The sequence below is a fragment of the Agarivorans sp. Alg241-V36 genome, from assembly GCF_900537085.1.
Classification (GTDB): Bacteria; Pseudomonadota; Gammaproteobacteria; order Enterobacterales; family Celerinatantimonadaceae; genus Agarivorans.
Genome location: NZ_UNRE01000001.1, coordinates 57,672 through 115,342 on the forward strand (window position 1 = coordinate 57,672; position 57,671 = coordinate 115,342).

General features: G+C 44.2%; 60 protein-coding genes (2 of these 60 cut by a window edge). 31 read left to right on the plus strand and 29 right to left on the minus strand.

The window, feature by feature from the left end; translation table 11 throughout:
• Positions 1-181 carry the final stretch of a DUF2914 domain-containing protein gene (locus tag G6R11_RS00285; protein ID WP_163130188.1) on the plus strand. It extends 842 nt beyond the left edge of the window, so the window shows 181 of its 1,023 coding nt (coding positions 843-1,023); its start codon lies beyond the left edge, outside the window; the stop codon is at positions 179-181.
• A gap of 89 nt (positions 182-270) precedes the next feature.
• A complete protein-coding gene (locus G6R11_RS00290; protein WP_163130190.1) occupies positions 271-516 on the plus strand; it encodes a DUF6868 family protein in 246 nt (81 codons plus the stop codon).
• Here G6R11_RS00290 and G6R11_RS00295 read toward each other — a convergent pair.
• From G6R11_RS00295 to G6R11_RS00335, 9 genes are all read right to left on the minus strand, one after another.
• Positions 513-992 carry a DUF3299 domain-containing protein gene (locus G6R11_RS00295; RefSeq protein WP_205472505.1) on the minus strand — a complete coding sequence of 160 codons (480 nt, stop codon included), beginning with the start codon at positions 990-992 and terminating at the stop codon, positions 513-515. The genes G6R11_RS00290 and G6R11_RS00295 overlap by 4 nt on opposite strands.
• 11 nt (positions 993-1,003) lie before the next feature.
• Positions 1,004-2,230, minus strand: coding sequence for an ABC transporter permease (locus G6R11_RS00300; RefSeq protein ID WP_163130192.1), 1,227 nt, complete (start codon positions 2,228-2,230; stop codon positions 1,004-1,006).
• Positions 2,217-2,933, minus strand: coding sequence for an ABC transporter ATP-binding protein (locus tag G6R11_RS00305; protein WP_163130194.1), 717 nt, complete (start codon positions 2,931-2,933; stop codon positions 2,217-2,219). The genes G6R11_RS00300 and G6R11_RS00305 overlap by 14 nt, the downstream gene beginning before the upstream one ends.
• 1 nt (position 2,934) lies before the next feature.
• On the minus strand, positions 2,935-3,705 hold the full coding sequence (locus tag G6R11_RS00310; RefSeq protein ID WP_163130196.1) for a DUF2796 domain-containing protein: 771 nt from the start codon (positions 3,703-3,705) through the stop codon (positions 2,935-2,937).
• Positions 3,706-3,864: 159 nt separating this feature from the next.
• Positions 3,865-4,155: a DUF2607 family protein gene (locus G6R11_RS00315; RefSeq protein WP_163130198.1), complete on the minus strand. Its 291-nt coding sequence runs from the start codon at positions 4,153-4,155 to the stop codon at positions 3,865-3,867.
• Between the two features lie 29 nt (positions 4,156-4,184).
• Entirely contained in the window at positions 4,185-5,003 is an 819-nt protein-coding gene (locus G6R11_RS00320; RefSeq protein WP_163130200.1) for a DUF2797 domain-containing protein, read from the minus strand.
• Positions 5,004-5,087: 84 nt separating this feature from the next.
• Positions 5,088-5,810 carry an ABC transporter substrate-binding protein gene (locus G6R11_RS00325; protein WP_163130202.1) on the minus strand — a complete coding sequence of 241 codons (723 nt, stop codon included), beginning with the start codon at positions 5,808-5,810 and terminating at the stop codon, positions 5,088-5,090.
• Between the two features lie 78 nt (positions 5,811-5,888).
• Positions 5,889-6,833, minus strand: coding sequence for a chemotaxis protein (locus G6R11_RS00330; RefSeq protein ID WP_163130204.1), 945 nt, complete (start codon positions 6,831-6,833; stop codon positions 5,889-5,891).
• A 34-nt stretch (positions 6,834-6,867) separates the two neighbouring features.
• Positions 6,868-7,743, minus strand: a complete 876-nt coding sequence (locus tag G6R11_RS00335) for a LysR substrate-binding domain-containing protein (RefSeq protein WP_163130206.1) — start codon at positions 7,741-7,743, stop codon at positions 6,868-6,870.
• A gap of 105 nt (positions 7,744-7,848) precedes the next feature.
• On the opposite strand from G6R11_RS00335, the gene G6R11_RS00340 reads away from it, so the two are divergent.
• Positions 7,849-8,466, plus strand: a complete 618-nt coding sequence (locus G6R11_RS00340) for a glutathione S-transferase family protein (protein WP_163130208.1) — start codon at positions 7,849-7,851, stop codon at positions 8,464-8,466.
• Positions 8,467-8,515: 49 nt separating this feature from the next.
• Here the strand turns inward: G6R11_RS00340 and G6R11_RS00345 are convergent, their stop codons facing one another.
• Positions 8,516-9,511, minus strand: a complete 996-nt coding sequence (locus G6R11_RS00345) for an NADP-dependent oxidoreductase (protein ID WP_163130210.1) — start codon at positions 9,509-9,511, stop codon at positions 8,516-8,518.
• Between the two features lie 123 nt (positions 9,512-9,634).
• Here G6R11_RS00345 and G6R11_RS00350 point away from each other — a divergent pair, with 123 nt between their 5' ends.
• The 10 genes from G6R11_RS00350 to G6R11_RS00395 all read left to right on the plus strand — a co-directional run bounded on the left by G6R11_RS00350 (position 9,635) and on the right by G6R11_RS00395 (position 21,115).
• Positions 9,635-10,558, plus strand: coding sequence for a LysR family transcriptional regulator (locus G6R11_RS00350; RefSeq protein ID WP_163130212.1), 924 nt, complete (start codon positions 9,635-9,637; stop codon positions 10,556-10,558).
• A gap of 182 nt (positions 10,559-10,740) precedes the next feature.
• Positions 10,741-11,850 carry an ABC transporter ATP-binding protein gene (locus G6R11_RS00355; protein ID WP_163130213.1) on the plus strand — a complete coding sequence of 370 codons (1,110 nt, stop codon included), beginning with the start codon at positions 10,741-10,743 and terminating at the stop codon, positions 11,848-11,850.
• A gap of 18 nt (positions 11,851-11,868) precedes the next feature.
• Positions 11,869-12,915 carry an ABC transporter substrate-binding protein gene (locus G6R11_RS00360; protein ID WP_163130215.1) on the plus strand — a complete coding sequence of 349 codons (1,047 nt, stop codon included), beginning with the start codon at positions 11,869-11,871 and terminating at the stop codon, positions 12,913-12,915.
• 23 nt (positions 12,916-12,938) lie between these two features.
• Positions 12,939-14,180, plus strand: coding sequence for an ABC transporter permease (locus tag G6R11_RS00365; RefSeq protein ID WP_163130217.1), 1,242 nt, complete (start codon positions 12,939-12,941; stop codon positions 14,178-14,180).
• 2 nt (positions 14,181-14,182) lie between these two features.
• Positions 14,183-15,040: an ABC transporter permease gene (locus tag G6R11_RS00370; RefSeq protein WP_152785353.1), complete on the plus strand. Its 858-nt coding sequence runs from the start codon at positions 14,183-14,185 to the stop codon at positions 15,038-15,040.
• A 277-nt stretch (positions 15,041-15,317) separates the two neighbouring features.
• Entirely contained in the window at positions 15,318-16,046 is a 729-nt protein-coding gene (locus G6R11_RS00375) for a glutathione peroxidase (protein WP_163130219.1), read from the plus strand.
• 71 nt (positions 16,047-16,117) lie between these two features.
• Positions 16,118-17,590, plus strand: a complete 1,473-nt coding sequence (locus G6R11_RS00380) for a dihydrolipoyl dehydrogenase (protein WP_163130221.1) — start codon at positions 16,118-16,120, stop codon at positions 17,588-17,590.
• Between the two features lie 261 nt (positions 17,591-17,851).
• Positions 17,852-19,417 (plus strand): GGDEF domain-containing protein, encoded by a 1,566-nt coding sequence (locus G6R11_RS00385; protein WP_163130223.1) that lies wholly within the window; start codon positions 17,852-17,854, stop codon positions 19,415-19,417.
• 97 nt (positions 19,418-19,514) lie between these two features.
• Entirely contained in the window at positions 19,515-20,708 is a 1,194-nt protein-coding gene (gene fabV, locus G6R11_RS00390; protein ID WP_163130225.1) for an enoyl-ACP reductase FabV, read from the plus strand.
• Positions 20,705-21,115 (plus strand): GNAT family N-acetyltransferase, encoded by a 411-nt coding sequence (locus G6R11_RS00395; RefSeq protein WP_163130227.1) that lies wholly within the window; start codon positions 20,705-20,707, stop codon positions 21,113-21,115. Before fabV ends, G6R11_RS00395 begins: the two co-directional genes overlap by 4 nt.
• A 425-nt stretch (positions 21,116-21,540) precedes the next feature.
• Here the strand turns inward: G6R11_RS00395 and G6R11_RS00400 are convergent, their stop codons facing one another.
• Positions 21,541-22,218 (minus strand): class I SAM-dependent methyltransferase, encoded by a 678-nt coding sequence (locus G6R11_RS00400; RefSeq protein ID WP_163131850.1) that lies wholly within the window; start codon positions 22,216-22,218, stop codon positions 21,541-21,543.
• A 124-nt stretch (positions 22,219-22,342) separates the two neighbouring features.
• Positions 22,343-25,510 carry an ABC transporter substrate binding protein gene (locus tag G6R11_RS00405; protein WP_163130230.1) on the minus strand — a complete coding sequence of 1,056 codons (3,168 nt, stop codon included), beginning with the start codon at positions 25,508-25,510 and terminating at the stop codon, positions 22,343-22,345.
• A gap of 143 nt (positions 25,511-25,653) precedes the next feature.
• Here G6R11_RS00405 and G6R11_RS00410 point away from each other — a divergent pair, with 143 nt between their 5' ends.
• The 5 genes from G6R11_RS00410 to G6R11_RS00435 all read left to right on the plus strand — a co-directional run bounded on the left by G6R11_RS00410 (position 25,654) and on the right by G6R11_RS00435 (position 31,885).
• Positions 25,654-27,423: a polysaccharide deacetylase family protein gene (locus G6R11_RS00410; protein ID WP_240352366.1), complete on the plus strand. Its 1,770-nt coding sequence runs from the start codon at positions 25,654-25,656 to the stop codon at positions 27,421-27,423.
• A complete protein-coding gene (locus G6R11_RS00415) occupies positions 27,423-28,289 on the plus strand; it encodes a glycosyltransferase (RefSeq protein WP_163130236.1) in 867 nt (288 codons plus the stop codon). The genes G6R11_RS00410 and G6R11_RS00415 overlap by 1 nt, the downstream gene beginning before the upstream one ends.
• Before the next feature lie 4 nt (positions 28,290-28,293).
• Positions 28,294-29,175: a hypothetical protein gene (locus G6R11_RS00420; protein ID WP_163130239.1), complete on the plus strand. Its 882-nt coding sequence runs from the start codon at positions 28,294-28,296 to the stop codon at positions 29,173-29,175.
• Between the two features lie 557 nt (positions 29,176-29,732).
• Positions 29,733-31,181, plus strand: coding sequence for an aminoglycoside phosphotransferase family protein (locus G6R11_RS00430; RefSeq protein WP_240352367.1), 1,449 nt, complete (start codon positions 29,733-29,735; stop codon positions 31,179-31,181).
• A complete protein-coding gene (locus G6R11_RS00435) occupies positions 31,154-31,885 on the plus strand; it encodes a glycosyltransferase family 2 protein (RefSeq protein ID WP_163130242.1) in 732 nt (243 codons plus the stop codon). The genes G6R11_RS00430 and G6R11_RS00435 overlap by 28 nt, the downstream gene beginning before the upstream one ends.
• 34 nt (positions 31,886-31,919) lie before the next feature.
• Here the strand turns inward: G6R11_RS00435 and G6R11_RS00440 are convergent, their stop codons facing one another.
• Entirely contained in the window at positions 31,920-32,585 is a 666-nt protein-coding gene (locus G6R11_RS00440) for a hypothetical protein (protein WP_163130245.1), read from the minus strand.
• A 221-nt stretch (positions 32,586-32,806) separates the two neighbouring features.
• Between G6R11_RS00440 and G6R11_RS00445 the strand changes: the two genes are divergently transcribed.
• From G6R11_RS00445 to G6R11_RS00455, 3 genes are all read left to right on the plus strand, one after another.
• Entirely contained in the window at positions 32,807-33,829 is a 1,023-nt protein-coding gene (locus G6R11_RS00445) for a glycosyltransferase family 9 protein (protein WP_163130248.1), read from the plus strand.
• 18 nt (positions 33,830-33,847) lie between these two features.
• Positions 33,848-34,381, plus strand: coding sequence for an acyltransferase (locus G6R11_RS00450; protein ID WP_163130251.1), 534 nt, complete (start codon positions 33,848-33,850; stop codon positions 34,379-34,381).
• Positions 34,382-34,474: 93 nt separating this feature from the next.
• Positions 34,475-35,248: a hypothetical protein gene (locus G6R11_RS00455; RefSeq protein ID WP_163130254.1), complete on the plus strand. Its 774-nt coding sequence runs from the start codon at positions 34,475-34,477 to the stop codon at positions 35,246-35,248.
• 6 nt (positions 35,249-35,254) lie between these two features.
• Here G6R11_RS00455 and G6R11_RS00460 read toward each other — a convergent pair whose 3' ends face one another.
• The 8 genes from G6R11_RS00460 to G6R11_RS00495 form a co-directional block, all read right to left on the minus strand.
• A complete protein-coding gene (locus G6R11_RS00460; protein WP_163130257.1) occupies positions 35,255-36,295 on the minus strand; it encodes a glycosyltransferase in 1,041 nt (346 codons plus the stop codon).
• Between the two features lie 10 nt (positions 36,296-36,305).
• Complete coding sequence (locus G6R11_RS00465; RefSeq protein ID WP_163130260.1) at positions 36,306-36,854, minus strand: outer membrane beta-barrel protein; 549 nt, start codon at positions 36,852-36,854, stop codon at positions 36,306-36,308.
• Positions 36,835-38,085, minus strand: a complete 1,251-nt coding sequence (locus G6R11_RS00470; RefSeq protein ID WP_163130263.1) for a capsule assembly Wzi family protein — start codon at positions 38,083-38,085, stop codon at positions 36,835-36,837. The genes G6R11_RS00465 and G6R11_RS00470 overlap by 20 nt, the downstream gene beginning before the upstream one ends.
• 203 nt (positions 38,086-38,288) lie before the next feature.
• Positions 38,289-39,386 (minus strand): UDP-galactopyranose mutase, encoded by a 1,098-nt coding sequence (gene glf, locus G6R11_RS00475; RefSeq protein WP_163130266.1) that lies wholly within the window; start codon positions 39,384-39,386, stop codon positions 38,289-38,291.
• Positions 39,386-40,114, minus strand: coding sequence for a DUF4422 domain-containing protein (locus tag G6R11_RS00480; protein ID WP_163130268.1), 729 nt, complete (start codon positions 40,112-40,114; stop codon positions 39,386-39,388). The genes glf and G6R11_RS00480 overlap by 1 nt, the downstream gene beginning before the upstream one ends.
• A 24-nt stretch (positions 40,115-40,138) precedes the next feature.
• Complete coding sequence (gene tdh / locus G6R11_RS00485) at positions 40,139-41,167, minus strand: L-threonine 3-dehydrogenase (protein WP_205472582.1); 1,029 nt, start codon at positions 41,165-41,167, stop codon at positions 40,139-40,141.
• Between the two features lie 2 nt (positions 41,168-41,169).
• Positions 41,170-42,363, minus strand: coding sequence for a glycine C-acetyltransferase (locus G6R11_RS00490; RefSeq protein WP_163130272.1), 1,194 nt, complete (start codon positions 42,361-42,363; stop codon positions 41,170-41,172).
• A gap of 82 nt (positions 42,364-42,445) precedes the next feature.
• The gene (locus tag G6R11_RS00495; protein WP_163130274.1) at positions 42,446-43,090 is read right to left on the minus strand and encodes a TetR/AcrR family transcriptional regulator; all 645 of its coding nucleotides are present in this window, start codon (positions 43,088-43,090) and stop codon (positions 42,446-42,448) included.
• 156 nt (positions 43,091-43,246) lie between these two features.
• Here G6R11_RS00495 and rfaD point away from each other — a divergent pair, with 156 nt between their 5' ends.
• From rfaD to waaA, 6 genes are read left to right on the plus strand one after another with little or no spacing between them, the layout of a single operon-like run.
• Positions 43,247-44,203: an ADP-glyceromanno-heptose 6-epimerase gene (gene rfaD, locus G6R11_RS00500; protein ID WP_163130276.1), complete on the plus strand. Its 957-nt coding sequence runs from the start codon at positions 43,247-43,249 to the stop codon at positions 44,201-44,203.
• Between the two features lie 50 nt (positions 44,204-44,253).
• Positions 44,254-45,285, plus strand: a complete 1,032-nt coding sequence (waaF, locus tag G6R11_RS00505; RefSeq protein ID WP_163130277.1) for a lipopolysaccharide heptosyltransferase II — start codon at positions 44,254-44,256, stop codon at positions 45,283-45,285.
• A gap of 35 nt (positions 45,286-45,320) precedes the next feature.
• Positions 45,321-46,253 (plus strand): glycosyltransferase family 2 protein, encoded by a 933-nt coding sequence (locus tag G6R11_RS00510; RefSeq protein WP_163130279.1) that lies wholly within the window; start codon positions 45,321-45,323, stop codon positions 46,251-46,253.
• Positions 46,254-46,255: 2 nt separating this feature from the next.
• Entirely contained in the window at positions 46,256-46,657 is a 402-nt protein-coding gene (locus G6R11_RS00515; RefSeq protein WP_163130281.1) for a GtrA family protein, read from the plus strand.
• Between the two features lie 20 nt (positions 46,658-46,677).
• A complete protein-coding gene (locus G6R11_RS00520) occupies positions 46,678-48,012 on the plus strand; it encodes a 3-deoxy-D-manno-octulosonic acid transferase (protein WP_163130285.1) in 1,335 nt (444 codons plus the stop codon).
• Positions 48,013-48,018: 6 nt separating this feature from the next.
• The gene (gene waaA, locus G6R11_RS00525; protein ID WP_205472507.1) at positions 48,019-49,269 is read left to right on the plus strand and encodes a lipid IV(A) 3-deoxy-D-manno-octulosonic acid transferase; all 1,251 of its coding nucleotides are present in this window, start codon (positions 48,019-48,021) and stop codon (positions 49,267-49,269) included.
• Here waaA and G6R11_RS00530 read toward each other — a convergent pair.
• Positions 49,266-49,985, minus strand: coding sequence for a 3-deoxy-D-manno-octulosonic acid kinase (locus G6R11_RS00530; protein WP_163130291.1), 720 nt, complete (start codon positions 49,983-49,985; stop codon positions 49,266-49,268). The genes waaA and G6R11_RS00530 overlap by 4 nt on opposite strands.
• Positions 49,986-50,074: 89 nt before the next feature.
• Here G6R11_RS00530 and G6R11_RS00535 point away from each other — a divergent pair, with 89 nt between their 5' ends.
• Positions 50,075-51,124: a glycosyltransferase family 9 protein gene (locus G6R11_RS00535; protein WP_163130292.1), complete on the plus strand. Its 1,050-nt coding sequence runs from the start codon at positions 50,075-50,077 to the stop codon at positions 51,122-51,124.
• The gene (locus G6R11_RS00540) at positions 51,121-51,900 is read left to right on the plus strand and encodes a glycosyltransferase family 2 protein (RefSeq protein WP_163130295.1); all 780 of its coding nucleotides are present in this window, start codon (positions 51,121-51,123) and stop codon (positions 51,898-51,900) included. Before G6R11_RS00535 ends, G6R11_RS00540 begins: the two co-directional genes overlap by 4 nt.
• A gap of 2 nt (positions 51,901-51,902) precedes the next feature.
• On the opposite strand, the gene G6R11_RS00545 is transcribed toward G6R11_RS00540, so the two are convergent.
• A complete protein-coding gene (locus tag G6R11_RS00545) occupies positions 51,903-52,976 on the minus strand; it encodes a glycosyltransferase family 9 protein (protein ID WP_163130298.1) in 1,074 nt (357 codons plus the stop codon).
• Positions 52,977-52,980: 4 nt separating this feature from the next.
• A complete protein-coding gene (locus tag G6R11_RS00550; RefSeq protein ID WP_205472515.1) occupies positions 52,981-54,024 on the minus strand; it encodes a glycosyltransferase family 9 protein in 1,044 nt (347 codons plus the stop codon).
• Between the two features lie 204 nt (positions 54,025-54,228).
• On the opposite strand from G6R11_RS00550, the gene coaD reads away from it, so the two are divergent.
• The gene (coaD, locus tag G6R11_RS00555) at positions 54,229-54,711 is read left to right on the plus strand and encodes a pantetheine-phosphate adenylyltransferase (RefSeq protein ID WP_163130304.1); all 483 of its coding nucleotides are present in this window, start codon (positions 54,229-54,231) and stop codon (positions 54,709-54,711) included.
• 5 nt (positions 54,712-54,716) lie between these two features.
• On the opposite strand, the gene mutM is transcribed toward coaD, so the two are convergent.
• From mutM to radC, 5 genes are all read right to left on the minus strand, one after another.
• Positions 54,717-55,529 (minus strand): bifunctional DNA-formamidopyrimidine glycosylase/DNA-(apurinic or apyrimidinic site) lyase, encoded by an 813-nt coding sequence (gene mutM / locus G6R11_RS00560; RefSeq protein WP_163130307.1) that lies wholly within the window; start codon positions 55,527-55,529, stop codon positions 54,717-54,719.
• The gene (locus G6R11_RS00565) at positions 55,522-55,989 is read right to left on the minus strand and encodes a hypothetical protein (protein WP_163130310.1); all 468 of its coding nucleotides are present in this window, start codon (positions 55,987-55,989) and stop codon (positions 55,522-55,524) included. The genes mutM and G6R11_RS00565 overlap by 8 nt, the downstream gene beginning before the upstream one ends.
• A gap of 137 nt (positions 55,990-56,126) precedes the next feature.
• Complete coding sequence (gene rpmG / locus G6R11_RS00570; protein ID WP_343212515.1) at positions 56,127-56,282, minus strand: 50S ribosomal protein L33; 156 nt, start codon at positions 56,280-56,282, stop codon at positions 56,127-56,129.
• A gap of 23 nt (positions 56,283-56,305) precedes the next feature.
• Positions 56,306-56,542 carry a 50S ribosomal protein L28 gene (rpmB, locus tag G6R11_RS00575; protein WP_016400150.1) on the minus strand — a complete coding sequence of 79 codons (237 nt, stop codon included), beginning with the start codon at positions 56,540-56,542 and terminating at the stop codon, positions 56,306-56,308.
• A gap of 133 nt (positions 56,543-56,675) precedes the next feature.
• A complete protein-coding gene (radC, locus tag G6R11_RS00580) occupies positions 56,676-57,350 on the minus strand; it encodes a DNA repair protein RadC (protein ID WP_163130312.1) in 675 nt (224 codons plus the stop codon).
• 127 nt (positions 57,351-57,477) lie between these two features.
• Between radC and coaBC the strand changes: the two genes are divergently transcribed.
• Positions 57,478-57,671: the beginning of a bifunctional phosphopantothenoylcysteine decarboxylase/phosphopantothenate--cysteine ligase CoaBC gene (coaBC, locus tag G6R11_RS00585; protein WP_205472521.1), read on the plus strand. It continues 1,012 nt past the right edge of the window; only the first 194 of its 1,206 coding nucleotides appear in the window; it begins with the start codon at positions 57,478-57,480; its stop codon lies beyond the right edge, outside the window.

Consider the following 57,671-nt stretch of genomic DNA (forward strand, 5'->3'; position numbering starts at 1 on the left):
TCAAGTAAATTGGTATCAGCAAAGCCAACTGCAAGCCTCAGTAGACTTAAACATTGGCGGCCCGCGCTGGCGTACCAATGCCAGCAAGCGCTTTACTGCTCAAAGCCGCGGAGAATGGCAAGTAGTCATAGTTAATCAGCAGCAAGTACGCATTTTTGAACAAAACTTTACTGTGAAATAAGCCAATAAGCTTGCAGTGATACTAAGCAGTGGTAAATTGATTAAGCGACTTAGTGGCGTTTAATTGATTAGAAATATGCAGGTGAAGTTATGGAACTTGAGTTAATTCGCAGTGCCCTAGGCTGGGGAGCCATCATCAATATCGCGGTATTGTTATATTGGTTTGCCTTTTTAACCTTAGCCCACGACTGGACCTATAAGCTGCATTCGAAATGGTTCAACCTAAGCGTTGAAAAGTTTGACCGTTTTCATTACCTAGGCTTGGCACTCTATAAAACCGCTATCATTGCATTTTACGTAGTGCCATATATCGCCTTAGGCATTGTTTTAAATTAGTCGGTATACAGTACAATCGACTCAGGTTCGGCGATGGTGTATCCCGCGGTGGCAACCCCTTCTACCGTTTGAACCTGAGTATGAATAGTCCCTTCCACCCATACCGGCTCCCATAAGTCCTCTAGCTGCAAACCCTTAGAGTAAGTTACATATACAATCTGGTTTGGCGGTGGTGGCGGATAATGCAAGCAGGCACCAAAATACGGCACCAACAAAAACTCTTTCACCAACTCACCCTCAACATCCAACGGCACCACAAAGCCTGGAATCCGCAGGGGTTTGCCATCCAACTCGGTGTTCACACTTACATTTAAGTTTTGCTGCGCCACCTGATCCAGCGGCGTGTTGTGGTCTACCTCAGGCATAAAGGTATTTCGTTCACTTTCTGGCAGCAACTCATTCCAAACGTCAACACCGTTGGCTTGTAGGTTCATGCTCACTAGCAATAAACCCACTACGTAATACGCTAGTTTCATGTTTACCCTTTCTAAATCTTTATGCTCATGCCATCGCTAAGTGAATAACGATAGGCACGCCACGCTGGCAACACGCCGGCGATAAAACCAACCACAACTACAGCAACTAACAAATACCATTGCTCCAGAGTGGGCCAGCTTAATACTAAATAAAAACCAAATTGATTGAGCAGAATAGGTTTTGCCGCGCCCAAAATCAAATACATGCTGACTAAGCCTAGTAAAGCGCCCAGCACACTCAGCAATAGTGCTTCTATCAACAACAAACCAAAAATATGCCTTGGCTTAGCCCCTACAGAGCGCAAAATAGCCATTTCTCGGCGGCGTTCTTTTAAGCTTACCATTAAGGTGCTTAGCATGCTCATTAAGCCGGTAATCACCACACAAATAGATACGGCCAACAAAGCGCTTTCAGCAATGCTGAGTATGCCCCATAACTCTTGCAAGGCGACCCCTGGCAAAATAGCCAGAAGGGCTTCGTTTTTGTAATCGTTAATCTGTCGCTGTAAGTTGAATATTTGCAGCCTTGACTGAGTGCCCAACATCATCGCGGTAATTGTTGAAGGCGTAAGCTGCGCCTCACTAAACGGCAGAACTTGTGGCGGTAGATGAATCGCCTCAATGCCCGCTAACGAGGTAATGACCGTTCGATCTACTGGTGTTCCCGTTGCTTTTAAAATGCCGCTCACTTCAAAAGGAAACTGATCATGATTAACAAAGCTAACCGCAGCAATACCATGAGCCACCACAATTTTATCACCCAAGCTGTAACCAAGCTTGCGCGCAACTTCTGCACCTAATACAACTTCAAAGGTATCGTTTAGCTCTCGCCCTACGGCAAATTCTAAGGCTTGTTTATTGGCATATTGGTAGTGTTCGAAAAAGCTGTTAGTGGTGCCCATTACCCGATAACCACGATGCGAATCACCCAAAGAAATCGGAATCGACCACTTTACCGCTGAGTGCCCTGCAATCTCTTGATAGCTGTCCCAAGTAATATTGTTAGTGGCATTGCCAATTCGAAATACCGAATAAAGCAATAGTTGGGTAGGGCCGCTACGCGCACCTACAATTAAATCGGTGCCAGAAATGGTTGAGGCAAAGCTCGATTTGGCTTGAGTACGAAGATTCTCCACACCCAATAACAAGGCCACACTAAGGGCAATGGTCAGCAAACTGAGTAAGGCAGTGCCACGCCTAGCCCACAAACTTTGCCAAGCTAACTTAAGCAAGCTCATGCTGACCTCCTAAATTAAGCGCTGGCAAATCAATCACCTGTTGGAAGCGACTGGCTAGCTCTTGGTCGTGACTCACTAGTAGCAAGCTGCTTTCGCAATGCTCTAGCTCAGACATCAACAAATTCATAAAGTGGTCACGGTTGGTTTTATCTAAGGCCGACGTTGGCTCATCGGCAATAATTAGCTCTGGCGAACCAATCATGGCGCGCGCAGCCGCCACTCGCTGCTGCTGACCAATACTAAGTTGGCCAACCGGCTGGTTAAGTTGCTTGTCGGGCAATTGTAAATGAGACAATAATCGGCGCGCTTCATCCAGCACTGACGGCGAACGGCTTAAGGCTCGCTGACGACGCTGCTTGGAAAACTGACAAGCCAAAGCAACGTTCTCTAATACAGACAAATAGGGCAACAAGTTAAATTGCTGAAATACATAACCAATGTGGTCGGCGCGCAATTGGTCGCGCTGTGCCGCTTTTAAGCTGGCGCAGTCTTGTCCCATAAAGCTTAACTTGCCTTGCTGAGGAGTAATCACCCCGGCAATCAAACTAAGCAGAGTAGATTTACCGCAACCGCTCGGCCCATGAATAAAGGTATGGCTGGCTGCAGCAATGCTTAAATGAGGAATATGAATGGCCGGGTGAGTTTCACCCGGCCACGCAAATACCACTTCTTCTAAAGCTAATAGAGAAGCAGACTGGCGCATATTATAAGTTCACCTTGTTTTGCGCTGGCGTAATATCAAAGGCTACTTGGCCACGCTCACTAGCGCCTTGTACTTGGATTTTTTCCATACGCGGGAAAAGCTTAAATAACTCAACATCAAAGCTAGCCAGCTCATCTAAGTGATGACAGTGGAAGTGGTAAGTCAAACGCACATCTTCATGGCTGGCGTGAGCTTCATGGTCGTGGTCATGGTCGTCGTGCCCCTTGTGCTCATCGTGAGCCGCGTGGTCATGATCGTCATGGTCTTTATGCTCTTCGTGCGCAGCATGGTCATGATCGTCGTGGGCAGCATGGTCATGATCGTCATGGTCTTTGTGCTCATCGTGGGCAGCATGGTCATGATCGTCATGGTCTTTGTACTCGTCGTGCGCAGCATGGTCATGGTCTTTGTGCTCATCGTGAGCAGCGTGGTCATGATCGTCGTGGTCTTTGTGCTCGGAATCAGCTTGATCTAGCGTTCCCCAGTGCTGGCCAACTTCTTCCAGCTCACATTCGCCACCAGCAAAACTAAACAAACTCATCGCCTGAGCGGCTTGCTTTTTGGCATCGTCTAAAATTTTATGTTGCTGCTCGTTTACCGGCGCATGCTCAAAGCCAAGGAAGTTATCGGCCGGTGAATGGATCTCAATTTCTAGTTCTTCTCCACTGGCGGCAAAAAAGAGTTCAGCAACACCATGCTGATGAGCAGATTGAGCGCTAGCTGCGCAAGAAAACAGGCCAAAAAGGGCCACATATATAGGCTGTAACTTCATTGTAAGTATCCATGATTTTAAAATTAGTAAATGTTTGAAATTATTAATACTAATCTAGCTAAACGAGCCCACAACAGAGCACGAGGTAAGTTTAAGCGCATTCACTTAGAGCTAACCATACTCAGCTGTAATAGCAGATTCAAATGTTGTTTAACTAAATTAGCAGCTGATGAGTGGTGGAGAACGAGCGCTAGCAGCGGGTGCATGCTGGCTGGTGTAAAGGTAAACAGTTCTAACAAAAACTTGGCTGCGCTTAAGCAATACAATCAGCGCTACACTGCTTACTATTGCGGTGGCCAATTTTTCTAAGTTAAAACACAGCTGGCAATGCAGCTCGGAGTGCTCAGGATCAAGCCGCTCAACCTGATGTTCAGCCCAAGCCAAGACAAACAAAGACACTGATAAAATCAGTAGCCATGTAAGTCTTTTTTGCCAAGTCTGTAAGATCATGTTGTTTCCGATACTGCTAATAAATTGTCTTATTCAGACAATAGTTTTATTTCGTAAGAGCCAAACTTGCGAATATTTATCACACCATTGTTAAAGATTAAATACTGGCCCTTAATTCCTTGCAGCTGCCCTTCTACCAAGGGATTTTTATCTAAGTTAAAACTGCTTATTTTGCTTGGATATTGAGCAACAGGAAAATGTAAATCAACGACGTGCTCATCGGGCAATTCACTAATGGCCTCTAAACCAAAGCGCTCAGCCAGTTCAGCTAAGGCTTCACCAATTTGTGGTAGCAAGCGTTCACGCTCAGCCACTAAGTCTAGCTCAATAGCATCGCCTTTAAGCATCGCTCGCCAATTGGTTTTATCTGCCACCAGTTTAGCTAACTCTATTTCCACCAAACCAGATAGCTGGCGCGTGGCAACCTTGAATATCGGCAAGGCTTGAGTAGCCCCTTGATCAATCCACCGCGTTGGTATTTGGGTATGGCGGGTAATGCCCACTTTTAAGCCTGAGGTATTAGCTAAATAGACGTAATGAGGAATCATGCAATTTGCATCTCCCCATTCTGGCTCACGACAAGTGCCTTGGGCGTAATGACAGGTTTCAGGCTTCATAATACACATGTCGCAGCTGGCCAGCTTACGCATACATACAAAACAATGCCCTTGAGAGTAGCTTTTCTTGGTGGCTTTGCCACAGCTTCGGCAGTTTATTTTGCCGGTAAATTCAAAAGCTAAAGATTCACCAATTAGTGGATTTAGGTGTAACTCTTGCTCACCAATTGGCAAATAATACTGAACTTGTTCGCCCAGTTCTGCTCGCATTTTTGATAGATGTCCCTGCACGGTCCGCCACTCTCTGAAGTCTTATTATGGCTGAGCAGTGTAAAGCAAAGCGGGTAACTGTCCAAGCCCACAGGAGCCTTGGCATTAATAGGGATAGTTGTCGTCACTGCCCAGCGTTTGCAGCATTAACTGCCGTAACTCGCCGTTGCCCACCAGTTTAGGTAAAGTTTTATCAAAACGTGTTTGTAGGTAACGCCCGCGCGGATTGGCGGCAAAACAAAAGGTAGAGCTGTATTTCAAGACATTCTCCACCAGCACATAGTCTCCAGCCAACTCTGGCTTTTGCTCAAGCAAATGATAAATGTCTTCTCGATAGTCTAATATTGCGTCAACCCGCTTGTGGCGCAGCAGCTTTATCATTTGCTCTAAGCTTGCGTACTCACGGTAACTCACTCCTTCTGGCAAATGGTCTTGCCAATCGTAACCAAGCTGCGAGACTACTTGCTTGCCAATGAGATCTTTTGGTGAGTGATAGTGCTCCGCCAGCTCGGGGCTAACTAACATGTCGCTGCGATCAATTTCTATCGGTAAAGCAGCACAGTTGGAATGAGCAAAATCGTCAGCAGCCCCACCAAATACAATATCAACCTGCTGCTGATCTAACATGGCAATGCTGCGTAAATAGGGCATGAATTGAACATGATAGAAGTGATTGGGATAAACCCGCTGCAGCAAGCTAAAGTAATAGCCGCTTTGGTCTTTATTAGAGTAATTTAGCCACTCATCGGTGGCGATGTTAATACTGTTATTCTCTGCCAACGCCGAGCAATGAAGGCAGAGTAACAAAAAGCAACGAGAGCCGTTCACTAGCTTAAACCTTACTGTTGGTTCACCCAGTAAGCATAGTAAAGCCGCACCGAAGGGTGCAAAAGATTTTAGCCTTTACTAAAACATCCCCTCAAGGATTCCGGTCTTTTTTGCCAGTGAAACCCTAGTTTCGTCGTCAGAAACCCGCTCGGCGCCACGTAACATTGCGTCGATAAGCTCTCCAGCGTCAAACTTCGTTAAGGCTTCATCGGCACCCACTTGGCTAGCTCTATCAACACTAATTTCGCTAGATAGGGAGGTATGTAAAATAATGTAGGCGTCGGCTACGCCTGGGTCGCTTCGCACTTCAAAGGTGAGCTCGTAGCCATCAAGGCCCGGCATTTCAATATCGCTCACCAGCACATCAACTGGCTTACCTTGAGCAGCCGCTTGCTGCATCATTTTGAATGCGGTAGCGCCATCACTGGCCATTTGATAATCAATTTCTATGCTATCTAAGGCACTGGCTAATTGTTTACGCGCGGTGGCAGAATCGTCCACCAGCAGGATTTTAAGCTGAGCAAGAATTGCTTGATCAGGCAAGCTTACCGAAACGCGAACGCGGTCTTCATCATCGGGGAATACCGAAGCAATCAGTTTTTCAATATCCAGCAATTGCACTAGTTTGTCATCAACCCGAGTAACTCCGGTGACAAAAGCATCTTTGCCTAGAGAGCTTGGTGGTGGATCGATATCACGCCAGCGACACTCGGTGATTTTCTCAATACCGCGCACTAAAAAGCCCACTGTTTGACGACTAACATCGGTAATGATGATCGAACAAGATTCAAGCTCTTCTTCGGCAATTGGACGGTAACCCACGGCAGCAGCCATGTCGATCACCGAAATGGTTTGGCCACGCAGCGAAGCAGAACCCAGTACATATTGGTGAGAATGCGGTAACGCGGTAAGTCGGGTATAAGGCACAATTTCACGCACCTTTAAGGTGCCAATTGCAAATAGCTGATTTAATGACAGCCGAAAGTGCAATAAACCTTGGGTTTGACTGGTGGCGCTACTCATGAAGCATCCTTACTTTTATAGACAACGATCAATCTTACACGGCTTCGGCTGGCGCTTCTAAAGAATACGCATCTTGCTGGCGAAACCGCTGACATATTTGTTTTACTGTTGCACCGCTACAAGCCGCATGGGGCTGGGTGGCAGCAACAACTACAATATCAATTGCTGGCAAGGGAGGCATTGTTTTAGCGCACAATTCTTGCAATTCCCCCTTGCTAGAACGCGCAAGTGCAGCTACGGCTAATCCTTGCGAGACAAATCCATACAAACCACTGTGGTTAGCACTGGTTGCTAGCAGCCGATACGGCACTTCAGCCTTGTCTAAACCGTCAATCGCGCTGGCGTGAAACTTACAATCGCTTTCATACAACGCCAAGGGCATAGGCCGAAGCAGGCTTAAATCACGCTCTTTATGGCAAACCCATACACCTTGATCGTGGCGTAACAAATAGCCTTCATCACTGTCGGGGCTGCGGGTGAGAATAGCCAAGTCAAGCTCACCTTGGTCTAGGCTCTCTCTTAACTTCACACTGGGTGCGGCGCACAAGCGCAAACATAAATTAGGAATGGCTTGCTGCAATAACTCACATAACAGCGGTAAAACTGACACGCTGTAATCGTCGGGACAACCTATGCGTAGCTCCACTCTATCGTGGCTATGCTTCATCTCTGTGACGGCTTGGTCATGCAAACTAATAATACGCCGCGCATAACTGGCCAAGGCTTGCCCTGCTGAGGTTAGCACCAAACTGCGACCGTCCTTTTCAAATAGCGGACTCGCGCTTTCTTGCTGCAACTTTTTCATTTGCGCACTAATCGCCGACTGGGTGCGAAAAGTTTGGCTTGCCGCACGCGTAAAGCTGCCGCTATCAACAAAAGCCACTAAGCTACGTAAAGCGTCAATATCCATTTCAACCCATCACCATGATTAATAGTTGCCATCAAAAATAATCGTTATTCAAACTACAAGCAACTTGTCACACTTGGTTCATCAACAACTTAGCAAGGAACCGCTATGATTTTGCACGATTACCTACCTTCCGGAAATGGCTATAAAATTCGCCTACTGCTCAGCCTGCTAGGGAAAAGCTACCAGCTTAAACACTACGACATTGTGAAAGGTGAAAGTCGCAGTGCTGAGTTTTTATCGATCAACCCTAACGGCAAAATTCCGGTTCTCGAGCTAGATGACGGACGCTACTTAGCAGAATCAAACGCAGCCTTGTTTTATCTCGCCCAAAACTCAGCATTTTGGCCCGATGACAGCTGGCAACAAGCACAGGTGATTAGTTGGTTGAGTTTTGAGCAATACAGCCATGAGCCCAATATTGCTAGCCCACGCTTTTGGCTTAGCCATGCAGGCATGACGCCCGCGCGCCAAGCTCAATTAGTCGATAAACAGCAGCAAGGTTACACCGCATTGGCGGTGATGGAGCAACACCTTAAACAGCAAGACTATTTTGTAGCTAACCGGCTTACCATTGCTGATATAGCGCTATATGCCTATACCCATGTTGCCGAAGAAGGAGGGTTTAATTTGCAGCAGTTTCCTGCGGTGCTCTCTTGGTTGGGGCGCATAGCTCAGCAAAACAACTACGTGAGCATTGACGATGATTCTGCGCTGATAAACTAACAGAGTAAAAAAGACCAAGCCGAGAGTCGGCTTGGCCAAACGCTTACGCTTACAATTTCACTAATAGCTTGCCTTGGTTTTCACCGCTAAATAACAGATTAATGCCCTCAATGGCTGAGTCTAAGCCCTCTAGAACATGTACTCGGTAACTCAATTTTCCAGCTTGCAGATAGCTGCTCACTAGTTGCATTAACTGAGGAGCTTTGTCGAAATGGTCTGGCATAGTAAAGCCTTGAATCGACAAACGCTTTTTAACAATTGGGATCCAGTTAGGGCCAGCCGAAGGCTGAGCAGTGTTGTAATCAGAAATCATTCCACACACCACTACTCGGCCAAAAGCGTTCATGTTATCAATGGCCACTTGCTGAATCTCACCACCGGTGTTCTCAAAATAAATGTCTACGCCATTCGGCGTTAGCTCTGCCACTTTCTCGGCAATATTGTCGGTTTTGTAATTTACTGCGCCATCAAAACCTAGCTCTTCCACCAGCCAACGACACTTTTCATCGCTGCCAGCTACACCCACAACGCGCAAACCTTCGGCCTTAGCAATTTGTCCAACCAAAGAGCCTACCGAACCCGCAGCGCCACTGACTAATAAGGTTTCACCAGCTTTGGGTTTAGCAATTTCCAGCAAGCCTTGTGCGGCAGTCATGCCCGGTAAAGCCAATACCGCTAATACCGCTTCGGCTGGCAAACCTGGTGGAACAATATTCACCCCAGCACCGTTGCTTACCGCTTGCTCTGTCCAGCCAAACATTCCCATTACTGTTGCACCAAGCGGAAACTGCGGATTACGCGACTCAACAACTTCACCAATACCACTAGCGCGCATTACCTCATCTAAGGCTACCGGCGGAATATAACTATCGGTGTCAGCGCTCATCCAACCGCGCATGGCAGGGTCTAGTGACATATGGGTTTGCTTAACCCTAAATTCTCCGTCTTGCAGCTCTTCCGCCATATGAATGCGGCTTTCAAAACAGCTGGCTTCAATTTGGGTAACAGGGCGCTTTACTAAATGAATCGACTGATAGCTAGACATGCGGGCTTCCTTAATTAGGTGATTCGAGTAATTATTAACGCTTTAATTATAAATAGACTAACAAATAGGAATAAATAGCCCTTTAAGCTAAACTTTATTGCCTTTTAGACAAAAGTTAAGCGAATGGATAAATTACGCGCCTTACAGTATTTTGCTCACCTTGCAGAATCTGGCAGCTTCACCAATACCGCCAATGCCTTTAATGTGCCGCCCTCTTCGGTATCTCGGCGAATTGCAGATTTAGAAGCGATGTTGAAGCAGCAATTACTACATCGCAGTACTCGCCAAGTAAAATTGACCGAGCTAGGTGATTTATACTACCAGCAAATATTACCTGCTTTGCACAGCTTGAACGATGCAGAAGACTTACTAAAACAGCAGCAACAACACCCCAGCGGATTGTTATCTATCAGCGCCATGCCCAGTTATGGCGAACTATGTTTAACCCCAATATTGAGTGAATTTTCGCTGCGTTATCCCGACATTGTGTTGGATTTACACTTTAGCGATCAACTTACCAACTTGCGGCGCGACCAAATTGATATTGCGATCCGCGGTGGCAATGCACCCGATGAGCGCATTGTTGCCAAAAAGCTCTCGAATAATCATTTTGTACTGTGTGCCTCACCAGAGTATTTAGCCCGAAACGGCCAACCGCAGCACCCTTTAGAGCTCAATCAACATCCCAGCTTGCGTTACCGCAGCCCGGAAAAAGTATTACCTTGGCTCTTTAAAGAACAACAAAAATGGCAAGAATTACATCCACCTATTCGCTTAATTAGCAATCATGGTACAAGCTTAGTCAACGCCGCAAAAAGTGGTGAGGGCATTGCTTTGTTGCCAGAGTGGGGAATTAGCCAACAACTTGCCGAAGGCAGTTTAGTGGTATTTTCGGTCGGCCAAGATATTCGTGTATCGCCGGCGGAAGCCACTGGTATTTTTCTTCTATACCAAGGACTTAAGTATCAAATACCCAAGGTTAAAGTGGCCGTAGACTTTATCGTCTCGCAATTAAGCCAGCCGCCTAGTGAATATTCAGGCAAGTAGCTAAAGCAGCCAATAGTTCGACCTTGTATGTTTGCTGACTCAGCAGATTATGCTGATATGTACCCTAAGCTGTTTAAACTTTGCACTTTTCTCTGCAAACTTGTTTGTTAAGATAATGTTACGTTTGATTCTTGATTACTTGGTCTACTTTTAGCAACAAGCCTTAACAAAAGGAACTGTTTATGGGCGAGCCGGTCAGTGACCAACAATATGTGCGCTTTGCTGACGTTAAAAAGAGCTACGATCAACGCAGCTTAGTGGTAAAAAACTTCAATCTAGATATTCGCAAAGGCGAGTTTGTAACCCTGCTTGGTCCATCTGGCTCTGGCAAAACCACCTGCTTGATGATGCTAGCCGGCTTTGAAGATGTCACCAGCGGTCAAATTTTGGTAAATGGCCAAGCCATAACTAACGTTGCTCCCTATAACCGCAACATTGGCATGGTGTTTCAACACTATGCACTCTTCCCCCACATGACCGTAGCCGAGAATCTCGCTTACCCTTTGGTAGTTCGTAAACTGCCTAAAGAAGAAATCAGCCGCAGAGTGGCCGAGTCTTTAGCCTTGGTGGAACTAGACAATTTTGGCAAACGCTATCCAGGGCATTTATCCGGCGGCCAAAAGCAACGGGTTGCCTTGGCTCGCTCACTGATTTTTGAGCCTTCTATTGTATTAATGGATGAACCACTAGGCGCCTTAGACAAAAACCTGCGCGAGCAAATGCAGCTAGAAATTAAGCGTTTGCATGAGGCCATAGGGTTTACCGCTATTTATGTTACTCACGATCAAACCGAAGCCCTCACCATGTCTGATCGCATCGCCGTATTTAACGATGGAGTTGTGCAGCAATGCGCAGCTCCAGATGTACTTTATGAGCGCCCAGAGAATGCTTTTGTTGCTGACTTTATTGGTGAAAATAACCACCTAAAAGGCAAAGTGCTTAATCGTGCTCAAGGCCTCGCTAAAGTAGAGTTAAGTGATGGCAGCGTGGTAAGTGGCCAAGCCATGGATTGCCCCGAGTCTGGCAATGCCTGCGTATTGGCAGTACGCCCGGAAAACTTATTTATTGAAAGCGACAAACATCGCTTTGATAACCGAATTGAAGCAGAGTTTATTACGCGCCTTTATGTAGGTGACTTTATTCGCTACTTCTTTAAACTTCGTGACAAGACTGAGCTGATGGTAAAAGTGCTCAACGATCACGACGCTCCACAAATTGCCGCTGGCACAATTACTAAACTAACGTGGTCCGTTAATGACGGGTTAGCTTTTAATCCACCCCCAAGCTCTTAATGGTAAAGGATGGTACCTATGAAACGTTTACTTCCAGTTATTGCTCTCGCCTCGGTCTGTAGCATTGCCAATGCCGACCAACTCACCGCCGTGTCTTTTGGTGGTGCTTATGGTGCAGCCCAGCAAAAACATATGCTAGACCCCTTCATGAAAGAAACCGGCCACAAGATTCTATTTGAAAACTACTCCGGTGGTATTGCCGAAATAAAAGCCCAAGTAGAGAGTGGTAACATTCTTTGGGACGTGATTGACGTAGAAGTGATTGACCTTGAGCGCGCCTGTTCAGAAGGTTTGCTAGAAGTGATAGACCACGACAGCCTACCTCCTGGTGACGACGGCGTACCTGCAGCAGAAGACTTTAGCGAAGCTGCACTAGCCAACGAATGTGGTGTGGGCAACATTGTATGGACAGTACTTTATGCCTACAGCAATGACACCATTAAAGGTGGTCAACCTAGCTCTATTGCCGACTTCTTCGATACTAACACCTACCCAGGTAAACGCGCTTTACGTAAGCGCCCTCAAGTAAACTTGGAATGGGCACTGATCGCCGATGGCGTGCCAAAAGAGCAAGTTTATGAAGTATTAGAAACCGACGAAGGCCAAGCTCGCGCCTTTGCCAAGCTCGCCACTATTGCCGACGATATTGTTTGGTTTGACAGCTGGTCACAAGCACCACAACTGTTAAATGACGGTGGCGCAGTGATGGTTCAATCAGCTAACGGGCGGATCTTTGATGCCATTCAAAGTGAAGGCAAACCCTTTGAAATGGTTTGGGATGCTCACCTTTACGACTTAGACGTTTGGGCCATTGTAAAAGGCACCAAGAAAAAAGACCTCGCGATGGAGTTTATCCGCTTTGCTACTAGCTCAAAACCGTTGAGCGGCATGCCAGAAGTGGCTTACGGCCCTACTCGTAACTCTTCTTATGCTTATGTAGATAAAGCGGTTATTCCTAAACTGCCTTCTTCTCACCTCGATAAAGGGGTGAAAGCCTCTGGTGAGTTTTGGGCTGATTATGGTGAATCTTTAGGCGAGAAATTTAACGAGTGGCTGCTTAAGTAGCAGCAACTTAGTTAGAGGTGAAGATGGATAACAACAGTCTCAGCGTAGAAGAAATACTCGAGAGCAAACGCTTGCTTAAACGCAAGAAGCGGATGTTGCTGGCATTTACCCTGCCGCTGTTGATATTTGTCTTCATCACCTTTATTTCGCCCATTGCCACCATGTTGTACCGCAGTGTTTACCACCCCACCGTGAGCCAATTAATCCCTTTAAGCTTGGCAGAGCTAAGCATTTGGGATGAAGCCGGCGACCAGTTACCCAACAGCCAAGCGCTCAAACAGTTTGCCATTGAGCTACAAGGCTTATCTAAAGAGCGCTTATCAGGAAAACTTGCCGAAGAAGTTAATCGACTCAAACCCGGCAGCTCTAGCTTAATTAAATCTAGCGCCAGAAAACTCAAGAAAAAGTCGCTAGAAGAATTACAGCAAAATGGTGATACCTTGCTGCTTGGCTACTCCAAAAAGTGGCAAGACATCAACCTATGGCGAGCGGTTAAGCGCGCCGGACAAGCTTTTACCGACAGCTACTACCTCACTACCTTTGATTTAAAGCGCAACGCCGCTGGAGAAATTGAACAGCGAGATACCCAAATTTACTTAAAGCTCTATTGGAAGAGCTTAAAAATTGCCTTGATTATAACCTTACTCACCGCCTTACTGGCCTATCCCTTAGCCTACTACTTGGCCAACGCGCCAAGTAAAATCGCTAACCGCTTAATGGTATTAGTATTGCTGCCTTTTTGGACCTCATTACTGGTTCGCACCACTTCTTGGATAGCCATATTGCAAACCAATGGTGTAGTTAACTCGACGCTGCAAGCATTAGGGCTAATTGATGAGCCCTTTGAGATGCTCTATACCCAGTTTGCCACGATCATAGCCATGACCCACATTTTGCTGCCCTTTATGATTTTGCCCTTATACAGCGTGATGAAAAATATCGACCCCAGCTATTTTCGAGCGGCGCTGTCTTTAGGGGCAAGGCCAGTGCCGGCTTTTATTAAAATTTACCTACCAATGACCATTCCCGGAGTAAGTGCCGGCGCCTTGCTGGTATTTATTATTTCCATTGGCTACTACATTACTCCCGCCATTGTTGGCGGCACCGAAGGGCAAATGATCTCCAATATTATTGCCTTCCATATGCAGTCTTCGAATAACTGGGAACTAGCAGCGGCTTTAGGCTCCTTGCTGCTAGCCTTAATTCTCGCCTTGTATTGGGTTTACGACCGCTTTGTGGGCGTAAATAACATTAAGTTGGGCTAAGCATGAAGAGCTATCCGAAGTATTTCACCTTTTGGCACATCTTAGCGCACTACGGTTTACGCTTTTGCTCATTACTGGTACTGGCTTTTTTAATGCTGCCGATTATGGTGATTATTCCACTGTCCTTTAATGTAGAGCCCTTTTTTAGCTTTACCGAAGGCATGTTAGCGCTAGAACCGGAGGCTTACTCACTAAAATGGTACGCCGAGATTTGGCATGATGATAAGTGGCTACTGGCAATTAAAAATAGCTTCTTCATCGGTATCTGTGCCACCTTAATTGCTACGGTATTAGGCACCCTAGCGGCCATTGGCCTAAGCAACCCAGCCATGCCTTGGCAAAAGTTGTGGATGGCTATTTTGTTATCGCCGATGATTGTGCCGCTAATTATCACCGCAGCTGGAATGTACTTCTTTTATAGCCAGCTTAACTTGGCCGGTTCTTACCTCGGGGTTATTTTAGCCCACGCCGCTTTAGGTACTCCCTTTGTACTAATCACCGTAAATGCAGCACTATCTGGCTTTGATTACTCCTTAGTGAACGCCTCGCTAGGCTTAGGCGCGCGCCCCCTCACAACCTTTTTTAAAGTGATTATGCCGCTAATCCGCCCGGGAGTGATATCTGGCGCCCTGTTTGCCTTTATCACCTCGTTTGATGAAGTAGTGGTGGTATTGTTTTTAGCCGGTCCCGAGCAACGCACCATTCCTCGGCAAATGTTCTCTGGTTTGCGCGAGCAAATTAACCCTACCATTTTGGCCGTTGCCACATTACTCATCGTAATTTCAGCCATGCTGCTATTTACCATTGAGTATTTACGTGCTCGCAGCGAGCGCATTCAAAGCGGTGAGCTAGACAGCTAAGGCTAACCATTACAAGACCTTAGCTATATGCTTTTAGCCATGCGCTAGTGGCACTAATAAATTGATCATAAACAAGCAATTCACGACTATCCTCTAATCTAACTCCCTCTATATGGGCTTGTACGCCTATTATTGCTATGCAAATTTTTTGAAACACGATTTGATAGCAATTGCCTATCATAAAGATAGATTCAATTGCTTTTACAAATCACTGCGAAAAATTGATACTAGACCCATCAAACGAACACACACCTTATTAAAGTTTACGGAGAAAGATATGTTAGAGAATCGCGAAGGCCAAAATGTACCAAGTGTTACTTTTCATACTCGTCAAAACGACGCTTGGGTAGACATTACTACAGAGCAGCTATTCAAAGATAAAACCGTGGTTGTTTTTGCCCTACCAGGTGCATTTACACCAACTTGTTCATCAACACATTTACCACGCTACAACGAGCTAGCTGGTGTTCTAAAAGACAACGGCGTTGACGAAATTGTATGTTTAAGTGTTAACGACACCTTTGTTATGAATGCATGGTTAGCCGACCAAGAAGCTGAAAACATTACTGTTATTCCAGATGGTAACGGTGAGTTTAGTGAAGGCATGGGCATGCTAGTTGGCAAAAACGACTTAGGTTTTGGCAAACGCAGCTGGCGTTACTCTATGTTGGTGAAAAACGGCGTTATCGAAAAAATGTTCATTGAGCCAGATGTAGCAGGCGACCCGTTTGAAGTATCAGATGCCGACACCATGCTTAACTACATTAATGCCGACGCTAAAAAGCCTTCTGCGATTAGTGTATTTAGCAAGCCAGGTTGTCCTTTCTGTGCCAAAGCTAAGCAATTATTGCATGACAAAGGTATGGCATTTGAAGAAATCATCTTGGGCACCGACGCCACCAGCGTGAGTCTTAAAGCCATTAGCGGTCGCAGCACTGTTCCACAAGTATTTGTAGACGGTAAACACATTGGCGGTAGTGAAGAACTAGAAGCTTACTTAGCTTAAGTAATAAAAACTCAGGCGAGACGGTCTACTCGCCTGAACAACCCAATTCGCAGGTTTCAAAGGTAGTTATCATGTCAAATTCAGAAGTTACACAGTCTGTAGATGTAGCCATTATTGGTGGCGGAACCGCAGGTTTAGCCGCATACCGCGCCGCAAAAGAGCATACCGATTCGGTATTAATGATCGAAGCAGGTCCTTACGGCACCACGTGTGCACGTGTGGGCTGTATGCCAAGCAAATTGCTTATTGCAGCAGCCGAGAATGCCCATCAATATGAAAAGTCGGCCCAGTTTGGGGTTAACTTAGGTAAACCGCAGATTGACGGTCACGCCGTGATGCAGCGAGTAAAATCTGAACGCGACCGCTTTGTTGGCTTTGTATTAGAGTCTGTTGAAGGCATTGATGTACAACATAAACTTGATGGCTACGCTGAATTTGTAAACCAAAACCAACTAAGCGTTAAACATAGCGCCGGTTCAACAAGCCTTGTTGAAGCTAAACGCATAGTTATCGCCAGTGGCTCGCGCCCAGCTTTTCCAGCTCCTTGGGCAGAACTAGGTGACCGCTTATTGGTAAACGACGACATTTTTGAATGGGATAGCTTACCCGAGTCAATTGCGGTATTTGGCCCAGGTGTTATTGGTTTAGAGCTTGGCCAAGCACTGCACCGCTTAGGTGTTAAGGTATTGATGTTTGGTGTAGGTGGCGCAGTAGGCCCATTAACTGATCCAGCCTTAACCGACTACGCAAACACCACCTATGCCGAAGAATTTTATTTAGATTCTGACGCTAAAGTGGAACTAATTGAGCGCAGCGAAAATGGCGTAAAACTTCGCTACATCGACAAACAGGGCAGTACGGTTGAAACTGAGGTTGATTACTTAGTTGCCGCCACAGGGCGCAGACCAAATACCGATAAACTGGGCCTAGATAAGCTTGATATACAAGTGGATGAGCGTGGCGTGCCAGTAGCTGATCACTACACCTTGCAAACCTCTATCAGCCATATTTTTATTGCCGGTGATGCCAGCAATCAAATTCCATTGCTGCATGAGGCCGCCGACCAGGGCAAAATTGCCGGCGACAATGCAGGCCGCTGTAAAGAAGTGCGCGCAGGTTTACGCCGAACTCCAATAGCGGCAGTATTTAGCGACCCACAAATTGCTATGGTGGGTGAGAGCTACCGTGATATTGAGGAGCGCTTAGGCTCTTGTGGCTGTTTTGAAATTGGCGAAGTAAGTTTTGAAAACCAAGGCCGCAGCCGAGTCATGCTAGTCAACAAGGGCATCGCCCACTTGTACGGCGAGCAAGGTACCGGACGCTTTTTGGGCGCAGAAATTATTGGTCCAAATGCTGAGCACTTAGCCCACTTACTGGCTTGGGCACATCAAGCCAAAATGACAGTTTCGCAAATGTTAGATATGCCATTTTACCACCCAGTGATAGAAGAAGGCGTACGCACCGCTTTACGTGACTTAAATGCTAAATTGCACCTGGGTCCAGAAATGATCGATGCCTGTATGGAATGTGGTGTAGGTAGCTAACGCTTTATAAAGGCACAACAAAAGCCCCAAGGTTAACTACCTAGGGGCTTTTTTATTTAAGTGACTAAAAAATCAATAAATATGTTAGCATTCAACAATTGCTAACAACGCTTATCATTGGATGTGGTTTGCTCTATGCTATTTGCAGCTTTGTTGAAACAAGGATGAACGATACAAACGCTTATGTCTGCTTTTAGATTTTTTATTAGCCTAGTTCTAAGTTACTTTTTGGTTTGTTATAACCTGGCTTTTGCTGCCGATGTGAACAGCAGTTCCCAGCAAATATACCTAGCCGAAGACCAACAAGTACTGCCACACCGCTATAGCGATATTCCCAGCTGGCTAAACAAATTAAGCCAAGTTGATCGGGTGAAACTTAGCGGTGGAAGCTATTGGTTAGTCAAAAAAATAAATATCTCTCAACCTAATCAATGGATTGCCAGCGTCGACGGTCCGGTTATCGAAAATATTGACTACTACCTTTACTCTGAAGGTAACCAAATGCGCCACCTTAGCAGTGGTTACTTACATCCTTACGAATACTTATTTAGCTACGCCCGCCACATCGACACCCCAAGCCTCGGCGGCTATTGGCTAATCACCCGCATTTCTAGCCAATACTATACCGAACAACCGCAACTCAGCTTTGGCCATAAGTCAGAGATGAGCCAGCTCTATCATTGGCGAGCTAGTGTGATTACTTTGTGCCTAGGCGGCTTACTAATTCTAGCCATATACAATGGCGCGGTAGGGCTAGTGCAGCAAGATAGAGTATTTGCCTACTTCAGCGGCTACTTATTTGCCATCACTCTGGCTTTGGCCCTAGTTTTTCATGTTGCAGCCCATTTACTACAGCTACGTATTACCCAACTACACCTATTACCGGTGCTGCTAATCCCGATATTTAGCGTGTTGTTTTATTGCCGCTTTCTCAACCTTCAGCAATATGCGCCGCGCTTATGGCTAGCTAGCCGCTACTTAATTGCCCTGTGTCTTTTCAGTATTCCGGTGGCAGTTATTTGGGTAAATTGGGCAGTTGTTCTGGTGTATTGCGTGATCTTACTATGGGTAGTGTTAGCCCTCGCAAGCGCCTTTCAATGCTGGCGTCAAGGCTCTAAACAGGCTCAGCTTTTTATACTATCAACCCTGCTATTGCTTATCCCGGCCTTACTATTAGCGATGGCCGTAGTACCTAAAAATACCACCACATTGCTAGCAGCCGACTTATCCATTTTGTTGAGCTGTATATTTAGCACCTTGTTTATGTCACTGGCTTTACACTACAAGTTTAAACGCCTCACCTTAGAGTCACTGCTAGTTGCTCAACAGTTAAGTGAAGAGCGAGATGCAGCGCGTCTAGACGCCCTAACAGGCTTAAAAAATCGCTATGCCTTTAACGAGTATGTTAGCAGCATTGAATTTGGTGAAGACCATCACACCAGCCTCGCCTTGGTGGATATTGATTACCTAAAAAGCATTAATGACCACGCTGGCCACCAAGAAGGCGACAGGTTGATTAAGTTAGTGGCCGAAGCCCTCAACATGGTGCTCAGCGACCAAGTAAAGCTTTACCGCATTGGCGGCGATGAGTTTGCCGCTTTTTCCGACACCCTGTCATGCAGTGAAATTGATGAAAAGCTGGCAATTGCCGACAAGATCATCCAACTCAATGGCACTGCACAAAGTGGTATCAGTTTTGGCAGCGCCAGCACCGACGATTGCCAAGATGCCGAGCAACTGTTTTACCGAGCAGACATGACCATGTACCAACAAAAAGCACAGCGTAAACGCAAAACTAAGCTAGTGGCGCTTAATCAACAGCCCTAAGCCTACAATTGAATTCGAGCGTTAGCTTGATATGGTGTAACTTACTGGTTTAGATCATCCACTACACTAGTTGCATCACTTTTTCATGGAGTCGACCATGCTTATTTCTCCACAATTAAGCGGCAATATCGCTCGCAATTGTCATCCGCCAGGTTGTAAAGCCTATTTGCAACAACAAGCCGACTATATTCAGCAGCAAGCCCCGATCAACGGTGCTAAAAAAGTGCTTATATTGGGTGCTTCTTCTGGTTTTGGACTAGCATCTCGCTTGAGCTTAGCCTTAGGTGGAGGAGCCGATACCATTGGTGTTTCTTTTGAGCGCGGCCCCAATGAAAAAGGGCTAGGTAGCGCAGGCTGGTACAACAATATTTTCTGCAAAGAACTCGCTGAGCAACAAGGTTTAATCGCCAAAAACTTTATTGGTGACGCTTTTGATCCAGCCATGCGCAGCCAAGTGATTGATTTCATCAAACAAGAATTTGCTGGCAAAGTCGATTTAGTGATCTATAGCTTGGCCACTGGCAAACGTAAAACCGAATCTGGCCAATGGCAATCGGTACTCAAAACCACCGATAAACCACTACATGGCCTTAGCATTAATCTCGAAACCGAGCAGTTAGAACCTCAAACTGTTGAGTTGGCTTCTGCCGATGAAGTAGAAGCCACAACCAAGGTAATGGGTGGCGATGAATGGCGAAACTGGATCGATGCCTTGCAACAGGCCGAGGTACTTGCGCCAGCGTGTAAAACTATTGCCTATTCCTACGTGGGACCAGAGCGCACTGCCGCGATATATCGTGATGGCACCATTGGTCGCGCCAAGCAACACTTGCATGTAACCGCACAAGAGCTGAACAAACAGCTGCAATCCCAAGTCGGCGGCAATGCCTATGCTTGCGTGTGTAAAGCCCTAGTGACTAAAGCTAGCGTGTATATCCCTGTAATGTCCCCTTACATTGCGCTGCTTTATCAAGTGATGAAAGAGCAGCAAAAGCATGAAGAGTGCATAGAACAAGCCTACCGTTTATTTAGCCAACACCTGTACCCAAGTGATGGACCAGTGCGCTTAGATGAATTAGACCAGCTGCGTATTGATGACTTAGAACTGAGTCCGCAAGTGCAGCAAGAGATCGACTCGCGCTATTCCGCCATTACTGCCGACAATTTCAAAACCACCACCGATTTTATCGGCTATAAAACCGCATTTATGCGGCTAAATGGCTTTGCTGTAGATGGGGTAGACTATCAGCAACCTTGCGATATAGAAGCTTTAAGCCAGCTCCAACCATGATAGACATTCAAACAATTAGCGCAGAACAAACCCTAGCAATTCGCCAACAAGTATTGTGGCCAAAGCACGATCAGGCTTTTTGCCGCGTTGCTGAAGATGAACTGGGTGAGCATTATGGCGCTTATCTTGATGGCAAAATGATAATGGTGGCTTCACTTTTCGTAACGCAAACCAGCATTCGCCTACGTAAGTTTGCCTGCTTACCCGAGTATCAAGGTAAAGGATATGGAAGCTATATGCTTAACTACTTGGTAGAACAACAAAAGGGTGGGCCGTTAACTACCTTTTGGTTTGATGCACGCTGCAGCGCTACTAAATTTTATCAGGGCTTAGGTTTTTTAGTGACCAGTGAAGCCTTTGATAAACACGGAGTTGCCTACGTAAAAATGGCAAAAACTCTTAATTAAAAACCTCTTCCACAAAATGCAGGCGAAAAAAAAGGAGAAGCATGGCTTCTCCAATTTTTCTGTCGGTCAACAAAGGTCAGATCTTATTTCTTTCGATATCGCGCCAATCCTTGGAACGATAGAAATAGAGTAATGATAGCGTTTTCTTGATGCAAGCATTTTCCCAGTCAATCACAAGAAACTAGATCGGGCTCACTTAAATTAAAGCCATCCGTGATCTGGATCAAAGAATTGGCGCATTCAACCTTGGTGGTGTTCTAAGTCACTGTTTTTAATCACCAATATCGCATAACCCACTAGAATAAGCGGCCAAAAACCTAAGGTAAACAGCTTCAAAAAATTGAGCAATATCAAGGGATAAAACGATTATGACAGTGGCTTTATCACTTATCGTAAAGGCTGAATCACCATCAGAAAGAAACAGCCTAAATCAGTGAATAAATATCGAAGCGATGAGTTTTGGTACTTAAGTGATTATGTGCGACTTTGCCCGCTAAAGGCTCTGCATAACTAGGTCTTTTAACCACTACCCGTTTTTGAGCAACTTTTAGCGCTTGCTCCAACAGCAAGTCAGCATCTAAATCTGCTCCAACAAGTAGCTGGAAAACCCGCATTTCTTTTTTTACTTGAGCCGACTTTTTACGATGCGGATACATCGGATCGAGGTAGACTACATCGGCTCGCAGATTCTGTTGAGCAAGATCATCAATGCTGCTGGCGTAAATTAAACGCATACGTTGACCTACCCATTCGCCAATATCTGCATCAGCTTTAGCCCGCCGTAAGCCGTCGTCCAGCAAGGCGGCAACCCAAGGGGAGCGCTCCAACATAGTCACTTCACAGCCTAGGTTAGCTAAAACAAACGCATCTCTACCTAAGCCCGCTGTGCCATCGATAACACTAGGGCGCTGACCTTTTTTTACACCAACCGCCTTGCTTACTGCTTCTGCACCGCCATATTGACGACGATGAGCCACTCGACCAGCTAGAAAATCGACTTTAACATCGCCTAGCTTGGCCTCATCACAGTAGCGTAAAGCTAAAAAATCGCCATCTAGCACCAAACAAAAACCTGTTTCTGGCAGTTGTTCACATAGCTGCATGGCAAAACGCTCAATTAAACGCTTGGCATAGTCATTGTCGGCAGATTGCTCACAATACAAACGTGGCTGCTGGCTGTCCAAGGCAGGGCTCCATAAAAAATAAAACAAGTTTAACAGATGATGCTTAGTTCAGAACCAGCATCTCAATAGGAACGGGTTTGCCAAAATGATAACCCTGAGCAAAATCGACACCAATCTCAGCCAATACCTTGTTGATAGCTTCGTTCTCAACAAACTCTGCAATGGTCTTTTTGCCCATCACATGAGACATCTGATTAATGCTTTTAACGATGGCTGCATCCATATGGTCGTTTTCTAAATCACGAATGAAAATGCCATCAATTTTGAGGTAATCGATTGGCAAGCTTTTCAAATAACCAAAGGATGATAAACCTGAGCCAAAATCATCGAGTGCAATTTTACAGCCCAACTTACGCACCTTGTTAAAGAACTCGGTGGCAACGTCTAAGTTAGCGATAGCCACCGTTTCGGTAGTCTCGAAACAGAGCTTGTTCATTGGCAGAGCACTATTTTCTAATGTTTGCAGCAGCCAAGCCACAAACTCTGCACTGCCTAAAGACTGCCCAGATAGATTCATTGAACACATATTAAGACGGGTTAAATGCCCGGGGTTTTCTGATAACCACTGCAGTGTTTTTTGGATTACTACTCGGTCAATTTGATCAGCGAGGTTGTAATTCTCAGCCGCTGGTAAAAACGCTCCAGGAGGCACAACTCGACCTTCTTCGTCGATCATTCTTAATAGCACTTCGTAGTGGAGGTAATCACTCTCACTCGGTTTAACCGGTACAATGGCTTGCGCGTATAATAGGAAACGCTCTTCACGCAGCGCTTTTTGAATACGGGTTACCCACTCCATCTGCCCTTGACGCTCAAGCAACATCCTATCGTCCATTTGATACAAATAAACGCGGCTACGGCCTAGCGATTTTGCGGTGAAACAGGCGTTATCAGCTTGTGCTAAAACTTCTTGAGAAGAACCTTGCTGCTGTTGGAACAAAGTTACACCAATGCTGCAACCAAAGCTGAACATTCGCTCATCACGCACGTAGTGGGTATCGTTTAGCCGATCAATCACTAAATTAGCGAAATCTAGACTGCCTTGTTGCGAGCTGTCTTCAAGCAAAATGGCAAACTCATCGCTCCCCAAACGCGCCACCACGGCAGATTCAGGGATCATTTGTTCTAATACTCCAGCTACCTGCTTCAAGGCCTGATCGCCCGAGCCATGGCCAAAGGTATCGTTAATCACTTTGAACTGAGCTAAATCGATAAATAACAAGGCGTGTTGTTGGTCTTGCGAGTTTGCAGAGTTAAGCAACAACTCTAAGCGGCGCTCAAAGAACCCTCGATTATAAATACCAGTGAGTAAATCGAAGTTAGCATGAAAATCCAGTTCTTCGGCCAAACTTCTGGTGGCGGTAATGTCTTCACATACCAGCATAAATAAGTCTTCTTCAGCCATGCGCACAAAAGATTCTTTAAACCAAAGCTGTTTATTGTCGCTGTTTTGGTAAGCGATTTGTCGAGTAACTTTGTGAGTGCCAATCCCTTCTAGATACTCTAATAAAGATACTTGCTGGGCGTGTTCGGCATACAAACTGCGCAGTTGCGACAGCTCAAGCTGCTTTTTAGACATACCCAAGTGCTTAGCAGCCACTTGGTTGCAACAAACAACCACCCCTAGGCGATTGACTAGCATTAACAGGGCAGGGCTTTGCTCAAACAATAGCCGGTAGTGTTGCTCGCTTTGTTTAAGCTGGCGATGTTCTAGTTGAATTAACTCTAAATCTCTAAGCTCAAGCAATACTTGTTCAACAATGCCGTTGCTGGTGCTTTGTGGAGTGAGCGCAAAATCATAGAGCACCTTGCGGTTTTCTAAGCTCAGCTCAGCTTGAAACCGGACTTTTTCACCGGCTAAGCTTTTAGCAATCGCATCACGAAATTGTTGTTTTAATGGCGCTTGATGTTGCCACACGTGGCTATCAAGCAAAGAATTGCCAATAATGAAATTGGCTCGCTCGCCCAGTAAATCACCTAAAGCTTGGTTTAATAACTGCACATGGCCATTTTCATCAAGCAGTGCGCTGGCTTGCTCAGTAAAAGTAAATACGGACTGCAAGTTTTGCTCATGCTCGGCTAGTTCACGCTGGGTGCGAGTTAAGGCTCGCCAAACACCGTAAATCGCCAAACCAGCAAGTAGCAAAGTTATGCCCACCAACAACGCGCCTTGGTAACGTTGGGGCAACGTTTTATAGGCTTGCTGATTGAGAAAACGACTATTCTCGGTCAAGTTAGCACGTGATACTTTCCAACGAACTAACTGCTTATTATCAAACAAATAGGTTTGAGGACCTCGAGCACTAATGGCAATGTCGCGTACATCAGTGCCTTGCAGCACTTGTAACACCGTGTCGCCAAGCGCCTGACCTAGTGGCTGCGGCAAACTTACAAAGCCGCCTACCGCACCATTACCAATAGCATGCTGCCATAGGCTGTAAATTGGGGCTCTAGACACCATGGATAAAGACTGAATAGCTTGCTCGGTAAGCTGAGTATTGCCAATTTGCGACTGCTGCAGGGCCCCTAGCAATACCGCCTGTTTGGCACTTAGCAGCGAAGTTTTTGCTTTTACTTCTTCATAGTCTTGGTCTTGCCAGAGGGTATAAGGGATCGCAAGTTGCTCAGCCAGCTGCACAAACTCTTTGGTAATTTCACTGCTGGCTTCACTATCGTCTACCAGTAAGTGTATCGCTTCTAAATCTGGGATTAATTGGCGAATAAGCAACAGGTTTTCACGCATCGGTAGCTGCTCGTGAATACCGGTTATCCGCCGCTCTCTTGGTCCCATATAAGCTGATAGGTCGGCACCAGCTGCCACTATAGGCGCTTGCAATACCGATTCATCTTGCAGAGCTAAAGCGGTGTGTAAAGCTTGCTCGCCCACTGTCACTACTAAATCAAATTGGTAATAAAGAATAATTTCGTTGAGTAAATCGAATTGGGCTAATTGATAACTAGGATCTTGTGAAGTGCTTGGCTCTATTCGGTGGTTAAACAACCACACGGAACGATTACCCACTTGTTGGCGCAAACCTCTATCAAAGCTGGCATCCCACTGTAAACCAGCTGGGTAAGAGTTAAGCATTAATACCCGGGCGGTGCGCGCCTCTGCTTTTAACGACAGCAGCGCTAAGCTGAGCAACACCAGCAGCAAGATAGGCTTAAACACCTTCATCAGTGAATAAACTCTTATTAATGAATTACTCACAAAAATAAACAGCCACCCTTCGCATTTATTATTAATTATTAAGCCTTTATAGACCTTGACACTATTACTAGGCGTAGCCAAGTCACTTCTGTAGAATATGTTATCAAACTGCAGCAAGGTCTATCATATTTATGAATATTTTGATGGCTCTATCACAACTAGAAGTGACCGGAGCCGAAGTCTACGCTACCCAAGTTGGCGACCGACTCACTCAACGAGGTCATCAAGTATTTTATGTATCAGATACCTTAAGTTGCCCACATAAAGGTCAGCACTTTCGCTTGCGCTTTAACAAACGTAGCCTTCCTCGCAGAGTATGGCACGTATTGTATCTTATCTATCTAATTCTTCGATATAAAATTCAACTGGTACATGCACATAGCCGCGCTTCTGGGTGGTCTTCTTATGTGGCTTGTAAGCTAACCAATACGCCAATGGTGACTAGCGTACATGGCCGCCAGCCGGTACATCATTCCCGTAAAAAGTTTCATGCCCTTGGCTACCATGCTGTCGCAGTATGCGAAAACATCGCTCAGCAAATTATTCGCGATTTAGGCGTACCCCGCGATCAAGTTAGTGTGGTGCGCAATGGCGTTGATAGTCAGCAATTTTCACCGCTTCCTGCGGCCAACAACGATAAGCCAATTATTCAAATCATCGGACGTTTAACCGGCCCTAAAGGCGAATTAGTCTATCAACTACTCAAACAGTGCATAGATTTAGACGCCAACCAAGTACAGGTGATTAGCGGCAGTAAGGTAGACACTCGCTTTGCTGAGTTTGAAGATAAGGTTGAGTTTTGCGGATATAGCGACAATATTCGTTCTACCATTGCTCAAGCTGACTTAATTATTGGAGCCGGGCGAGTAGCGATGGAAGCCTTGCTTTGCAAAAAACCAGTATTTGCAGTGGGTGAGGCTAAAGCTCTTGGCTACATCAGCTTAGATAACCTACCAGCGGCTCTTGCTAGTAACTTTGGTGATGTGGCTGATGACGGTAAAACAGAACTAGACATTGATTACTCAAACCTTGCAGATCAGCTAGCTAACTTTGGTGAACAACACCAAGTAAGCGAACAGTTGGTAGCGACAATAAAAGCGGAATACGACCTTGATGCTGTATGCCAAAAACTATTAGAAACCTACCAAAGTGCTTACGTATATACCAAACAACGCGAAGTCCCAATCATCATGTACCACCGAGTTACCCAGGATGATAGTCAAAAGGGAGCCTATGGCACTTACGTAACGCTTGAGCGCTTAGAAGAACATTTTCAAACTATTAAACGCATGGGCTTAAGCCCCATTACCTTTAGTGAGTTAGCCGAGGTTGGCCTAGAGCATCGCTTTAATCACGGTAAGCGTTACATCATTCTCACCTTCGACGACGGCTATCAAGACAACTTTGATTTACTGTTACCCTTGCTCAAGAAATATCAGTTCAAAGCGGTTATTTATGCTGTTACTGGCACCGATCATAACCGCTGGGATGTTGAACATCCCACTAAACCAGACCGACGCTTCGAGCTAATGAGCCATCAAACTATGCGAGAAATTGATCAAAGCGGCTATGTTGAAATCGGCGGACACACGCTTAATCACCCCAAGCTGGCAGAACTAAGTGAAGTTGAGCAGCAACTAGAGATAGAGCAAAATAAATCTGAGTTAGAAGGGTTACTAGGTAGAGAATTAACAACCTTTGCCTATCCCTATGGCAACCACAATCAACATACTAAAAAGCTAGCAAAGCAGGCAGGCTATACTTATACCGTAGCCACTGATTCAGGGCCAATCTGCATGCATCAAGATCTACAACAAATACGACGGATTGTAATGTTTCCCAGTACCACTAAGTTTGGACTGTGGAGAAAGATCAAAGGAAACTATACTTACAATAAAGCGAAAGATAATTAATGAGTAATCTAACGAATAACAATGGCCTTCCGTTAATCACGGTTTATATCACAAGCTTCAATCGACCAGAGATGCTGTCGAGAGCAATAGAATCTGTCATTAATCAAAGCTACGTTAACTGGGAACTTATTATTATTGATGATGCCTCGGATAATGATGTAGCTTCGGTTATTATTAAATATTCTCATTTAGATTCTCGCATAAAGTATTGGATAAATGAAAAACAATCGGGAGCTAACTTTAATAGAAACCTAGCAATAGAAAAAGCCCAAGGGAAGTATATTACAGGATTAGATGACGATGATTACTTTAAACCTAATCGATTAGAATTTTTCATGGGAAATTATAATTCAAAATATGCCTTTATTTGTGATAACCGAGACGTTTTAGAAAGCGACGGAACCATATCTCAATCATATAAAAGCAAAGAACAAGAAGTTTCTCTTTCAGATATACTCAAATCCAATGTTTGTGGCAATCAAATTTTTGCTGAGACCCAGCGTTTACGCAAACTTGGCGGGTTTGACCTAAATATAAGAAAGTTTCAAGATCATGATATGTGGATCAGCTTGATTTCTAACTTTGGTTCAGCATATCGCTTCAACGAATGCTCTTACGTTGTAGATGTGAGACATGAACAACAGCGTATTTCTAACATTGAAGATACGAACCAAGCCAATGTAGTTTTATACTATAAATATAAAAATTTATACACTCCTTATACTGATAGTAGTATACGACTTAAGATTGCAAGTGCTAATTTAGATACTGATTTACCTTTCAAGGTGACAGATTTTATTTTTCATCCAATCGAATCGTTGAAGTTAGCGACTAGAAAAACCCTAAAAAAACATAAAGCAGAATAGACCAATGTCCGATACACGCATAGCTATATTTATCACTGGACCACTTCGCTATATTGACAAGGTGATTAAATCATTAGAAAAGTATCGTGAAGCTCTCAACTTTGACATTTTTGTGCATGTCTGGAAAGAAGACAACTCGAATAAAAAGAGAGTAGATGAAGCGGATTTAAATAGAATATTCGAGCTTTCTCAAAAAATACACACCTTGATAGTTGACACTCCCCCTTCAAACGAATATATCGCACAACAATATGGTGATTGGACAGATACACACTCTACTGCAGGAGCAATGTTTAGTATGTTCAGCGCCATTAATAAGCTAATTCAATCTCTAGAAAGCGACCCATGTGGTAACAAATATACACACATACTCAGAATCCGAACGGACGTCGCGATCCTTAACAAGGATTTTTTTAGCGGTATAGATTGGGAGTCGAATAAAATATACACCAGCGACAATAAAGTAATTCAACCAGCCTGGATATCTGACCACCTTATGCTTGCGAAGGCAAAAGAATTTAAAAAAATTTGGAAGTTTGATAACTTCCAAAATTTTGAGCGAGCGTTTTCTAACAAAGCTAGGAACCCTGAGTTTTTTCTAAAATTTCGTATTAAACATAAAGACTTAGTAAAGCATTGGATACGTTATCTGGACTATCACGTTGTCTACAATCCACCTAAAAAAGCAGATCCTCTTTTATTGAATAACTTACAATTAGAATCAGGGGTAGAAGGGATTTTCTCTCTAACGCTAAGTTCCGAACAAAAGGCCGCCATCGAAAGGCACAATGAAAAACTTGCCAGCCACTATATAGGTTATTATAAAACTAAATATTTGATAAGAAGATTTTTTAAACGATTGAGAAACAAGAAAAAAGCTGTTTGAGGATAGGAAAATTGAAAAAACTAATTGTAGACTTAGACGGTACCATTACGAAAGCGAATACAAGTGACTACCGCTCGGTTCAACCTCGAAAAGAAGTGATAGAAAAGTTGAAAAGTTGAAAAGTTATAAGGCTAGTGGTTTCAGCATAACTATTTCAACGGCTCGTAATATGCGCACTTATGAAGGTAACGTTGGGAAAATTAACATACACACATTACCTACAATTATAGAATGGCTTAATTTACACAACGTTCCTTATGACGAGATTTTAGTTGGGAAACATGGCGTGGTAATGAGGGTTTTTACATTGATGATAAGGCGATTAGACCTTCTGAATTTTCAAAGCTCTCACTCAACGAGATCAATCAGTTGTTAGACAAGGAAAAGATATGTTCCTAATAATGTCTGCTGCTTATGTTGGCCAAGAACTATAATCAGAGTTTGGCCGACTTCCCCCTAGCTTTCTACCTTTAGCCAACAGAAGGTTATTTCAACAACAAATAGCTATTGCCCCCGATGGTGTAACTGTTTATCTATCAATCCCAGAATCTTATGAAATGCCTGATACTGATAACAAATGGCTATTGGAAAATCAGGTGAAAATTATCCGAACGCCTGAAGGTATAAGCTTAGGAGCGTCATTAGTAGCAGCTTTGAACCTATCCGAGCACAACTTAGACAGCCCTCTACATATACTCTTCGGTGATACCTTGTTTACAGAGCTTCCTATCGGAGAAGATTTAGTTTGTGTCTCGGATGTTCAAGAGAACTATAATTGGGCTGTGGTTACGGACGATGAACTCCATCGGCTAAAAGACAGCGATCATAAAATTGAAAACAACGCTCACAACGTAGTAAATGGATACTTCAAATTCAACAAACCCAGACAGCTTATAAGGTCCATAACTCAAAGTAATTGGAAGTTTCTCGAAGGCTTAAACAAATATCATTGTCAAATCGGTTTAACAACTATTTATTCTAACAAATGGTTAGATTTTGGACATGTAAACAGCTACTACCGGTCCAAAGCAAACTTCACCACCCAAAGGGCATTCAATCAATTAACCATTACTTCAAATTGGGTTGAAAAATCATCTTCAAATACAAAAAAAATATCGGCTGAAGCCAACTGGTTTGAAAAGTTGCCCCTTACTCTGCGTAGTTTTATTCCTCAGTATCTAGGTACCCACAAGACTAATCAAAACGCTTCCTACCGTTTAGAGTATTTACACCTTACTGCCCTCAATGAGTTGTATGTATTTAGTGAACTTTCTTTAAATACCTGGGAACAGATTCTCGACGGTTGCATGCAGTTTTTAAAAGCCTGTCAAAGTGAAGAAGCCCCCAATACATCACCAGCCAACCCACTATCTGAATTACTAGAAAATAAAACTCGTGACCGACTCAACGAGTACTGCCATGACCAAAAGATATTACTATCCGATGAGTGGGTTTATAACAAAGAAAAACCTATCGCTTTAGCTGACATTCTCCATGAAAGCAGCAAGCATCTGCCTAAGTCTTTACCCAATTCTCAGCAAACTGTTCTTCATGGAGATTTCTGCTTTAGCAATATTCTTTATGATTTTAGAGCAGGAAAAATAAAAACTATAGACCCACGGGGCGTTACGCCTGAAGGCATTCCCACTATATATGGTGATATTCGTTACGATATCGCGAAACTTAGCCATTCTATTTTAGGAATGTACGATTGGGTCATGGCCGGATACTATGAATTAACCCAATCTCAATTATCCATTGACTTCCATATAGAAGAGAGCCAACAACATAAAGCAATTCAGCAACGCTTCATCGATTTGATAAAGCAAGAGTTCTCACTTCCTGCTGTCACGTTATTAGCGATGCAAGTCCAATTATTTTTATCAATGCTTCCTCTTCACAGTGATGATAAAAAACGTCAACGAGCATTGTTTGCAAATGCTATTCGTCTTTACTTTAAAATGAAAAGGCTGGAAAAGTGGTCATTATTCCTATGGCGGGTTTAAGCTCCCGATTTTTAGAAGCAGGCTATAAAAAGCCTAAGCTCATGTTAGAAGCAAAAGAGAAAACCTTATTTGAACATTCAGTTGGAAGTTTTTCTAACTATTTTAAAAGCACTCCTTTTTTATTTATAGTTCGTGACATCTATGAGTCTGCTGAGTTTGTAGAAAGTAAAGCCATAGAAATGGCAATAAGTAATTACACGATTGTCACCCTAAACCAAGAGACTCAAGGGCAGGCAGAAACAGTAACTCTTGGGTTAAAAGAGTGGCAACTTAAGAACGATATAGTAGATGACTGCCCAATAACTATTTTCAATATTGACACCTTTCGGCCGAACTTTGTTTTTCCTAAACTTGATTCTTTGGGCGATGGTTATTTAGAAGTCTTTCAGGGAAGCGGAGATAACTGGTCTTTTGTAAAAGCGCTAAACTCCAACAAAGTGATAGAGACAGCTGAAAAAAAACCAATATCTGATTTATGCTGTACTGGGCTGTATCATTTTAAATCATTTAGAACTTATCTTCGAGCATATACCGCGTATGCCAACTTGCCTAAAGAAGACTGGGATAAAGGTGAGATTTATGTGGCACCTCTCTACAACTTTTTGATAAGTGAGAATTTGGATATTCGCTACAATTTAATCGAACGCAATCAGGTTATATTTTGTGGCATACCTGACGAATACCTAGATTTCATAAAGGATTAATAAAAACAAAGCATACAACTCCTTATTCGCTAACTCAACGGTAGTTAAATGTAGAAGGTGCAGGTAATGTTCTCTTTATGTGCATTCGATACTTATAGCTTAAAGGGTGATGTATTTCACCCATCAACTGCTCCCAACGCAGAGGGTATCTAGACCGACCTAAGCGTAGCGTTCTTAAAATCAAATTAGAACTTTTTCTCTTCCACTTATCTTGAGGATGTTGAGCGGGGAAGTCATTTAAAGCTTCGAGATTTTCATCAAGCAAATTATTAACTTGTTCGTACCACTCTTGTGTAATCGGCGTTTGAGCTTTATAAATGAACGCTCCGTTGCCTATAAAGAAACGCCAATTTCTTCGATATTCTTCCTCTAAATTACTTCCAGGGGGGAACTTTAAATGCTGGGATGAGGGTTCTTGATAACCTATAGTCCATAAATCACTACTGCTATTCAATAAATTAAAGGCCGGCGACCAAGACTGGGGTGTCTCTTTTATATCACTATATCCACCACCGAAATGATGCATAAAATAGCAACGAAGATAATCAGATCTATGTGTTTCAGATAAAAACTCATAAGCTGGATGCAACGGCTCTTTTTTTGCAACAAATTCGGTTAGATTATCAGGAGTAACTAAGATTACATTTGCATTACTCACAGCTTTAAGCTGATTCAAGCAGTTTAATCTAGCCTCTGACATCAGATTGGTTCCTGTCCAAAAACAGAAAATTCTATGTTGAATAACCATCAAATTCTAGCTAGCCCTATTAGCGAGTACTCTTTCCCCAATAGTAACTTCAATAATAGTGCAGCGAAAGCGACATAGCTCAAGGGCTAAGATATAATGAGCGTATTAACAATGGTTAGTCTGCGGCATCGAATAGAAACCGCATATACACTTAGAATAGGAAAATCTTAACTATGGGCTATTGCTGGAATGATGATGGCGTGTATATCAGTAGAAAAGGCAAAGCTGAACTAGCTAGCTTTCATCCCGACAAGGTTAAACGTATCACCATTATTCGCCAAGCTGCACTGGGTGATATGATAGTGACCCGTCCTTTCATCATTGAAGCTCGAAAATTTTTCCCAAATGCTCATATAACACTAAGTATTACCACCGACTCTCAGCTAGGCGCACCAACAGATTTAGCCGATAGTGTGCATATTGTGCCAGGCAAGGACCAACGTAACGGCCCCCTTAAAGAGCGATTTAAGCAGCTCAATGCACTACCAGAGCAAGACATAGTATTTGACTTAGTTTGCACCAATCGTTCTAGCTACGTAACTGCACTAACTAAAGCTAAACTAAAAGTAAGCTACCCACATCGAGATCTACAAGCTCGTATGCTTTACGATGTATGCCTAAAGCGCAGTTCTTTCTCATGTGAAGCAGAAGTGATGCTGCAAATGCTGATGTTTTTTGGCCATCAACCTTCTATGCCGCTTGAGTTTAACTTACCCGACAACCGACAACTGCGTGATTCTAGCACTCCCTACGTTAGCTTTTTTACCGGCTCAGCAGCTCCTAGTAAATGCTATCCGATTGAGCAGTATAAGCAGCTTATCGAGCAGCTCGCTAAAGCAAACCCTCAGCTAGATTTTGTGTTGCTCGAAGGAACCAAGCCTGAAGAGACTCAGCAAGGCTGGGAACCTTTAATAGAGAACTATTCAAACATAAGGGTACAGCCCTTAATAAAAATTGAAGAGGTTACCAACCATCTAGCCAAAGCCTCTTTGGTTATTTCAAATGACACAGGGATACGTAATGTCGCTATCGCTACTCATACTCCTACTCTTGGAATATTCTTAGGAACGGTTCCTTATCGTTACTTACCAAGCTACGAAACCCATTACATTGTTTATAATCCCGATAAGAGCATTGCTTCGGTAGAAAAAGTATATGCCAAAGCTAAGCAAGCAATAGAAGAATTAGCTTTGTAAATACCCACTAGGACTATTATGAGCAACTACCTAAACTTGAAAAAGAAACAATTTCGACGCTGGCTTTATGAAAAGCGAGTGCGTAAGCAAGCCGGGTCGATAAAAGGCAGTATTTGGTGCAACAAGAAAGTAAAAGTTACTAGCAATACCCACTTAGGTGACAATGTTAACTTTGACGGAGCCCACCTGTCTGGTGAAGGAAAAATAACTATAGGTGATAATTTTCACTCTGCCATTGGTTTAGAGATCACCTCCTCTTGGCATAATTACCAGGGAAAGGAGTTACCTTTCGACGCTAGCTGGATCCACAAAGAAGTAGTGATAGGTAATAATGTGTGGATTGGTGAAAACGTACTTATTTTAGGTGGGGCGAACATCGGCGATGGTGCAGTCATTCAAGCTCGCAGTGTAGTAACAGGCAACATCCCAGCCTTAGCAATTGCTGGTGGGCATCCCGCTAAAGTATTTAGCTATAGAGACAAAGAACACTATGAGCAACTAAACCAACAAAATGCTTGGCATAGTTACTCATGGAATAAGTACATGACCTAAGGGCATAAAATGACACCCGTTAATTTTGTTTTTTTTACCGTTGGCGACCGCTACAAATATCACGGCCAGCTAGTTTTTTGCATTATTAGTATCTTGGCTAATCAGCCTAAAGAAAGAAGCGTTCACTTTACAATCGTAACCGATAAACCAGACTTTTATTCATGGTTGGGGGAGCGAGTAACCATCGTTTCAATCGATGAGCATAGGATTGCTGAATGGAAAGGACAGCATCAATTTTTTTGGCGGGTTAAGATTGAAGCCATACTTGAAGCAAGCAAACAGCATTCCGGTCATACCATCTATTTAGATACCGACACAGTTTGCTTCAACAACCTTGAGGCAATGATGTCTTGTTTAGACCAAGGCTCAAACTTAATGCACCTCAAAGAATTCGATTTCGCGAAAACTCAAGGCGGGACTGGCAAAAAAATGAAGTCCCACGGACTTAATAAACAATATGGTGAATTTGTCTTAAGTGAGAGCTCTGCCATGTGGAACGCTGGAGTTGTAGCTATTTCCGAGAAAAATAATGCTGAAACTACCCTAAATAATGCTTTAAACGCTTGTGATGCTATGTGTGCAGATAATATGGAAAGAAAACTTATCGAGCAGTTTTCGCTAAGCTTAGCTTTACAGGCAAATACCATGACTGAAGGAAAAACATGGTTTAAGCATTATTGGGGTAACAAAGAGCAGTGGAATGAAGTAATTGCAGATCTTTTGGCTAAATCACTGTTACTTAATTGGAATCTTGAACAGGCGGTGAAAGAGTTTACCACGATTGACCTTAGCATCCCCGAAGTCATCAAAGAAACGAAGTTAGCCAAATACAAAAACAGCATTAAAAAGCGCCTACCAAAACTTTAATTCAAGCTATAAGCGCTCAAACTCTTTGAGCGCATTTTCGGGTAAAAACTGCTGATAGCAAGTTTCATCAATTTTAGGGGGCTCGGCACTAAGTTTTTGTAAACCTTCGGCAAAAGCTTCAACGTCTCCCAAAGCCACTAAATAATCAGTTAAACCAGCGTAAGAAAGTATTTCCTTAGGACCAGAAGGGCAATCCATCGCCAATAAGGGAGTGCCCAGCATCAGAGCCTCAACCAACACTAAAGGTGCACCTTCTTTTTTTGAGCTTAATAGCAATGCTTTTGCATGTTTGATGTAGCCATAAGGATTGGTTTTAAATCCCGCAAACACAACTTTGTCTGCGATTTCCAAATCAATAGCGTATTGTTTTAGCTCAGCTTCAATTTGACCTTTACCTAAAAGTACAAGCTGCTCATCAACACCGCTTTTGGCATAAGCGTCTAATAATTCTTTATGGCCTTTTCGCCCTTCTAAAGCAGCAACACATACAAAATATTCACCGCTTATGGGTGACCCGTGTGCAGCCTCTTGCTGAATAAACTCGTAATCAATAGGATTCCACAATACCTTATTGCTTGCAGGATTTACTCCTATAGCACTAATACTGTTAGCAACACCATCTGACACGCATAGCAAATGCTTACCATTGTAGCGGCGCTTAAACTTAGCGATGTGCTTAGCTTTACTTTCAGAGTAATCCGCATGTAACCAAAAATATTGATTAGGATGCTTGAGGTATACTCCAATTTTGTCACTTGAACAGCAAATCAATACATCGACTTGTTGTTTATCCAGCTCTCTTTGAACACGCAGCGCTTGCCACTGCTGAATAAGGGTATTATCAAAAGCTTTAGTAAACGGGTTTATTATGTCTAAAATAGTTAGGTCAAGATTATCTGGTACCTTGTGTTCTATCTTGTTACGTAATAGCCACACTTGTACATTGTTACCACGGCTAGCCAATCCACTTGCAACTGTAAGCAATACCTTCTCGGCACCGCCGCCATAAAGATCATCAATAATAAATACAAAGCTTTTATTCGCCATATAGCCCTAACTAAAAAGAGTAACCGACACGCAACTGTAGCATATCGTAGTCTCGTAAATTGGATTCGCCTGGAGGTCTAGACAGATTATCATCGGCATCATTTGAGGTAGAACGGTACTCTCCGCTTAGCGACCAATGCTCAGAAAACTCATAGCGCAAGTAACCACCATACAACAATCCAAATGCGGTATGGTAGCGATTGCTCATTTGACCACCCGCATAAGCACCAAAGTACAATTGGTCGAACAAACGATAACGAGCATCCACTGCTTTTAAATACCAGTAAGAGTTTTGCGCTTCAAAATTAGACAAATCACCGATAAAGCCCGCTCCCAAGCCTAAGTGAAACCTGTCTGAAAAAACACCATGAACTTCTAAAGCTATATCACTAGCGACTATTTTTTCAGTTACGTTGCCAACACCGACTTCTTGTACTCCCAGACCCAAGTTTACCGACGGTATAAATTGCGTATTTTTTAAAGATAAGGGCTCAGCGAGTAAGCCCGGTGAACTAATAAACGCCAAACAAGCAACAAATTTATAAACGATATTGCGCATATACTCTTCCATAAGAATCTTTAGAGGTATCTCGACCAGCTAGGAAACCTGCAGCCACGTTGTTACCAAACAATTTAAAACTATAGGTCATGTCCAACTCGTAACCCGGGCTGTACTCAGAATAATAACTGTCATTGCGTACTATACGCACCGTAGTAAACAAGCGTTCCTGGTTAGTCAACATACGCTCATATTGAAACGAAAATGCATTAGCGCCTACAGCCTCGTTAATATTTTTACGGTTCTCGGCTCCCCAATGCCCCATTACATTGCCATTATTGGTAAAGCCATTTCGGTACATCCAGTGGTTATACCATTGAGATTGCCAGCTATTCCATTCCACCCGCAGCGAAGATTGGGCGGTAAGCATGGGTAAATAGACTCCTGCGCCCATGGTGATATTGCCTAACTCATAGTCTCTATCATTAGCGGTATCTTCTCCACCATACTCAAAGTAAACGCTCATCGGCTGGCCCAGATCAATATTAAAGCGACTTTGAATGCTCATTAGCTGGTTGCCCCAAGCGTCATCATTTGCATTGCTTTGCACACAGGTAGGACAAACTAACGCTTCTAATATATCTGACCAAGAACGATCGACCCCATCTCCACCATACTGAAGATTACGGGTTATGCCAATTTGCCACCAATCAACTGGCATAACAGAGAGCTGAAAACTTAATAACTCTGGGCGGTCTTTGCGGCACTCTCCTTTAACATTGATGCAATCAACCTCTTCTAATTTGCTATAGAAGAGCTCGTATTGGAATCGCCATGGGGTTAGCGGCTCTGAGTTGCTCAAAGTAATAGATGGAGAAACCTGAGCATGAGTGCTCATCAACATGGAAGAATCATTAAACGGTGAGTACCAATGCTCTCTCATTCCTACATCAAGTTGCATCCAATCGAAGCCTAAAGCAATAAAGGTTTCAGTAGGGTTTAATTGATTGGCTTGAGTATAATGCGCACCAAGAGAAAGCGCTGCCCAGTCAGCTGCCCGCCAATGTCCACGAGCACTCGCCTGAAGGTTATCTTCCACCTTTTGTCCACGGGCATTCGCCAAACTTTGTTCACCATTACCGACCGAAAGCTCTAGATTAGCGTCAGTGACTCCCCAGTCTTGCTCATAACGCTTTAAATAAGTGTCAATTCGGGCGTAGAGACTAGGATGAGCCTCAGAGATAGTTTCAGCATAACTACGAATTTGATTAACTGGGTATGGTCTCTTCAAGCCAGGGGCGGAAGTGATCGTAATCAGCTTTTCGATATCTGACTCAATAACAGGATTTTGCTGTAATGGTAAATACAGCGAAACTTGAGCATGAGCATTAAAGCAACTCAGTAAAACAGCAAGCCAAAACCCAGCCCTAAGCGTGGATTTGCTTGAACAACTACATTGACCAAACAAGGGGAAATTCCTTTTAAATTTAATGGCTACAAAAATCGCTTACTAAAGTGCAATGCCGAAGCGATAACCTTATCCATGTCGTAATACTTATACTCTGCTAAACGTCCACCAAAATGGACGTTTTCAGATTGTTTATTTAATTGTCGATAACGCTTATACAATTGCATGTTTTTATCGTCATTAACAGGGTAGTAACGTTCCAAACCTTCTCGCCACTCCAGTGGATACTCCTCAGAAATCACCGTATGGGAAGTATCGGTATCTAAAGCAAAGTGCTTATGCTCGATCATCCGAGTGAAGGGTACATTTTTGTCAATGTAGTTCACTACCGCATTACCTTGAAAATTATCTCGCTCTAAACGTTTGGTTTCAAACTTTAAAGAACGATAATCAAGTTTTCCAAAGCAAAAATCGTAGTAAGCATCAATCGGACCGGTGTATACGACTTCTTTTGCCAAAGAAAGGTAATACTCTTTGTCAGCCAGAAAATCAGTGTCTAATTGAATATCAATCCCATCTAGCAAGCCTTCAATTAAAGGGTTGTAGCCATCAACTGGTATGCCTTGGTAGATATCATTGAAGTAATTGTTATCAAACGTAAAGCGTAATGGCAGCCGCTTGATAATAAACGCCGGCAAGTCTTTGCATTCTCGGCCCCACTGCTTCTCGGTATACTCTTTGATTAATAGCTGATAGATATCTTGCCCAACCAAAGCAATGGCTTGTTGTTCTAGGTTTTGAGGATCGCCTTTTATCGTTTTTCGTTGCTCCTCAATAATATCCAGCGCTTGTTGAGGCGTTTGAATTCCCCAGATCTGAGCGAAGGTATTCATATTAAACGGCAGGTTGTATAACTTGCCTTTAGACAAGGCTAATGGTGAGTTAGTAAAGCGATTAAACTCCACAAAACCATTCACAAATTCCCAAACATCTTTATTACTCGTATGAAAAATGTGCGCGCCGTATTTGTGTACTTTTATTCCATCGTTATCTTCACAATAGACATTACCGCCAAGGTGCTCTCGCTTCTCTAGCACCAACACTTTTAAGCCTTGCTGCTTCGCTTGATAAGCAGTTACAGCACCAAACAAGCCAGAACCAACAACTAATAAATCATACTGCATTAAATGCCTCGCACAAATGGCTTTTCATCTAGAGTAATAGTGGGGATTTCTAAATATTTTAGCTTACTCTCTTTAAGCAACCATACATCAATCAATCGCTCAGAAATAAAACCAAATACCCGCTGTTGATAGAGCGTTCTAGACTCCAAATCTAAGCGTTCTTCCAAAGCAAATAAAATAGGAAACAACCAAGCGCAGTAGCTATCAAATACATGTTTGGGAGCAATTAACATATTCAAGCCATGGTACTCTCCAGACGCCATGGCACTGTCAAAATAAACAAGTTCTTTGGGTGCTTTATCAGCGATAATATCTCTCACTACCATCAAATCGGCCAAATCATGGTGCTTACGATAGTGGGCTATAACACTAGACCCCAGTTTCATCGGGCGTGGCAAAATAATATCAACACCTTTGGCTAACTGGGCAAGCCACTGTTGTTGTTGATAAACCTTATCTTTGACAAGGTACTTAAAAATGCCACGGTACTCTTTATCCACAAAATATCGGCGGTAGTGAGAAATACCAACAATGTCGGTACTTTGCTGCTTCCATAGAGCATATAAGGCAGTAAGCTCGCAAAAATGCGGATTCTTAATAGCGATGTTGTCTGAAAAGCCCGCATCGTGCTGACTTTGCTTACTCATCGCTTCCCCTACATATATCGCTTCATATCCATCTGTTTGTGGGAGCGGAAACTCTTTATGGGAAACGACGTGCATTGTCATAATTATTCTCTTCGTACGGTAGGATTACTGTTGCCAATCCAAAATAACCTTACCGCTTTGTCCTGAGCGCATAGCATCAAAACCTTGCTGAAAATCGTCAACACTATAATGATGGGTAATGATTGGGCTTAAATCGAGGCCAGATTGTACCAAAGATGCCATTTTATACCATGTTTCAAACATTTCTCGGCCGTAAATACCTTTTATCACCAAGCCTTTAAAGATAACTTGGCTCCAATCAATGCCCATATCACTAGGCGGAATGCCCAGCATTGCCACTTTGCCACCATGGTTCATCAGCTCTAACATTGAGCTAAACGCACTAGGCACGCCCGACATTTCTAAACCTACATCAAAGCCTTCAGTCATTTTAAGCTCGGCCATAGTGTCTTTAAGTGAGTCCTTGGCAACATTCACCACTCGCGTCGCGCCCATTTTTTGGGCTAGATCCAAGCGATAGTCGTTCACATCGGTTACCACCACATGGCGCGCACCCACGTGTTTACAAATGGCCGCGGCCATTACACCAATCGGGCCGGCGCCGGTAATCAATACATCTTCGCCCACTAAATCAAACGACAAAGCACTATGTACCGCATTACCAAAAGGGTCAAAAATAGCGGCTAGGTCGTCACTAATCTCGTCGGGCAATTTAAAAGCGTTAACCGCAGGAATAACCAAGTATTCAGAAAAACAGCCGGTACGATTAACACCTACCCCAACGGTATTCCGGCACAAATGGGTACGTCCACCCCGGCAGTTACGGCAATGGCCACAGGTAATGTGCCCTTCGCCAGAAACGCGATCTCCTACCGAGAATCCGCGAACCTCTTGTCCAATATCCACCACTTCCCCGGCGTATTCATGGCCTATCACCATAGGCACTGGAATGGTTTTTTGTGACCATTCATCCCAGTTGTAGATGTGCACATCGGTACCGCAAATAGCCGTTTTATTTATCTTGATTAATAGATCGTTATGCCCAAGCTCTGGCATCTCAACCTGAGTCATCCAAATCCCGGGTTCTGTTTTTAACTTAGCTAAGGCTTTAATGCTCATTGGATCACCCCTAAGTCTTTACCCACTTCAATGAAGGCGGTAACTGCATGCTCTAACTGCTCATGTGAATGAGCGGCAGAAATTTGAGTACGGATCCGCGCCTGACCTTTAGGCACCACAGGAAAAGAAAAACCAATCACGTAAATACCACGCTCAAGTAGTTTGTCAGCAAAGGTGCTTGCCAGTTTAGCGTCGCCTAACATCACTGGAATTATGGCGTGGTCGGCACCTGCCAAAGTAAAGCCTGCTTGGCTCATCTCAGTTCTGAAGTACTCAACGTTATCCCAAAGCTGCTTACGCAGGGCATCGCCCTCAGCGAGTAGCTCCAACACTTTAAGAGAAGCACTAACAATGGCAGGCGCAAGAGAGTTTGAGAAAAGGTAAGGGCGAGAACGTTGGCGCAACCAATCGATCACTTCTTTCTTGGCCGAGGTAAAGCCGCCTGATGCGCCGCCCATGGCCTTGCCTAGGGTGCCGGTAATAATATCTACCCGCTGCATGACGTGATGATACTCATGTGTGCCGCGCCCATGCTCACCCACAAAACCCACCGCGTGAGAATCATCAACCATCACCATCGCATCGTACTTATCGGCTAAATCACAAATACCTGGCAAGTTGGCAATCACGCCGTCCATGGAGAACACCCCATCGGTGGCTATCAGCTTAAAACGCGCCCCCGCTTCATCGGCAGCTTCTAAGCATTGCTCAAGCTCCGCTAAGTCGTTGTTAGCATAGCGGAAGCGCTTAGCCTTACACAAACGTACTCCGTCAATAATCGAGGCATGGTTTAAGGCATCAGAAATAATCGCATCTTCTGGGCCTAGTAAGGTTTCAAAAAGCCCTGCGTTGGCATCAAAGCAAGAAGAATACAAAATGGTATCTTCCATGCCCAAAAACTCACTCAAGCCTTGCTCTAAGCGTTTATGAATATCTTGGGTACCACAAATAAAACGCACCGAAGCAGCACCAAAGCCATGGCTATCTAAGCCCGATTTGGCCGCCTCAATAAGAGCAGGGGAATTGGCTAAGCCCAAGTAGTTGTTAGCACAAAAGTTAACAACTTGGCCTTGTTCAACATCGATAGCGGCTTGCTGCTGCGAGTTAATCACTCGCTCATGCTTATATAAACCGTCATCTTTTACTTGTTGTAAGAGCTGAGAAATGTGTGCTGAGAAAGCGGCTGTCATGGCAAACCCTATTAAAATCCAGAATATTAGCTGAATTATAGTGTTTTATTTGGCAAATACAGCCTTAAATCTAAATTAAAAACTATTCACTGCGTTCAGCACATTTTACGTAATGTTGATGCAAATCTTGGTAGATGCTTTGCGACTCTTCAGTAAAGTAAGGCCGCAAGGTAAACAAGATTTTAAGTACCCCTTGATACAAGCGCGGCTTGGTGATTTCCCCACCTTTTAGCTGTGCACTTTGGTAGCCAATCCACGCACCAATAATAAACTTAACACTGTCGGCTAATTCAGCCATTATTGCGTCGTCGCCGCTTAGGAAGCGGCTCTCACGAAGCTGAAACAGAATATCTCGGCTCCAATTAGCTAACTCTAACTGTAAGCCTTGGTATTTCTCTTCCAATTCTGAGTCTCGCGCTAATAGTTCTAGTAAGTTGGCGTACATAAAACGAAAACGCCACATTAGCTCAAAACTGGCATCTAAGTACTGAGTTAAGTGCTCTAAGCTCAAACGTTGATCAGCGTGTGGCCGAAAGCTGTTTTCTAACTGAGCCACGTATAAATCGAAAATGCTGCGAATAATTTCTTGTTTGTTACTGAAATGGTAGTACAGGTTCCCAGGGCTAATGCCCAGCTCGGCGGCAATATGATTGGTGGTTATTTGTCGTTCACCGCGCTCGTTGAAGAGTTTTAGAGAAGTATGAATTATTTTATCTTTAGTTTTCATTTGGCTAAAAAGTTCTCAATGATATTACGTTGATACCTGCAAACGCTGCCAAAATCCAGTTTTTATTAGCTAGATTCAACTGGAGGCACAATTGCTATTCCCCTCGCCACAGCATAAAATCCTTAGATTAACGGCAATTTACGGAATGGCAGTATTATGATTATCGTAACAGGTGGCGCAGGCTTTATTGGCGCAAACATTGTAAAAAGTCTCAACGAACAAGGCCATAATGACATCATTGTGGTGGATGATCTCAAAGACGGCACTAAATTCGTCAATTTGGTTGACCTAGAAATCGCTGACTACCTTGATAAAGACGACTTCATAGCGCGTATCGTTTCTGGCGAAGATATTGGCGCCGAGTACGGCCAAAAAATTGAAGCCATATTCCATGAAGGTGCTTGTTCTGCCACAACAGAGTGGGACGGCAAGTACATGATGGAAAACAACTATGAGTACTCAAAAGAGTTACTGCATTACTGTTTAGACCGTCGCATTCCATTCTTATATGCTTCTTCTGCCGCCACTTATGGCGATACCGAGATTTTTAAAGAAGAGAAGCAATACGAAGGGCCGCTTAATGTATACGGTTACTCAAAGCTGCAGTTTGATAACTATGTACGCTGCTTGTTGCCAGAAATCGATTCTCAAGTGGTTGGGTTTCGTTACTTCAATGTGTACGGTCCTCGTGAGCAACACAAAGGCAGCATGGCCAGCGTGGCTTTCCACTTAAATAACCAAGTAAATGATGGGCAAAACCCCAAATTATTTGAAGGTTATGACGGCTATGGCAACGGCGGACAAAGCCGCGATTTTGTTTACGTTGGTGACGTGGTGAAAGTAAACCTATGGTTCTGGAAAAACCCAGATCAAAGCGGAATTTTCAACCTAGGCACTGGCCAAGCAGAACCATTCCGTGCGGTAGCAGAAGCGGTAATCAACTATCACCAAAAGGGTGAAATTGAATACATTCCGTTCCCAGATCACCTAAAAGGCCGCTACCAAAGCTTTACTCAAGCGAATATCGACAAGCTACGCGCAGCTGGTTATGCAGAACCATTTAAAGACGTTGCCCAAGGGGTAGCTGAATACATGGCCTGGCTAAACAAGTAATATCAAAAATACTCAAGGGGCGATAAGCCCCTTTTTAACATAGGTTGTTAATGAAAATTTTGGTGGTAGGCCCATCTTGGGTAGGCGACATGGTAATGTCGCAAAGCTTGTACAAAACACTTAAACAATTGCACCCAAAAGCGCAATTGGATGTATTAGCGCCAGATTGGTGTCGCCCCATGCTAGAGCGGATGCCTGAAGTAGATAATGCATTGCGCATGCCCTTAGGCCACGGTGATTTGCAGCTAACAACACGTTGGAAAATAGCCCGAGAACTAAAGCAAAATAACTATGATTGGGCCATTACCCAACCTAACTCTCTAAAATCTGCGTTAATTCCTTGGTTTGCAGGCATAAAACAGCGAACTGGCTGGAAAGGCGAAAGCCGCTACGGCCTGCTTAACGATCTGCGCAGCAACAAGCAAGATTTTCCGCTGATGGTGGAGCGTTATGTATCGCTGGCTCATCCTAAAGCGTCGATGCAATCGGCGGCTGTTCTACCCGCTTATTTGCACCCTCAGCTAAAAGCCAACCAAGCCAATCAACAACAGGCTTTGGCTCAGCTTGAATTAAACACAGAGCAGCCAATATTGGCCTTATGCCCGGGGGCGGAATTTGGCCCCGCAAAGCGTTGGCCAGAACAGCACTACGCTAAAGTTGCCAGTCATTGGATTGAACAGCGTAAGGGTCAGGTATGGATTTTTGGTTCTGATAAAGACCGAGCAGTGGGTACGCAAATCATCGAGCATGTACCTCAGGAGCTACAGCAACACTGCCACAACCTTGCCGGCAAGACCAAACTGGCAGAAGCCATCGACTTAATGGCACTAGCCACTTTGGCAGTAAGTAATGACTCAGGTTTAATGCACATCGCCGCGGCTTTAGAGCTGCCCTTAATCGCCGTTTATGGCTCGTCGTCACCAAAGTACACGCCACCTCTGACTGAAAACACAGCTATATTGCATACTGATATAGATTGCCGCCCGTGCTTTAAAAAGACCTGCCAGTTCGGCCACTTAAAATGCTTAACCGAGCTAGCGCCTGAGCAAGCAATTTTAGCTATTACTAAACTACTGACTTAGTTACACTTACTTTATTTACTGTTATCGAGAGCCCTATGAGCGCAAAGCCTCCGGTTATATCAATAGTTTGCCCCTGCTTTAACGAGCAAGAATCCGTGGGTTTATTCATCGATACCATGCTGCCAGAGCTCGAAAAAACCGAGCTTAGTTTCGAGATTATTTTTATTAACGACGGTAGTCGCGATAACACCTTATCCACACTCAAAGATTTGCAAAAACGACATGCTGGGATAAGAGTCATTAACCTTGCGCGCAATTTTGGTAAGGAAGCAGCGCTTACCGCAGGGATAGATTTATCTAAAGGCCAAGTGATTGTGCCTATTGATGTTGACCTACAAGATCCACCCGAGCTGATTCATGACTTTATCCGGGAATGGAACAATGGCTACGATGTTGTTGTAGCAAAACGGGTTGATAGAACCAGTGATAGTTTTGCCAAGAAGCTCAGCGCCGAATTGTTCTATAAATTTCACAATCGAATATCTCACGTAAAAATTCCGGTTAACGTTGGTGACTACCGACTAATGACTCGTAGAGTTGTCTCTGCCATTCAACAAATGCCTGAAAACCAACGTTTTATGAAAGGCATCTTCTCTTGGGTTGGCTTTAAAACAAAAATTGTTGAATATAAACGAGACCCTAGAATTGCCGGCGAAACCAGCTTTAATGGCTGGAAGCTGTGGAACTTCGCCCTAGAAGGCATCACTAGCTTTAGTACTGCTCCGCTGCGTATTTGGCTTTATATCGGTTTAGCCATTTCGACACTAGCATTTGTATATGGCAGTGCCATTGTTATCAAAACCCTATTGTTTGGTATCGACGCTCCTGGTTATGCATCGCTAATTACTATTATGCTATTTTTAGGCGGGGTACAGTTAATTGGCTTAGGTGTGCTAGGTGAGTATATTGGCCGTTTGTTTATGGAGTCGAAACGACGCCCCATTTACATTGTGGAAGAAGACAACTAAGCATGTCTAACTTAATAACAAGGTTATTCAGTCTTCGCATTGCACGCTACGGCCTTACTGGCGGTATTGCTACCGCAATTCACTTTTTTTTAGCCCTAGCTGTCTTAGAATACTGGCCACAAGCTTTTGCTGTAGCTAACTTTATCGGCTTTAGCTTAGCCTTTATTTTTTCTTACCTATTGCAAACTTGTTGGGTATTTCAGCATCAGCCTTCACTAAACAATGCCTTACGTTTTTTTGTGGTGCAAGCCTCTGCCTTATGCTTATCAATCTGGCTTTCATCCTTACTCAACGATTTTTCGGATATTATTAAAGTTGCGGTGGTTATTGTTTTACTGCCTCTTGTTACCTTTATTATCCACCGCTGCTGGACATACTCCCAAGCAGAAGCCCAGAAATCTTAACTAACCAACAGAGCTCAATCGTGTATTTAAACCAACAAATAGAAAAACATTTTACTCTGATTTACTGGTCTATCTTTGTTAGCTCTGTTGGCTTGTTACTGCTATATGCAAGCAACCAAATCCTCACCGGTGACCAAACTCAGATGTTATTAAAAGGGTATTTGGGGGCTTACCACGGAACTTGGTTAAGCTACGGTAATGCAGCTAGTGTAGTGGGTAATGTACCTGGCTCTTTATCAGCCTTGTTGGTGGGCTTACCCCTACTAATATGGGACTCTCCTTGGTCACCGATGCTGTTGCTACCCATCATTCGTTTAATGTCGTTCTTCCTGTTCGACCATGTAATTAAACAATGCTTTAGCCCTGTAGTGAGAATCAGCTTTGCTGTACTTTACCTATTAAGCCCTTGGTTTCTATTCGACAGTCTTATCTATAACCCCGCGTATCTTTGTTTCTTTGCTGGGCTGCATTGCTGGTCTGCCTTCAAAATGCGCCAGAGCAGCTCATTCATTTACGGCTTTCTTCATGTCGTAGCTATTGGCTTAGCCATGCAAATTCACTACTCATGGCCAATATTGGCGGCAATGTCAGCTTACCTTTATTATCGCGGCATCATTAAAATAAACTGGTGGGGTATAGTTGCCGGCGGCTTAGCTGTATTAGCCAGTCTAGTTCCCTATTTAATGGAAGTTTTCCACAACCCTGCAATTCAAGGCCAAGACAGCGACCGTTATATCGGCTGGGGTGCAGTAAATGTTTACCCCGTGCTCAAAGCTGCCCTTTACTGGCTGCGCTATAGCTCTTTTCTTTTCACTAATCGCATTATTGTCGATGCCAATTTTCTTTGGCTCACCGATATAGAATGGTTAAGAACTGTCGTTGATTACATTTGGCAAGCAGTACTCTTTACGGTGGGTGGCATTACCGTCATTTGTGCCTGGGTGGTAAATAAAAAAGCCTGGAAGGTAATCAAACCTCATTGGCGAAGCAGACAGGCACTCAATTTAACTGCTTCAGATTGGTTAATGCATTACGCATTTTCTGCGTTCTTAGGCATTATTGTTTCTGCAATGCTCTCTCCAATTATTTTTTCTTATTGGCATTTGATTATCGCCTTTGCTTTCGCCCTATTTCCAGTGCTGTACTACGCTGAGTATTGGCAACAAAAAAGACCCGAAAGGCTCGCTAAAATTACAGCTATTGTTGCCGCCTATTTCTTAGTTGTTAACCTCGTCGCCAGTCATGACAGCAACAAGTACACTTATCTAATTGGCTATCAAGAACAGGTTGAAGCTTATTTAGAAGAGCAAGGTTTGTCTTTAAAAGATCTGGTGGAAGAGAACCAACATAACTAGATGATAATGCGCATTCTATACAACATTTTGCTAGTGGTAGTTTTGCCCTTGGCGATATACAAACTTTACTGGCCGCGAGCTGGCAAGCCGTCGGTAGGCAAGCGTTGGCCAGAGCATTTTGGATTGAGTAAAAAAGTATCAGCGGTTGATGTATGGTTGCATGCTGTGTCCGTCGGTGAAGTATTAGCGGCCATTCCTTTAATTACTCAATTGAAGCAGCAGCAACCGCAACTCAATATATTACTGACTACCACTACCGCTACAGGTGCTGAGCAAGCCCAATCCAAACTGGCGGATTTAGTCATTCATCGCTATGCACCTTTTGATCTATGGCCGTGTACTCGCTGGTTTCTGCATTTACATAAACCCAAGCAGCTGTGGATTATGGAAACAGAATTGTGGCCAAATTGGCTACAGCTTTGTCAAAACCAAAACATTCCGGTATCGCTTATCAATGCCCGTATGTCACAACGCTCTTGTCAGCGCTATTTGCGCTTCAAAGGCTTTAGTCAGCGCTTGTATGGTCAATTAGGGCAGGTATTGGCGCAACATCAGGATGACGCACAGCGCTTTAATCAATTGGGAGTTGCAGCCGCCAACTTGGTGGTAACCGGCTCGATAAAATACGACCTGCCCGATACCCATGCCATACAGCAACAAGCAGAGCAACTTCGCCCCAGCTTGTTTAGTGAGCGCCTAATATGGATTGCCGCCAGTACCCACAAAGGTGAAGACGAGCTAGTACTTGAGGTGATGCAGCAAGTTCGCAAGCAGCTTCCCGACAGTTTATTAATATTAGTGCCGCGACACCCTGAACGCTTCGACCAAGTGGCCGAATTAATTGCTGCCAATGGCTTTGATTGCGCGCGTCGCAGCCAACAACAAAGTCCCGCTGCAAAAGATGCAGTTTATTTAGCCGACACTATGGGCGAGATGCTGTTGATGTATGCTTGCTCTGATGCCGCTTTCATCGGTGGTTCCTTGGTGCCCGTGGGTGGACATAATTATTTAGAAGCTGCTGCATTAGGTTTGCCCTGCATGGCTGGCGAACATGACTTTAACTTTTCAGATATAAGCCAACAGCTGCAAGCCTGCGGCGCGCTTAAGCTTAGCGCTGATACAGAGCAACTGGCCAATTGGCTTAAAGCGTGGTTAAGCAGCGCTGAAGAGCGCAACAAAGCCGGGGACGCAGGCTTGTCTATTGTTAAGCAAAACCAAGGCGCTTTAGCGCGCAGCCTAGCAGCGCTTTTAAACTAAAGCGCTTGTTGATAACAAGCCAAAAAATACTGCCAGTCAGACTCGAGCCAATGGCAGTAACCAGGCTTTGCCTGCTCTTTTTCTAAAGAACGGTAAAAACGAGCAATGTTAGCTTGCTGCCATTTTTTTCTCGGTCGACAAATTCGGCCATTATCAAAATCAATTAACCAAACACGTTGCTGGTCATCAACCATGATGTTACGTAAGTTGAGGTCGGCATGATAAACCCCAGCCCGATGAAACTGCGCAATGGTCTCAGCAATTTTTTGCCATAAATTTAAAGGGAGTCGGCGCTCGCTAAGCAACTTAGCCAGATCTTTAGCGCCACTTATACGCTCCAAAATCAAATCCGCTTGGAAGCTCAAACCTTTGCGTTTAACTCTACCGGCAATGGGTACTGGGGCTGGAAGCTCAAGCGCTTGTAACTTCATCAACAGTGAGAACTCTTTCCACACTCGAGTGCGCTGAAGGCTGGAATACAAATAGCGGTCATTACTCAATTTAGCGACTAAACCACCACGATGATAGTGGCGTAATACAAACTCTCGGTGCTCAAAACGAAAAAACAGGGTTTTACCTCGGCCCATAGCTTGGCCTACCACCGCTCTATTTTGTTGCCAATGTCGGGGCTCAAAATAAGCATCACTTACCTGCTGCCATACTGCCGGATTATAGAATAGCCAGCCGTCAGCGGTTTTCTGTTTTTCAATCTGCATAGTTATCGCTTGTGAAACAAATCTCAGCAATTTTACAACGCAAGCTGCAAAAAGCATAATACTTAAGAAAATCCGCCACTTTTGCCAAAATGACCAAGCAGCAAACCACCTTAAAAGTCTGTATTTTACGCCTATCAGCTATCGGCGATGTCTGTAATGCTCTGGCTGTGGTTCAGCAACTTCAAAACAGCTACCAACATGTCGACATTACCTGGGTATGTGGCAAAGCAGAAGCACAGTTATTAGCTGCCTTCAGCAATATAAAACTGCTTGTATACGATAAAAAAGATGGCTTAAAAGGCATGCTCGCTGTTAAACGAGAGCTTAAAGGCCAGCAATTTGATGTTTTGCTACACATGCAAGCCGCGTTGCGTGCCAGCTTGCTAAGCTGCTGTATTCCCGCAAAACGTAGAATTGGTTTTGACAAAAGCCGCGCTAAAGATGGTCAGTGGCTATTTACTAACGAAAAGATTGCTCCGGCTAATTCTGCTCATGTATTAGATGGCTTTTTACAGTTTCTATTGCCGCTGGGAGTAGCTATTCAAGCCCCAAGTTGGCAAGTGCCACTTTCTCCAGCAGACCAACAAACCGCGAAACAATTGCTAGGCCGTTCTGGTAAGCATATCGTGATCTGTCCGGCCGCTAGCAAAGCCTATAAGAATTGGACCTTGCAAGGTTATGCAGGCATCGCCCAATACGCGCTTGAGCAGGGCTACCAAGTGAGTTTAATAGGTAGTCCGGCTAACAATGAGGTCGCTCTAAGCGAGCAAGTTAATCAAGCCTGCCAAGGCAAGTTAAACAACCTTTGTGGAAAAACCAGCTTAAGCCAGCTTTGGGCACTCATTGCCCAAGCAGATCTGCTAATATCGCCAGATACTGGCCCAGCTCATATGGCGGTAGCAGCAAATACGCCGGTTTTAGGGCTGTATGCTCACCACAATCCACAACGCACTGGTCCTTATAATTATCGAGATTACGTAGTGAGCGTGTGGCAGCAATTGATTGAAAAAGAACAAGGCAAACCTGCTGCTCAACTTAGTTGGCGCAGTAGGGTTAAAGATCCCAATGCTATGCAATACATCACCCTTGATGCGGTGATTGAGATGTTTGAATTTATAAAAAAAGAGCAACAATTATGAGTGCACGCCAAGCTAGCATTAGCGCAATTATCATTACTAAAAATGAACAAGACAGCCTAAAAGATTGCCTTGAAAGCTTAACTTGGGTCGACCAAATTGTAGTTGTGGACTCTGGCAGCACCGACGGCACCGTAGAGCTTGCCAAACAATATACTCAAGATGTTTACAGCAACCCTGACTGGCCGGGCTTTGGTAAACAAAAACAACTAGCGCAAAGCTATGCCAGTGGTGATTGGATTCTGGCTGTAGATGCTGATGAGCGCATTGATGAAACCCTGCGCAATAACATCCAAGCCATGCTAGAAAACCCACCAAGTAATACTGTGTTCAATCTAAATGAACTCACTTGGGTATTTGGCCGTTTTCTTAAGCATTCAGGTTGGTATTATCGACATATTCGCCTTTACCCGCGCGAGCTCACTACTTACAACGACAACCTTGTCCATGAGTCGGTGCTGGTGCCAGAGGGTTGCCAAATTGCCGAACTAGACGGCGATATCTTGCATTACTCCTATAAAAACATTGAGCACTACTTAGTAAAGTCGGCGGGTTATGCCAAAGCTTGGGCAGACCAACGCGAAGCCAGAGGTAAACGTGCAAGCTTGGGCCAAGGAATATTGCATGCGATTGGCTGTTTTTCAAAAATGTACTTGCTCAAACGCGGCTTTTTAGATGGTAAAGCAGGCTTTTTGATTGCCTTGCTGTCGGCGCATTCAACCTTTGTTAAATACGCCGATCTATGGGCGCGGGAAAACGACAGCCACTACAAGAAGTAGGCTTACTGGAGTTTAAGTTCTTCCAGTAATTTAGCAGCATCTATAGCGGCTAAATCCGTCACGTTGACTGCATGTTCACCTAAGCAGCCATATTGCGCCACATTGGTCACAGTAAACAAACCTACGCAATAAGCGCCAGCAGTGCTTGCTAAGTGCAAGGGGCCGGTATCGCCACAGAAAAACAATGGCACTTGTTGTAAAAATGCCGCTAGTTTTCTTAAGTCACCGTTGGAATAGGTGAACTCTGCCTCCGCCAATGGCGCTGTAACATCGGGGCTCAATATCTCGATGATATTCACTTCACCAGCATAGTGTTGGCTAAACTTAGCTATCAAGGTCTGCCAATCTTTATCGGCTATTACCTTAGCCCCGCGAGCACCACGAAAATAGGCCAAGCTTGGTTTTGCTTGATTCTCGCCTAATAAAGCCTGCAATTGCTTGCGTGCCTCCTGCTGCTCTTGCTCGCTTAAGACTAATCGAGTGAAATATTGGCTAGGGGCTTTTTGATGTAGCTCTTCTAATAGCTCCATACAACCCAAAGCATAGTGTTTATATCGCTTGGTTTGCTTAAAGGTATGGCTGCACACTGCTTGATTAGCTTTGTCTTGAAAGGCAAATACATTTTTAGCAGTTACTAACGCGCTAACAATTCGGTCACTTGAACCACTGTAAGGAATCAACACCACATCGTAAACTTGCTTACGCAATTGACGCATAGTGGAAATAAAGTTAGTTATAGTTTTTAGGCCGAATTGCGAATAATGAATTTTGCTTAGACCTAGATTTTCAAACACCTGCCCTTGCCAAGGATCGGTTAACAACAGTTCAACCTCGGCGTTTGGGTACATTTCGATAACTTTATTTACGTAAGGCAATAAAAAAAACATATTACCGATGCGCTTGTTATTGCGCACAATCAACACTCGTTTTACCTGCTGAGGTTCAAGCATTTCCTGCTGACGCCCCTTACGACCTCCGAGCATTTTTAGAAAAGCGACTTCTAAAGCCACAGAATGATTGCGCCGTTTAGCGTCAAACTGGCGCAGTGCTGTTCGTATTTTTTTTATTAAGCTCATCGTCTTATTCTGCTATTTCTTTTGCCTGCAGCTTTTGCCACCACAAGTTAATTTTAACCGCTGAGTCACTCACATTAATCAAACTCATATCTTCTTGAGTTAGCTCGCCTGCCGGCGGCGAGAAAGAAATATGTCGGCCTTGGCTATTAAGCGGCTGCCAACGCAGTGGTGTTGCGCTGCGACGGCTGGGGAAAAACCCTACGGTTGGCACATCTAAAGCACCAGCAATATGCAGCGGCCCAGTTGAGCCGGCTATAAACACATCCGCACAGGCTAATACTTCACAAAAAGTTTTTAGCCCCTCTTCAGAATAATAGAGCTGATTAGCCACTTCGGCGGTATCCAACTGATTAACTAAGTCCTGCGCGGCAATTAACTCGCCTGGCCCTGCAGTAACCACAAAATGCAGCTCAGGTTTAAGCTTAGCCAAGCAATCGATCAAGCTAAAGTACTGCTCAATGCTTAGATTATTTGCCGAACCACCACTACCAATGTGTACCATTGCTAAAGATTTATCTTCCAACTCGGCAAACTCTGCTTGCTTACGCCTGGTAACTTGTTCAGCACTAAACTGTAAATAAGGTGGGCTAGGCTCAAGCGGTTCTACTTGCAGCTTGGCTAAAAAAGCGCGAGTCAGCTCCAAATTGTATTCAAATTCAGGTTTACGAGACTGAGAGCGACGCTGTTTTACTCGATGGTTATACAAAAACTGAGCGAGCTTAGTGGCTGGAGCACAACGTAATTTAATACCAGCACGCGCGCCTAACCAAGCGTTACGCATGGTCGAGAACAAACATAAATAGCCATCAAAGTGCTGTTGCTTCACTTCATTAAGCAGTGCTGTTTGTTCGCCAGCATCACCATTAGCTCCGCAATCAATAATCACCTTATCAATCCAAGGGCAAAGCTCTGCAAGAGGAGCGGTATAGCTAGGCACCAAAGCACTTATCTGACAATTTGGTAACGAGGCTTTTAGCAAAGCAAAGCTAGGCCACGCCAGCATAAAATCGCCAATTTTGTCGTTTCGCACAACCAACAGTTTTTGCATGTGTTTATCTCTATAATTAAGCCTGCGCATTGTGACCAATCTTGCACTCGGGCTCAAGAATTTTCCCCAAGCCTGTGAGCCAGTTAGCTCAAGTGGCCTAAGTACATCTTGTACTCTAGGTTTTAACAGGATTTATCGCGAATACCTGTATCTTCTGAAAGCTGAGGTTATAATCCAGCTAACATTAATTTTTGGCATAGCTACATGACAACTCGGGTAATTTATCCTGGCACCTTTGATCCAGTGACCAACGGCCATAGCGATTTAATCCAACGCGCGGCTCGCATGTTCGACACCGTAATTGTGGCGGTTGCCGCTAGCCCTAGTAAACAACCTTTGTTTAGCTTAGAAGAGCGGGTTAAGTTGCTGGAACAAGCCATTAGTGCCAATACCAATATTGAAGTGATTGGTTTTACCGGCCTATTGGTAGATTTAGCTAAACAACAAAATGCCAACGTATTGTTGCGTGGACTGCGCACCGGTTCCGACTTTGAATATGAGATGCAACTGGCCGATATGAACCGCCAGCTGGATCCCAACCTAGAAAGTGTATTTCTAACGCCAGGCGAGGGGGTAAGTTTTATTTCCTCCACCCTAATTAAAGAAGTAGCAAAGCATGGCGGTGAAATAGAGCGTTTTGTTGCACCACATGTTGCCCAAGCCGTCAGCGAAAAGCTCGCTAAATAAAAGAGCTAGCGCTGACAATGCGGACAAAAGAAGGTATTGCGCTGGCCAATGCGTAATGCCTTAATCAACTCCCCGCAAGTATCACAAGCTTCGCCTTCTCGGCCATATACCGCTAAGGTTTGCTTAAAATAGCCTGGCTTGCCATCGGCATTGGTAAAATCTTTAAGGCTGGTGCCGCCTTGTTCTATAGCTTCCGCCAATACTTGTTTGATGTTGTCGGTAAGCAGCTCTAGGCGCACTTTGCTTACTTTGTTGGCAGCACGTTTAGGGTGGATGCCAGTTCTAAACAAAGCCTCGTTGGCATAAATGTTACCTACGCCCACCACCACTTTGTTATCCATAATAAACTGCTTAACCGCCACACTGCGCTTGCTGGCTTGTTCAATTAAATACTTAGCTGAGAACTCATCGTGCAAGGGCTCTGGCCCCAAGTTAACCAGTAAATTATGCTGCTCAATCGGTAGCTGACTAAACAAAACACAGCCAAAACGGCGTGGGTCATTTAACCTAAGTACTTTACCGTTAGCCAATTCAATATCTACATGATCATGCTTTTCGGCTGCTAGACCTTGCTCAACAATCCGTAAGCTGCCAGACATACCTAAGTGAATTAGAATATGGCCGGCCTCGGTTTCCAACAGTAAATACTTAGCCCGCCGCGTTACCGACAAAATAGCTAAACCCACACAGCACTGGATCAACTCTGGCACCGGCCAACGCAACTTAGCTTGGCGAACCACAATTTTGCTAATCACTTGATTATTGATGTGCGGACTAATGCCGCGGCGGCTGGTTTCTACCTCGGGTAACTCAGGCATCGGAAGCGCTCACAGTTGGGAAAAGGGCGTGGTAGCTGTCGCTATCTACTTTTAATAATTGGCCTTGCCAGTTGGTTATCCAATACTGTTGATTAAGGCTAAATAAGGTGAGTTCTAAGGGCGTTGCAGAATTTGCTAAGTAAACCAGTATGGTTTGGCTACTCGCAGCGCCACCTATAGCGTTCTGCCAAGGTTCAAGATGAATATGCAACCATGCATCAATAAGTGCAACCGGGCGTTCTAGAGGCGGCTCACTGCGCCATTGAGTACCAACTCGCTCTATCACTACATCGGGCAGCTCAATACGTAAAATAGTCGCTCCCTGCGGCAATAACTGGCCAACGGCCATTTGCTCGTTTGGGGCAGCTTGCTCATTCATTTCAACGTATTTGAAAATCAAAATCATCGAGGCAACAGCAAATATGATGATGTTATTCCAGCCTCTGCGGCTCATTTTCATCGAGATTCTCCTTTAATTAGGAGCATCATAAGCGGGAAGTCTTTGGCGAGTAAAGGGCACAACATTGGTGTTACCACTAAAAAACAGGCAAAAAAAAGCCCAGCCTAAGCTGAGCTTCTTTACATCAAAGCCAAAATCTATTTGATTTTGCCTTCTTTGTACATAACGTGCTGACGAACAACAGGATCAAATTTTTTGATTTCCATTTTCTCAGGCATGTTACGTTTGTTCTTATCAGTGGTGTAGAAGTGACCAGTGCCAGCTGATGAGTTCAAACGAATTTTTTCGCGAATACCTTTAGCCATTTTTTAGCTCCTTATACCTTCTCACCACGACCACGCATCTCAGCTAAAACAGCGTCGATACCTTTTTTGTCGATGATGCGCATACCTTTAGTAGATACGCGTAATTTAACAAAACGTTTCTCAGTCTCAACCCAAAAACGGTGAGATTGAAGGTTAGGCAAAAAACGACGACGAGTGCGGTTTTTTGCGTGCGATACGTTGTTACCAACAGCTGGTTTCTTACCAGTAACTTGGCATACTCTAGACATGTCAGTCTTCTCCAAATATGTACTTCTGCTCGAGCATCTGTTCATGCCCCGTTAGGCCGTCGCCCGGGACGACAGAAAGGCCGCATTTTATACAGGAAATAGAACCCTAGATCAACTAAAAATTGAACAAAGATCAGATCCAACCGCGCTCGGCGAAAGACACAGTCTCTCCACAGCCGACGACAACATGGTCTAAAACTCGCACATCAATCAGCGCTAAGGCCTTGATTAATTTGGTAGTAATTTGCTTATCAGCCAAACTTGGCTCTGCCACACCCGAGGGGTGATTATGGGCAAATATTACTGCAGCAGCATTTTTTTCTAATACTCGCTGTACCACCACCCGTGGATAAACACTGGCGGCATCAATCGTTCCGAAAAATAGCGGCGCGAATTGTAACACTCGATGCTGATTATCCAATAGCAATATTGCAAATACTTCGCGTTGTTGGTGAGATAATTCCATAGAAAGGTAGTTTTTTGCCGATTCGGCGCTATCTAAGACACTATTTTCACTTATATCGGCCAGCAAATAACGTCGACTCATTTCAATTGAGGCATGTAATTGTGCGAATTTAGCGCTACCCAAACCTTTTTCAGCACAAAACTGTTGATGATCGGCGGCCAATACCGCGCGCAAGGAACCAAATTGGGCTAATAAGTGCTGGGCTAAACTCACTGCATCTAATCCGGCACAGCCTACCCGCAAAAAAATCGCCAGCAATTCGGCATCACTTAAACTTTGGGCACCACTATTTAGTAGCTTTTCTCTTGGCCGCTGTTCGGCCGGCCAATCACAAATTGCCATACATTCTAATAACTAATGAATCAATAAAATCAAGCGTAGTCGAAACTGCTTGCTTGTGTATGCGGAGATCTTAAGTTTTGTGATAGGCTTGCCGATATCAAACTGAGATTATCGAAGCGGTATCAGCATGTTAACGGGAAAGAAGATTCTACTCGCGATTACAGGCGGGATTGCGGCATATAAAATGCCAGAGTTGGTGCGTCGCCTAAAAGAGCAAGGCGCAGAAGTAAAAGTGGTAATGACCAAACACGCCACCCACTTTATTACACCCTTAACGCTGCAAGCAGTCTCTGGAGAGCCTGTAGGTTTAGAAGTGGTCGA

Excerpts from the sequence above, each read along its gene's own strand:
- G6R11_RS00290 (WP_163130190.1), top strand. The coding sequence starts at position 271 with ATGGAACTTGAGTTAATTCGCAGTGCCCTAGGCTGGGGAGCCATCATC.
- G6R11_RS00295 (WP_205472505.1), bottom strand. The coding sequence starts at position 992 with ATGAAACTAGCGTATTACGTAGTGGGTTTATTGCTAGTGAGCATGAAC.
- G6R11_RS00300 (WP_163130192.1), bottom strand. The coding sequence starts at position 2,230 with ATGAGCTTGCTTAAGTTAGCTTGGCAAAGTTTGTGGGCTAGGCGTGGC.
- G6R11_RS00305 (WP_163130194.1), bottom strand. The coding sequence starts at position 2,933 with ATGCGCCAGTCTGCTTCTCTATTAGCTTTAGAAGAAGTGGTATTTGCG.
- G6R11_RS00310 (WP_163130196.1), bottom strand. The coding sequence starts at position 3,705 with ATGAAGTTACAGCCTATATATGTGGCCCTTTTTGGCCTGTTTTCTTGC.
- G6R11_RS00315 (WP_163130198.1), bottom strand. The coding sequence starts at position 4,155 with ATGATCTTACAGACTTGGCAAAAAAGACTTACATGGCTACTGATTTTA.
- G6R11_RS00330 (WP_163130204.1), bottom strand. The coding sequence starts at position 6,833 with ATGAGTAGCGCCACCAGTCAAACCCAAGGTTTATTGCACTTTCGGCTG.
- G6R11_RS00335 (WP_163130206.1), bottom strand. The coding sequence starts at position 7,743 with ATGGATATTGACGCTTTACGTAGCTTAGTGGCTTTTGTTGATAGCGGC.
- G6R11_RS00340 (WP_163130208.1), top strand. The coding sequence starts at position 7,849 with ATGATTTTGCACGATTACCTACCTTCCGGAAATGGCTATAAAATTCGC.
- G6R11_RS00345 (WP_163130210.1), bottom strand. The coding sequence starts at position 9,511 with ATGTCTAGCTATCAGTCGATTCATTTAGTAAAGCGCCCTGTTACCCAA.
- G6R11_RS00350 (WP_163130212.1), top strand. The coding sequence starts at position 9,635 with ATGGATAAATTACGCGCCTTACAGTATTTTGCTCACCTTGCAGAATCT.
- G6R11_RS00355 (WP_163130213.1), top strand. The coding sequence starts at position 10,741 with ATGGGCGAGCCGGTCAGTGACCAACAATATGTGCGCTTTGCTGACGTT.
- G6R11_RS00360 (WP_163130215.1), top strand. The coding sequence starts at position 11,869 with ATGAAACGTTTACTTCCAGTTATTGCTCTCGCCTCGGTCTGTAGCATT.
- G6R11_RS00365 (WP_163130217.1), top strand. The coding sequence starts at position 12,939 with ATGGATAACAACAGTCTCAGCGTAGAAGAAATACTCGAGAGCAAACGC.
- G6R11_RS00370 (WP_152785353.1), top strand. The coding sequence starts at position 14,183 with ATGAAGAGCTATCCGAAGTATTTCACCTTTTGGCACATCTTAGCGCAC.
- G6R11_RS00375 (WP_163130219.1), top strand. The coding sequence starts at position 15,318 with ATGTTAGAGAATCGCGAAGGCCAAAATGTACCAAGTGTTACTTTTCAT.
- G6R11_RS00380 (WP_163130221.1), top strand. The coding sequence starts at position 16,118 with ATGTCAAATTCAGAAGTTACACAGTCTGTAGATGTAGCCATTATTGGT.
- fabV (WP_163130225.1), top strand. The coding sequence starts at position 19,515 with ATGCTTATTTCTCCACAATTAAGCGGCAATATCGCTCGCAATTGTCAT.
- G6R11_RS00395 (WP_163130227.1), top strand. The coding sequence starts at position 20,705 with ATGATAGACATTCAAACAATTAGCGCAGAACAAACCCTAGCAATTCGC.
- G6R11_RS00400 (WP_163131850.1), bottom strand. The coding sequence starts at position 22,218 with ATGCAGCTATGTGAACAACTGCCAGAAACAGGTTTTTGTTTGGTGCTA.
- G6R11_RS00410 (WP_240352366.1), top strand. The coding sequence starts at position 25,654 with ATGGCTCTATCACAACTAGAAGTGACCGGAGCCGAAGTCTACGCTACC.
- G6R11_RS00415 (WP_163130236.1), top strand. The coding sequence starts at position 27,423 with ATGAGTAATCTAACGAATAACAATGGCCTTCCGTTAATCACGGTTTAT.
- G6R11_RS00420 (WP_163130239.1), top strand. The coding sequence starts at position 28,294 with ATGTCCGATACACGCATAGCTATATTTATCACTGGACCACTTCGCTAT.
- G6R11_RS00430 (WP_240352367.1), top strand. The coding sequence starts at position 29,733 with ATGCCTGATACTGATAACAAATGGCTATTGGAAAATCAGGTGAAAATT.
- G6R11_RS00440 (WP_163130245.1), bottom strand. The coding sequence starts at position 32,585 with ATGTCAGAGGCTAGATTAAACTGCTTGAATCAGCTTAAAGCTGTGAGT.
- G6R11_RS00445 (WP_163130248.1), top strand. The coding sequence starts at position 32,807 with ATGGGCTATTGCTGGAATGATGATGGCGTGTATATCAGTAGAAAAGGC.
- G6R11_RS00450 (WP_163130251.1), top strand. The coding sequence starts at position 33,848 with ATGAGCAACTACCTAAACTTGAAAAAGAAACAATTTCGACGCTGGCTT.
- G6R11_RS00460 (WP_163130257.1), bottom strand. The coding sequence starts at position 36,295 with ATGGCGAATAAAAGCTTTGTATTTATTATTGATGATCTTTATGGCGGC.
- G6R11_RS00465 (WP_163130260.1), bottom strand. The coding sequence starts at position 36,854 with ATGCGCAATATCGTTTATAAATTTGTTGCTTGTTTGGCGTTTATTAGT.
- glf (WP_163130266.1), bottom strand. The coding sequence starts at position 39,386 with ATGCAGTATGATTTATTAGTTGTTGGTTCTGGCTTGTTTGGTGCTGTA.
- G6R11_RS00480 (WP_163130268.1), bottom strand. The coding sequence starts at position 40,114 with ATGACAATGCACGTCGTTTCCCATAAAGAGTTTCCGCTCCCACAAACA.
- G6R11_RS00490 (WP_163130272.1), bottom strand. The coding sequence starts at position 42,363 with ATGACAGCCGCTTTCTCAGCACACATTTCTCAGCTCTTACAACAAGTA.
- G6R11_RS00495 (WP_163130274.1), bottom strand. The coding sequence starts at position 43,090 with ATGAAAACTAAAGATAAAATAATTCATACTTCTCTAAAACTCTTCAAC.
- rfaD (WP_163130276.1), top strand. The coding sequence starts at position 43,247 with ATGATTATCGTAACAGGTGGCGCAGGCTTTATTGGCGCAAACATTGTA.
- waaF (WP_163130277.1), top strand. The coding sequence starts at position 44,254 with ATGAAAATTTTGGTGGTAGGCCCATCTTGGGTAGGCGACATGGTAATG.
- G6R11_RS00510 (WP_163130279.1), top strand. The coding sequence starts at position 45,321 with ATGAGCGCAAAGCCTCCGGTTATATCAATAGTTTGCCCCTGCTTTAAC.
- G6R11_RS00515 (WP_163130281.1), top strand. The coding sequence starts at position 46,256 with ATGTCTAACTTAATAACAAGGTTATTCAGTCTTCGCATTGCACGCTAC.
- waaA (WP_205472507.1), top strand. The coding sequence starts at position 48,019 with ATGCGCATTCTATACAACATTTTGCTAGTGGTAGTTTTGCCCTTGGCG.
- G6R11_RS00530 (WP_163130291.1), bottom strand. The coding sequence starts at position 49,985 with ATGCAGATTGAAAAACAGAAAACCGCTGACGGCTGGCTATTCTATAAT.
- G6R11_RS00535 (WP_163130292.1), top strand. The coding sequence starts at position 50,075 with ATGACCAAGCAGCAAACCACCTTAAAAGTCTGTATTTTACGCCTATCA.
- G6R11_RS00540 (WP_163130295.1), top strand. The coding sequence starts at position 51,121 with ATGAGTGCACGCCAAGCTAGCATTAGCGCAATTATCATTACTAAAAAT.
- G6R11_RS00545 (WP_163130298.1), bottom strand. The coding sequence starts at position 52,976 with ATGAGCTTAATAAAAAAAATACGAACAGCACTGCGCCAGTTTGACGCT.
- G6R11_RS00550 (WP_205472515.1), bottom strand. The coding sequence starts at position 54,024 with ATGCAAAAACTGTTGGTTGTGCGAAACGACAAAATTGGCGATTTTATG.
- coaD (WP_163130304.1), top strand. The coding sequence starts at position 54,229 with ATGACAACTCGGGTAATTTATCCTGGCACCTTTGATCCAGTGACCAAC.
- mutM (WP_163130307.1), bottom strand. The coding sequence starts at position 55,529 with ATGCCTGAGTTACCCGAGGTAGAAACCAGCCGCCGCGGCATTAGTCCG.
- G6R11_RS00565 (WP_163130310.1), bottom strand. The coding sequence starts at position 55,989 with ATGAAAATGAGCCGCAGAGGCTGGAATAACATCATCATATTTGCTGTT.
- rpmB (WP_016400150.1), bottom strand. The coding sequence starts at position 56,542 with ATGTCTAGAGTATGCCAAGTTACTGGTAAGAAACCAGCTGTTGGTAAC.
- radC (WP_163130312.1), bottom strand. The coding sequence starts at position 57,350 with ATGGCAATTTGTGATTGGCCGGCCGAACAGCGGCCAAGAGAAAAGCTA.